This is a genomic window from Pseudomonas sp. 1L-E-NC-VB-C3, from assembly GCF_057291535.1.
Genome location: NZ_JBXAWD010000009.1, coordinates 1 through 55,800 on the forward strand (window position 1 = coordinate 1; position 55,800 = coordinate 55,800).

The 55,800-nt window shown below is 60.6% G+C and carries 50 protein-coding genes (1 of these 50 only partly in view); 25 read left to right on the forward strand and 25 right to left on the reverse strand.

What is annotated here, in order from left to right; genetic code table 11:
- Window positions 1-337 precede the first annotated feature (337 nt).
- Window positions 338-1,168, reverse strand: a complete 831-nt coding sequence (locus AC0Z5Z_RS15715; RefSeq protein ID WP_236169531.1) for an alpha/beta fold hydrolase — start codon at window positions 1,166-1,168, stop codon at window positions 338-340.
- A gap of 247 nt (window positions 1,169-1,415) precedes the next feature.
- Here AC0Z5Z_RS15715 and AC0Z5Z_RS15720 point away from each other — a divergent pair, with 247 nt between their 5' ends.
- Genes AC0Z5Z_RS15720 through AC0Z5Z_RS15735 form a run of 4 tightly spaced genes read left to right on the forward strand, consistent with a single transcriptional unit; the run spans window position 1,416 to window position 5,653 of the window.
- Window positions 1,416-1,871, forward strand: coding sequence for a (2Fe-2S)-binding protein (locus AC0Z5Z_RS15720; RefSeq protein ID WP_041478642.1), 456 nt, complete (start codon window positions 1,416-1,418; stop codon window positions 1,869-1,871).
- A gap of 22 nt (window positions 1,872-1,893) precedes the next feature.
- Complete coding sequence (locus AC0Z5Z_RS15725; protein WP_485611289.1) at window positions 1,894-4,056, forward strand: xanthine dehydrogenase family protein molybdopterin-binding subunit; 2,163 nt, start codon at window positions 1,894-1,896, stop codon at window positions 4,054-4,056.
- 1 nt (window position 4,057) lies between these two features.
- Window positions 4,058-4,636, forward strand: a complete 579-nt coding sequence (locus AC0Z5Z_RS15730) for a hypothetical protein (RefSeq protein WP_016774149.1) — start codon at window positions 4,058-4,060, stop codon at window positions 4,634-4,636.
- 54 nt (window positions 4,637-4,690) lie between these two features.
- Window positions 4,691-5,653 (forward strand): sensor domain-containing diguanylate cyclase, encoded by a 963-nt coding sequence (locus AC0Z5Z_RS15735; protein ID WP_252883563.1) that lies wholly within the window; start codon window positions 4,691-4,693, stop codon window positions 5,651-5,653.
- Window positions 5,654-5,921: 268 nt separating this feature from the next.
- Here the strand turns inward: AC0Z5Z_RS15735 and AC0Z5Z_RS15740 are convergent, their stop codons facing one another.
- The 9 genes from AC0Z5Z_RS15740 to gloB all read right to left on the reverse strand — a co-directional run bounded on the left by AC0Z5Z_RS15740 (window position 5,922) and on the right by gloB (window position 20,056).
- Entirely contained in the window at window positions 5,922-9,044 is a 3,123-nt protein-coding gene (locus AC0Z5Z_RS15740; protein WP_476249223.1) for a hypothetical protein, read from the reverse strand.
- Window positions 9,045-9,195: 151 nt separating this feature from the next.
- Window positions 9,196-9,990, reverse strand: coding sequence for an enoyl-ACP reductase FabI (gene fabI / locus AC0Z5Z_RS15745; RefSeq protein WP_003202751.1), 795 nt, complete (start codon window positions 9,988-9,990; stop codon window positions 9,196-9,198).
- A gap of 19 nt (window positions 9,991-10,009) precedes the next feature.
- Window positions 10,010-11,620, reverse strand: coding sequence for a dipeptide ABC transporter ATP-binding protein (locus AC0Z5Z_RS15750; protein WP_476249224.1), 1,611 nt, complete (start codon window positions 11,618-11,620; stop codon window positions 10,010-10,012).
- A 1-nt stretch (window position 11,621) separates the two neighbouring features.
- Window positions 11,622-12,641: an ABC transporter permease gene (locus AC0Z5Z_RS15755; RefSeq protein WP_016774153.1), complete on the reverse strand. Its 1,020-nt coding sequence runs from the start codon at window positions 12,639-12,641 to the stop codon at window positions 11,622-11,624.
- A gap of 1 nt (window position 12,642) precedes the next feature.
- Entirely contained in the window at window positions 12,643-13,716 is a 1,074-nt protein-coding gene (locus AC0Z5Z_RS15760) for a microcin C ABC transporter permease YejB (protein ID WP_476249225.1), read from the reverse strand.
- Between the two features lie 4 nt (window positions 13,717-13,720).
- Complete coding sequence (locus tag AC0Z5Z_RS15765) at window positions 13,721-15,562, reverse strand: extracellular solute-binding protein (RefSeq protein WP_485611290.1); 1,842 nt, start codon at window positions 15,560-15,562, stop codon at window positions 13,721-13,723.
- Window positions 15,559-17,391, reverse strand: coding sequence for an extracellular solute-binding protein (locus AC0Z5Z_RS15770; protein WP_095179575.1), 1,833 nt, complete (start codon window positions 17,389-17,391; stop codon window positions 15,559-15,561). The genes AC0Z5Z_RS15765 and AC0Z5Z_RS15770 overlap by 4 nt, the downstream gene beginning before the upstream one ends.
- A 334-nt stretch (window positions 17,392-17,725) precedes the next feature.
- The gene (locus AC0Z5Z_RS15775) at window positions 17,726-19,189 is read right to left on the reverse strand and encodes a transglycosylase SLT domain-containing protein (protein ID WP_041480626.1); all 1,464 of its coding nucleotides are present in this window, start codon (window positions 19,187-19,189) and stop codon (window positions 17,726-17,728) included.
- Window positions 19,190-19,288: 99 nt separating this feature from the next.
- Window positions 19,289-20,056, reverse strand: coding sequence for a hydroxyacylglutathione hydrolase (gene gloB, locus AC0Z5Z_RS15780; RefSeq protein WP_056786790.1), 768 nt, complete (start codon window positions 20,054-20,056; stop codon window positions 19,289-19,291).
- Window positions 20,057-20,122: 66 nt separating this feature from the next.
- Here gloB and AC0Z5Z_RS15785 point away from each other — a divergent pair, with 66 nt between their 5' ends.
- The 4 genes from AC0Z5Z_RS15785 to AC0Z5Z_RS15800 all read left to right on the forward strand — a co-directional run bounded on the left by AC0Z5Z_RS15785 (window position 20,123) and on the right by AC0Z5Z_RS15800 (window position 23,328).
- Entirely contained in the window at window positions 20,123-20,881 is a 759-nt protein-coding gene (locus AC0Z5Z_RS15785; RefSeq protein WP_041480625.1) for a class I SAM-dependent methyltransferase, read from the forward strand.
- 91 nt (window positions 20,882-20,972) lie between these two features.
- Window positions 20,973-21,443: a ribonuclease HI gene (gene rnhA, locus AC0Z5Z_RS15790; RefSeq protein WP_007910572.1), complete on the forward strand. Its 471-nt coding sequence runs from the start codon at window positions 20,973-20,975 to the stop codon at window positions 21,441-21,443.
- 213 nt (window positions 21,444-21,656) lie between these two features.
- On the forward strand, window positions 21,657-22,415 hold the full coding sequence (dnaQ, locus tag AC0Z5Z_RS15795; RefSeq protein WP_041480624.1) for a DNA polymerase III subunit epsilon: 759 nt from the start codon (window positions 21,657-21,659) through the stop codon (window positions 22,413-22,415).
- A 298-nt stretch (window positions 22,416-22,713) separates the two neighbouring features.
- The gene (locus AC0Z5Z_RS15800; protein WP_016774208.1) at window positions 22,714-23,328 is read left to right on the forward strand and encodes a GNAT family N-acetyltransferase; all 615 of its coding nucleotides are present in this window, start codon (window positions 22,714-22,716) and stop codon (window positions 23,326-23,328) included.
- Here the strand turns inward: AC0Z5Z_RS15800 and AC0Z5Z_RS15805 are convergent.
- Together AC0Z5Z_RS15805 and AC0Z5Z_RS15810 are read right to left on the reverse strand one after the other, a co-directional pair.
- The gene (locus AC0Z5Z_RS15805; RefSeq protein ID WP_457263544.1) at window positions 23,294-24,187 is read right to left on the reverse strand and encodes a LysR family transcriptional regulator; all 894 of its coding nucleotides are present in this window, start codon (window positions 24,185-24,187) and stop codon (window positions 23,294-23,296) included. The genes AC0Z5Z_RS15800 and AC0Z5Z_RS15805 overlap by 35 nt on opposite strands.
- Window positions 24,188-24,272: 85 nt before the next feature.
- Window positions 24,273-24,503: a hypothetical protein gene (locus tag AC0Z5Z_RS15810; protein WP_071171849.1), complete on the reverse strand. Its 231-nt coding sequence runs from the start codon at window positions 24,501-24,503 to the stop codon at window positions 24,273-24,275.
- A 183-nt stretch (window positions 24,504-24,686) separates the two neighbouring features.
- Between AC0Z5Z_RS15810 and AC0Z5Z_RS15815 the strand changes: the two genes are divergently transcribed.
- Both AC0Z5Z_RS15815 and AC0Z5Z_RS15820 read left to right on the forward strand, forming a co-directional pair.
- The gene (locus AC0Z5Z_RS15815; RefSeq protein WP_039763234.1) at window positions 24,687-25,244 is read left to right on the forward strand and encodes an NADPH-dependent FMN reductase; all 558 of its coding nucleotides are present in this window, start codon (window positions 24,687-24,689) and stop codon (window positions 25,242-25,244) included.
- A gap of 149 nt (window positions 25,245-25,393) precedes the next feature.
- On the forward strand, window positions 25,394-26,677 hold the full coding sequence (locus tag AC0Z5Z_RS15820) for an arsenic transporter (RefSeq protein ID WP_110599012.1): 1,284 nt from the start codon (window positions 25,394-25,396) through the stop codon (window positions 26,675-26,677).
- Between the two features lie 115 nt (window positions 26,678-26,792).
- Here the strand turns inward: AC0Z5Z_RS15820 and AC0Z5Z_RS15825 are convergent, their stop codons facing one another.
- A complete protein-coding gene (locus AC0Z5Z_RS15825) occupies window positions 26,793-27,743 on the reverse strand; it encodes a DUF1853 family protein (protein WP_485611291.1) in 951 nt (316 codons plus the stop codon).
- A 114-nt stretch (window positions 27,744-27,857) separates the two neighbouring features.
- Between AC0Z5Z_RS15825 and AC0Z5Z_RS15830 the strand changes: the two genes are divergently transcribed.
- From AC0Z5Z_RS15830 to pepN, 6 genes are read left to right on the forward strand one after another with little or no spacing between them, the layout of a single operon-like run.
- Window positions 27,858-28,748 carry an NAD(+) kinase gene (locus tag AC0Z5Z_RS15830; RefSeq protein ID WP_041480619.1) on the forward strand — a complete coding sequence of 297 codons (891 nt, stop codon included), beginning with the start codon at window positions 27,858-27,860 and terminating at the stop codon, window positions 28,746-28,748.
- Window positions 28,748-29,719 (forward strand): metallophosphoesterase, encoded by a 972-nt coding sequence (locus AC0Z5Z_RS15835; RefSeq protein WP_095179579.1) that lies wholly within the window; start codon window positions 28,748-28,750, stop codon window positions 29,717-29,719. The genes AC0Z5Z_RS15830 and AC0Z5Z_RS15835 overlap by 1 nt, the downstream gene beginning before the upstream one ends.
- A complete protein-coding gene (locus AC0Z5Z_RS15840) occupies window positions 29,716-30,585 on the forward strand; it encodes a rhomboid family intramembrane serine protease (protein WP_256808873.1) in 870 nt (289 codons plus the stop codon). Before AC0Z5Z_RS15835 ends, AC0Z5Z_RS15840 begins: the two co-directional genes overlap by 4 nt.
- Window positions 30,586-30,619: 34 nt before the next feature.
- Complete coding sequence (locus tag AC0Z5Z_RS15845; RefSeq protein WP_016774215.1) at window positions 30,620-30,880, forward strand: YeaC family protein; 261 nt, start codon at window positions 30,620-30,622, stop codon at window positions 30,878-30,880.
- Window positions 30,877-31,707: a DUF2797 domain-containing protein gene (locus AC0Z5Z_RS15850; RefSeq protein WP_186569239.1), complete on the forward strand. Its 831-nt coding sequence runs from the start codon at window positions 30,877-30,879 to the stop codon at window positions 31,705-31,707. The genes AC0Z5Z_RS15845 and AC0Z5Z_RS15850 overlap by 4 nt, the downstream gene beginning before the upstream one ends.
- A 10-nt stretch (window positions 31,708-31,717) precedes the next feature.
- Window positions 31,718-34,375 carry an aminopeptidase N gene (gene pepN, locus AC0Z5Z_RS15855; protein ID WP_122708264.1) on the forward strand — a complete coding sequence of 886 codons (2,658 nt, stop codon included), beginning with the start codon at window positions 31,718-31,720 and terminating at the stop codon, window positions 34,373-34,375.
- Between the two features lie 328 nt (window positions 34,376-34,703).
- On the opposite strand, the gene katG is transcribed toward pepN, so the two are convergent.
- On the reverse strand, window positions 34,704-36,980 hold the full coding sequence (katG, locus tag AC0Z5Z_RS15860; RefSeq protein ID WP_485611292.1) for a catalase/peroxidase HPI: 2,277 nt from the start codon (window positions 36,978-36,980) through the stop codon (window positions 34,704-34,706).
- Window positions 36,981-37,240: 260 nt separating this feature from the next.
- Here katG and AC0Z5Z_RS15865 point away from each other — a divergent pair, with 260 nt between their 5' ends.
- Window positions 37,241-37,669, forward strand: coding sequence for a hypothetical protein (locus tag AC0Z5Z_RS15865; RefSeq protein ID WP_485611293.1), 429 nt, complete (start codon window positions 37,241-37,243; stop codon window positions 37,667-37,669).
- 9 nt (window positions 37,670-37,678) lie between these two features.
- On the opposite strand, the gene AC0Z5Z_RS15870 is transcribed toward AC0Z5Z_RS15865, so the two are convergent.
- On the reverse strand, window positions 37,679-39,889 hold the full coding sequence (locus AC0Z5Z_RS15870; RefSeq protein ID WP_485611294.1) for an LTA synthase family protein: 2,211 nt from the start codon (window positions 39,887-39,889) through the stop codon (window positions 37,679-37,681).
- Window positions 39,890-40,219: 330 nt separating this feature from the next.
- Between AC0Z5Z_RS15870 and AC0Z5Z_RS15875 the strand changes: the two genes are divergently transcribed.
- Window positions 40,220-41,236, forward strand: a complete 1,017-nt coding sequence (locus AC0Z5Z_RS15875; RefSeq protein ID WP_042609565.1) for an ABC transporter substrate-binding protein — start codon at window positions 40,220-40,222, stop codon at window positions 41,234-41,236.
- Window positions 41,237-41,454: 218 nt separating this feature from the next.
- Here AC0Z5Z_RS15875 and AC0Z5Z_RS15880 read toward each other — a convergent pair whose 3' ends face one another.
- Both AC0Z5Z_RS15880 and AC0Z5Z_RS15885 read right to left on the reverse strand, forming a co-directional pair.
- Window positions 41,455-41,934, reverse strand: a complete 480-nt coding sequence (locus AC0Z5Z_RS15880; RefSeq protein ID WP_095179587.1) for a copper chaperone PCu(A)C — start codon at window positions 41,932-41,934, stop codon at window positions 41,455-41,457.
- Entirely contained in the window at window positions 41,934-42,539 is a 606-nt protein-coding gene (locus tag AC0Z5Z_RS15885; RefSeq protein ID WP_016774221.1) for an SCO family protein, read from the reverse strand. The genes AC0Z5Z_RS15880 and AC0Z5Z_RS15885 overlap by 1 nt, the downstream gene beginning before the upstream one ends.
- 273 nt (window positions 42,540-42,812) lie before the next feature.
- On the opposite strand from AC0Z5Z_RS15885, the gene AC0Z5Z_RS15890 reads away from it, so the two are divergent.
- The 3 genes from AC0Z5Z_RS15890 (at window position 42,813) to AC0Z5Z_RS15900 (ending at window position 44,853) form a co-directional block, all read left to right on the forward strand.
- Complete coding sequence (locus tag AC0Z5Z_RS15890; protein ID WP_252877877.1) at window positions 42,813-43,739, forward strand: Gfo/Idh/MocA family protein; 927 nt, start codon at window positions 42,813-42,815, stop codon at window positions 43,737-43,739.
- A 129-nt stretch (window positions 43,740-43,868) separates the two neighbouring features.
- A complete protein-coding gene (ycaC, locus tag AC0Z5Z_RS15895) occupies window positions 43,869-44,498 on the forward strand; it encodes an isochorismate family cysteine hydrolase YcaC (RefSeq protein WP_016774235.1) in 630 nt (209 codons plus the stop codon).
- Between the two features lie 154 nt (window positions 44,499-44,652).
- Window positions 44,653-44,853, forward strand: coding sequence for a hypothetical protein (locus AC0Z5Z_RS15900; RefSeq protein WP_016774226.1), 201 nt, complete (start codon window positions 44,653-44,655; stop codon window positions 44,851-44,853).
- Window positions 44,854-45,368: 515 nt separating this feature from the next.
- On the opposite strand, the gene AC0Z5Z_RS15905 is transcribed toward AC0Z5Z_RS15900, so the two are convergent.
- Together AC0Z5Z_RS15905 and AC0Z5Z_RS15910 are read right to left on the reverse strand one after the other, a co-directional pair.
- The gene (locus AC0Z5Z_RS15905; RefSeq protein ID WP_041480608.1) at window positions 45,369-46,106 is read right to left on the reverse strand and encodes an SDR family oxidoreductase; all 738 of its coding nucleotides are present in this window, start codon (window positions 46,104-46,106) and stop codon (window positions 45,369-45,371) included.
- A 127-nt stretch (window positions 46,107-46,233) separates the two neighbouring features.
- On the reverse strand, window positions 46,234-47,115 hold the full coding sequence (locus AC0Z5Z_RS15910) for a helix-turn-helix domain-containing protein (RefSeq protein WP_485611384.1): 882 nt from the start codon (window positions 47,113-47,115) through the stop codon (window positions 46,234-46,236).
- A gap of 259 nt (window positions 47,116-47,374) precedes the next feature.
- Between AC0Z5Z_RS15910 and AC0Z5Z_RS15915 the strand changes: the two genes are divergently transcribed.
- Window positions 47,375-48,139 (forward strand): SDR family NAD(P)-dependent oxidoreductase, encoded by a 765-nt coding sequence (locus AC0Z5Z_RS15915; protein WP_056784713.1) that lies wholly within the window; start codon window positions 47,375-47,377, stop codon window positions 48,137-48,139.
- A gap of 173 nt (window positions 48,140-48,312) precedes the next feature.
- Window positions 48,313-49,230, forward strand: a complete 918-nt coding sequence (locus AC0Z5Z_RS15920) for an AraC family transcriptional regulator (RefSeq protein ID WP_095179591.1) — start codon at window positions 48,313-48,315, stop codon at window positions 49,228-49,230.
- Here AC0Z5Z_RS15920 and AC0Z5Z_RS15925 read toward each other — a convergent pair whose 3' ends face one another.
- On the reverse strand, window positions 49,231-50,160 hold the full coding sequence (locus AC0Z5Z_RS15925; protein ID WP_252877880.1) for a LysR family transcriptional regulator: 930 nt from the start codon (window positions 50,158-50,160) through the stop codon (window positions 49,231-49,233).
- 94 nt (window positions 50,161-50,254) lie between these two features.
- On the reverse strand, window positions 50,255-50,965 hold the full coding sequence (locus tag AC0Z5Z_RS15930) for an SDR family NAD(P)-dependent oxidoreductase (RefSeq protein ID WP_485611295.1): 711 nt from the start codon (window positions 50,963-50,965) through the stop codon (window positions 50,255-50,257).
- Between the two features lie 266 nt (window positions 50,966-51,231).
- Between AC0Z5Z_RS15930 and ycaC (AC0Z5Z_RS15935) the strand changes: the two genes are divergently transcribed.
- Entirely contained in the window at window positions 51,232-51,861 is a 630-nt protein-coding gene (gene ycaC / locus AC0Z5Z_RS15935) for an isochorismate family cysteine hydrolase YcaC (protein ID WP_016774235.1), read from the forward strand.
- 193 nt (window positions 51,862-52,054) lie between these two features.
- Here ycaC (AC0Z5Z_RS15935) and AC0Z5Z_RS15940 read toward each other — a convergent pair whose 3' ends face one another.
- From AC0Z5Z_RS15940 to AC0Z5Z_RS15950, 3 genes are all read right to left on the reverse strand, one after another.
- Window positions 52,055-52,753, reverse strand: coding sequence for a tRNA (adenine(22)-N(1))-methyltransferase (locus tag AC0Z5Z_RS15940; RefSeq protein WP_485611296.1), 699 nt, complete (start codon window positions 52,751-52,753; stop codon window positions 52,055-52,057).
- A gap of 127 nt (window positions 52,754-52,880) precedes the next feature.
- On the reverse strand, window positions 52,881-53,930 hold the full coding sequence (locus AC0Z5Z_RS15945) for an NAD(P)-dependent alcohol dehydrogenase (RefSeq protein WP_485611297.1): 1,050 nt from the start codon (window positions 53,928-53,930) through the stop codon (window positions 52,881-52,883).
- Between the two features lie 147 nt (window positions 53,931-54,077).
- Window positions 54,078-54,305, reverse strand: coding sequence for a hypothetical protein (locus tag AC0Z5Z_RS15950; RefSeq protein ID WP_076563379.1), 228 nt, complete (start codon window positions 54,303-54,305; stop codon window positions 54,078-54,080).
- Between the two features lie 164 nt (window positions 54,306-54,469).
- On the opposite strand from AC0Z5Z_RS15950, the gene AC0Z5Z_RS15955 reads away from it, so the two are divergent.
- Complete coding sequence (locus AC0Z5Z_RS15955) at window positions 54,470-54,679, forward strand: hypervirulence associated TUDOR domain-containing protein (protein ID WP_051600414.1); 210 nt, start codon at window positions 54,470-54,472, stop codon at window positions 54,677-54,679.
- On the opposite strand, the gene AC0Z5Z_RS15960 is transcribed toward AC0Z5Z_RS15955, so the two are convergent.
- On the reverse strand, window positions 54,676-55,800 hold the 3' portion of the coding sequence (locus AC0Z5Z_RS15960; protein WP_485611298.1) for an NAD(P)/FAD-dependent oxidoreductase. It continues 129 nt past the right edge of the window; the window shows 1,125 of its 1,254 coding nt (coding positions 130-1,254); the start codon falls outside the window, past its right edge; it ends in the stop codon at window positions 54,676-54,678. The two genes, AC0Z5Z_RS15955 and AC0Z5Z_RS15960, sit on opposite strands and share 4 nt — an antisense overlap.

A 55,800-nucleotide genomic window follows, 5' to 3' on the forward strand; every position in this document is an offset into this window, starting at 1 on the left:
GGCTTGCCAGCGATGGCGGCCTTATAGCCGACCAGTCTCTGGCGGATATACCCAATTCCAACTGTGGGAGCTGGCTTGCCAGCGATGGCGGCCTTATAGCCGACCAGTCTCTGGCGGATATACCCAATTCCAACTGTGGGAGCTGGCTTGCCAGCGATGGCGGCCTTCCAGCCGACCAGTCTCTGACGGATATACCCAATCCCAACTGTGGGAGCGAGCCTGCTCGCGAAAGCGGAGTGTCATTCGCAGATAATTGGACTGGAGAGACGCCTCGCGGGCAAGCCCGCTCCCACAGGGGATCAGTGTTTGCCAATTGCAGTAAGCCTGATTGAGGCGGTTAACCGCGAATAAACGCCAACAAATCAGCATTGATGGTTTCAGCCTGCGTCGTCGGCATGCCATGCGGAAATCCCGGGTACGACTTAAGTGTGCCGTTGGGCAGCAGTTTCGCCGATAACGGTGCGGAGTTGGCGTAAGGTACGATCTGGTCATCCTCGCCGTGCATCACCAACACCGGCACGGTGACTTTTTTCAGGTCTTCGGTGAAGTCAGTCTGCGAGAACGCGACGATGCCGTCGTAATGCGCCTTGGCCCCGCCGATCATGCCCTGGCGCCACCAGTTGGCGATGATCCCTTCCGCCGACTCGGCGCCCGGGCGGTTGTAGCCGTAGAAAGGTCCGCTCGGCACATCGCGATAGAACTGCGCGCGATTCGCCGCCAACTGCGCCTGAAAGCCATCGAACACCGATTTCGGCAAACCGCCCGGGTTGCTTTCGGTCTGCACCATCAGCGGTGGTACGGCGCTGATCAACACCGCTTTGCTGACCTTGTCCTGACCATGCCGGGCGATGTAATGGATCACTTCGCCGCCGCCGGTGGAATGGCCGACGTGGACAACGTCGCGCGTACCCAGATGATTAACCACTGCCAGCACATCGTCGGCGTAGTGATCCATGTCGTGGCCGTCCCAGACCTGGCTCGAGCGGCCATGCCCGCGTCGATCATGAGCAATCACCCGAAAGCCCTGTGCCAGGAAAAACAGCATCTGCGCGTCCCAGTCATCCGAGCTGAGCGGCCAGCCGTGGTGGAAGTGGATCACCGGCGCGTCGCGCGGCCCCCAGTCCTTGTAGAAGATGTCGACGCCGTCTCGAGTGGTGACAAAGCCCATATTCGTTACTCCTGACCTGTGATGGACAACCGCGAGGTTCGCGGACCGGTTGCGCAGAGATACGACGACTCAGTGCGAGCCGTTATCAACTGTAGGAGCAAAGCCGGGGTCTGCATGACCGCTGGTCACAACGTGTGGCTTGCTGCGCAAATTAGGCTTTGCTGAAAGGGATAAGCGCGGGCGTCCGTAGGTTTTTGCGACCACAGCGACGCCCCTTTGCAATACGTGAGTCTGAGGAAATCACCCGATGCTGACCCTGAATATCAATGGCAAGGACCAAGAGCTCGATGTCCCCGCCGACATGCCGCTGCTCTGGGTTCTGCGCGATATCGCGCACCTGACCGGGACCAAGTTCGGTTGCGGCATGGCCCAGTGCGGCGCCTGCACCGTGCACGTCGACGGCGCGCCATTACGCTCCTGCATTACCCCGGCGACTGCCGTCGCCCATGGGCAGAAAATCCTCACCATCGAGGGCTTGTCCACCGATGGCTCGCACCCGGTGCAGCAGGCCTGGGCCGAGCTGGACGTGGTGCAGTGCGGTTATTGCCAGTCCGGGCAGATCATGTCCGCCGCCGCATTGCTGGCGAAAATTCCCAAGCCCACCGACAGCGATATCGATCAGGCGCTCTCCGGCAATATCTGCCGCTGCGGCACCTATCCGCGCATTCGCGCTGCGGTCAAACGCGCCGCCGAAATCGGCTGAGTCATTCTCTGGGAGAGGAACGATGAACAGTCCTGTATCGCGTCGCGGGTTTCTCAAGGGCAGCGCACTGTTAAGCGGCGGCCTGATGGTGGCGTTTGTGGTGCCCGGGGCCAACCGCTTTGCCCGGGCGGCAGAAAATCAGAACAAGACCTTCGCACCCAACGCGTTTCTGCGCATCGCGGCGGACAACAGCGTCACCGTGCTGCTCGGTCATTCGGAAATGGGCCAGGGCATCTGGACCGGCCTGACCATGCTGATCGCCGAAGAACTGGACGCCGACTGGTCGAAAATCCGCGTCGAGCACTCGCCAGCCTCGGCGGCGGATTACGGGTTGCCGGCATTTGGCGGCATGCAGATCACCGGTGGCTCGACGTCGACCTGGATGGAATTCGACCGCTATCGACTCGCCGGGGCGACGGCGCGGCAGATGCTGGTGGAAGCGGCGGCGAAACGCTTCGACGTCGCCCCGTCGACGATTCGCACGGAGTCCGGCGTGGTCATCGCCGGGGACCAACGCGCGACCTACGGCGAACTGGCCGATGCCGCCGGGCAACTGCCGGTGCCGGACCAGAAAACCATCACTTTCAAGGAAGCCAAGGACTGGAAAGTCATCGGCAAACCGACCAAGCGCCTCGATACCCCGGAGAAGATCACCGGCCGCGCCAAGTTCGGCATGGACGTGCAGTTTGAAGGCCTGATGACCGCGATGGTCGCCCGCGCCCCGGTGTTCGGTGCCACGGTGAAATCCTTCGAAGGCGCCGCAGCGCTGGCCATTCCCGGCGTACACAAGGTTGTGCAGGTGCCCAGCGGCGTAGCGGTGGTGGCCGAGCATTTCTGGGCGGCGAAGCTGGGCCGTGATGCGCTGAAGGTCGATTGGGACCTTGGGCCGTTGGCCGACATGAGCAGTGAAAAGCTGCTGGAGAGTTTCCGCAAACTGGCGGCGACGCCGGGCACCTCGGCCACGCAGGCTGGAGATGCCAAGGCCAATTTCGGCAAAGCCGCGAAAAAAATCGAGGTCGAATACAGCGTGCCGTATCTGGCCCACGCGCCGATGGAACCGCTCAATTGCACGGTGAAAATCAGCGCCGGAAAATGCGAGATCTGGACCGGCACGCAATTTCAGACGCTGGACCAAATGGTCGCCAGCAAGATCACCGGGCTCAAGCCCGAACAGGTCGAAATTCACACGGAATTTCTCGGCGGTGGCTTCGGTCGCCGTGCCAATCCGACTTCGGACTTCGTCGCCGAAGCGGTGCAAGTGGCGAAAGCGGCGGACCTGCCGGTGAAAACCGTGTGGGCGCGCGAAGATGACATTCGCGGCGGCTACTATCGTTCGATGTACCTGCACAAGGCGCAGGTCGGGCTGGGCGCTGATGGTTTGCCGATGAGCTGGCAGCATGTGCTGGTCGGCCAGTCGATCATGGCCGGGACGATGCTCGAGGCAGCGATGGTCAAGAACGGCATCGATGCCACCTCGGTCGAGGGCGTGGCCGACAGTCCGTACATCAAGGATCTGCCTCATCATCAGGTCGAGCTGCATTCGCCGCAGACTGGCATCAATGTGTTGTGGCTGCGTTCGGTGGGCCATACCCACACGGGTTTTGTCATGGAATCGCTGATCGATGAACTGGCGACGGCGGCGGGCAAGGATCCGGTGGAGTACCGACGAACGCTGCTCAAGGCGCACCCGCGCCACCTCGGCGTGCTCAATCTGGCGGTGGAGAAGGCCAACTGGGGCGCGCCGTTGCCGGACGGGCATGCTCTGGGCGTGGCGGTGCACGAGTCGTTCGGCAGCTATGTGGCGCAGGTTGCCGAGGTGTCGCAGGACAATCTGGCGATCCGCGTGCATCGGGTGGTCTGCGCGGTGGACTGCGGCATTGCAGTGAATCCGCAGAGCATCGCCGCGCAGATGGAATCGTGCATCACCTTCGGTCTCGGCATGGCGTTGCACAGCAAGCTCACCGTCAAGGACGGCGGCGTCGTGCAGTCCAACTATCACGATTATCAGGTGCTGCGGCTCAACGAAATGCCGGTGGTGGAAGTGCACATCGTCCCCAGCAGCGAAAAACCCGGCGGCATTGGCGAACCCGGCGTGCCACCGACCGCGCCGGCCGTGGCCAACGCCGTGTTCGCCTTGACCGGGCAACGCCTGCGCGAACTGCCACTGCAACTGTCGGGGGTCTGAGATGAAACGACATCTTGTGTTGGGCACCGTCGTGTTGCTCGGTCTTGGTGGCTATGCCTCGGACCTGTTTGCCGAGGATCAGGAAGCTCTGAAAGCCTTTGGCACGGTGCAGAAAGTCTTTCAGAGCCCGCGCTGCCAGAACTGCCACATTCCCGGCGATTCGCCGTTGCAGTTCGACGCTGGCATCCCTCACGCGATGAATGTAGTGCGCGGCATGGATGGCAAGGGCGCCGCCGGTTTGCCCTGCGCCACCTGTCACGCTGAAAGCAATCCGCCGGCCAGTTATGGCCCCCATGCGCCGCCGGGTGCGCCGCACTGGAGCCTGCCGCCAGCGGCACACAAAATGGCCTGGATCGGCCTGCCCTCGGACAAGCTCTGCGCGATGATCAAGGACCGCGCGAGCAACGGCGATCGGGATTTTGCCGCGCTGTTAAAACACGTCAGCGAAGACAAACTGGTGCTCTGGGGCTGGAATCCCGGGGCAGGGCGCGCACCGGTGCCAGTGCCGCACGATATCTTCGTCGCGCAATTCAAACTCTGGGCCGATGCCGGCGGGCCGTGTCCGGTGGCGCAAATGTGATGCCCCGACGATTAAGCGCTACGCTGAACGCATGACTGTCTACGGAGTGTGCGCATGCTGGTGCCCGGAAAACCTGCCAATGAAGCTGCACGTATCGACGCGCTGCATGGCCTCAACCTCGACTCGGCCCCTGAAGAGCGTTTCGATCGTCTGACGCGCCTGGCCAAGCGCCTGTTCAACGTGCCGATCGCCCTGGTCACGCTGGTCGACAAGGATCGCCAGTGGTTCAAGTCCTGTGTGGGTCTGGATGTCAGCGAGACGTCCCGCGATGTCTCGTTCTGCGGCCATGCGATTTTGCAAAACGAGCTGATGCTGGTGCCCGATGCGCTGGAAGATTTGCGCTTTCATGACAACCCGTTGGTCACCGGCGCACCGAATATTCGCTTTTACGCCGGTTATCCGCTGACCGTACCGGACGGTAACAAAATGGGCACCTTGTGCCTGATCGATACCAAACCCCGCCATCTCGACGACGAAGAGCGAGCCTTGTTGCGCGACCTCGCGGAGATGGCCGAGCAAGAGCTGACGGCGGTGCAGATGGCAAGCATGGATGAACTGACGCTGCTGTCCAATCGCCGTGGTTTCAAGCAACTGGCCCAGCATGCGCTGGATGCCTGCGCACGTTTGAACCGACCGGCGACGCTGTTGTTTTTCGATCTCAACGACTTCAAGCAGATCAACGATCTGTACGGGCATGCCGAAGGTGACAGTGCGCTGAAGACCTTCGCCGATGTGTTGCGCATTGCCTTTCGCGAGAGCGATGTGGTGGGGCGCTTGGGCGGTGATGAGTTCGTCGCGTTGCTGACCGGCTCGAGCCACGTTGAAACCACGCGGATCATGGCGCGGCTCAAGGAAATCCTCGAAGAGCGCAACGCCACGCTGCACCGTGGTTACGCGATTCGTTTCAGCGTCGGCCAGATCGAATACGACCCCACACGCCACGAAACCGTTGATCGCCTGCTCGCCGATGCGGATGGCGCGATGTATGCGCACAAGCAAGCTCTGAAAGGCTGTTAGTAACGGCCCCATCGCTGGCAAGCCAGCTCCCACAGAGTCCAGTGACGTTAATGAGGTGTGAGTTCACCTTGAATTCCTGTGGGAGCGGGCTTGCCCGCGATGGCGGTGGGTCAGGCAATTTGATGCTGGCTGATGGAATGTCTTTGCGAGCAGGCTCGCTCCCACAGGTCTCGATGGCGCGGAGGATTTTTTCAGTTCAGCACCATCTATGTGGGAGCGAGCCTGCTCGCGAAGGCGTCAGTCGATCTATCGCCGGATTCGCCAGTGCTCAGCGCTTGGGCGGGCTCAGCTTCTGGTAAAACGCCAGCCATTTCTCGTCACTGGCAGCGGCATCCTCGAGTTCGGGCACGCGCAATGCGTCTTGCAAGGCTTGCGCTTTGAAAGCATCGAACAGATGCCTGACGGCAGTGCTGGCGATGGCGTTGACTGTGTTGGAGGCGAAGGTATCGGGCACGGCGGCGCGCTCCTGTTGCGCCAGGGGTGCGCCCTGAATATCGAGGCGAGTAATGAACGCGTTACAAGTGGCATTCAAGCGAGGCTGGGAGCCGTGCCTGTAGGCTTCGGCGTCGACGGGCAGCGATTTCGCCGCATCATTTGCCCCCGATGGTTTGAGTAATGCAAGGTCGATATCGCGACGCAGCACCACTTCATTCCTGCCAGTGAAAATCTCGAAGACTCTGGCTGGACTCCCACGCAGCAGCGCCAAGATGCCGAATGGCGCAGTGCTGGCGTCAGCCAGCTTGTCCGTGGCTGCCGATACTGGCCGCAGGGCGAGCAGTTCCAGCTCGTGGTCTTCGATGTCGATTCGCTGCGCGAACGGCAAGCGACAGAACGCTTCCTTGAGAAATGCGATATGTGCGTCCTTCATTTGCCTCAGGCGTGCGCTCAGTGCCGCATGGAAGTAGGTCGCCACATTGTGCAGTCTGGGCAACGAGGCAAGCATGGGGGCCAGTTGCAACTGTGCATTGCTCGATTGCCATCCCGCCAGCTTCCCTGTCAGCTTGCCGGCGACATGCAATTCGCTCAACGAGTAATGCGCTGAAGAGGTCTTCGGGTTGGCGTCTGCAACAAACAGCGCCTTCTCCGTGAGGTAGGGGGAATCGCTGAACACCTTGCGCAGATCGGCCAGGGCAACCGTGACGGGAGTGGGCGGTGCCGAGAGGAACGCCCGCCGATAAAGATCGTTCAACAGGCGATTGTGGTTGCGGAACAGGACATCGGCCTGCTTCAGCGTCGTGGCGTCATAAACAGTCACCGGAAATTCGGCGTTGCGCTGGATCAGCCCTCTGGCAACCGCCCAGTCAACGACCAGTGAGGCACAGGAATCCTCGCGCAGGAATTTGTAGAAGTGCGTGGGGGCCGGGCCTTTGGTCAGTTGGTTCAGTTGCTCATAGCTCATCAGGCGTGCCACACCCGGCATTTGGCTTTCGATATACAGCACGACCTGCTTCAGCCTGACCCAACGCGAACAGCTCATGTAACAGAGTGATGGCGGAATATGCCGGGTCAGAAACTCCGGCGCTATACCGGACAACAACAGATGGGTGGCCAACGTCTTGTTTTTGACCGATGCAAGAGCGGGCTGCCGATCAATGAAGCGGCGTACCTCGTCATAGCTGTCGCCCCAGAAATCACGCCCCTCCAGACGTTGCACGGCAATACGGTTCAAATCCTCACCCGCGTTCGGCTCCAGGCTGAGAATCAATGCAGCGAGCAACAGGCGATCGCGGTTGGTGGCCAGCAGGCGTTTCTCCTGCGCCGGAGCACCCAGAATCTTCACCAGCAGATTGCCCAGCGTTTGCGCGCGCGGTGTGATCAGAATTCGGCTGATCAGGTAGTCGGCTTTTGCCTGGAGCGTTTTGAGCGGCAGATCGGTATCGACACCCTCACTGAGGTAGTCGATCAACGGCGGCGAGTCTACGGGTAAAAACGCCTGTGTGGTGTCGATGATGCTCTGACGCTGTTGCGCCGTGAACCGTTCGGTTTGTGTCCACGGCTGGCCGAGCAGATACCAGTGATTCATATGCCCGGGGCGGGTGTGCAGATTGATCCTGAACCATTTCACCAGCGCGAGGGCTTGCTCGACAGTATTCGGCAAAAGCAGATTGTAGAAGCGCAGCATTTGCCCAAGGGTGACTTTACCGCTCGAGCGCAGGGCGCCGCCGGCTTTGCTTGCCTTGGCCTTGAGCTGGTCGCGAAAGAGTTTCAGATCAGCCTGTTTTTCCACCTGCGCCGTCAGGGTGACCCAGCCCTTTACGCTGGCAGTACCGACATGACCGGATTCGGTGACGAGCAATTGACTGTCGGCAGGCAGTCCGTGCTGCTGCAGGATGGCTTGAAAATCCTCATCGGCGCTGAGTGTCTGCAATTGACGCTGGCCATACTTCATCCGTCCCGCCAGCGCGGAATCCGGATGGAGCTCGCTGATTTCCTCGTAATCGATCTTGGCCTTGGGCGCTTTGTTCCAGCTCAGCGCTTCAAGGCGTCGCACGATGTGCCGGTTATCTTCCAGAGCGCCAAATTCTTCACGATAACTGCGGATGGGGTCGTTGCTTTGCACGTAATCGCTGACGTAGGGCAGCGCCGGCCAGCTTTGCTGGCGCAGGCGTTGCGCAAGTGCCTTGGCTTCGCGGGCATCTTGCGGCAACGCAAACTCATAGCGGCCCAGAAGCTCGCCCAGTTTGAGGCGCGGCCCTCTGGCGGGTGCAGAAACAGAGGCCGAAGTGAGGGTTACCGGCGTGTCGAGAAAGCCTCGCTGCTCGAAAGGGTCGCTCGCCAGCAACACTTCATCGATTCGATCGGCGATCGCCCGAAAGTCTTCCAGTTGCGCGTTGCGTTCCTTCACTAGCGCCGACGTGCTCTGGCCGTTTTCATCGATGGCCGCCAGCCCGGTTTTCTTCAGCTCGGCGAGGATGACTCGGGCCTGAATCTGGTTTTGCGGTTCCGGGTAACCGTAGAACGCCAGCACCACTTGCCGTGGAAACCGATACAGCGGATTGGCGGATTTACCGCCGATGTAGGGCAGGCCCAGCCCCGCAGGATCGATACGCTGGGAAATCGACAGCAGCATCGGCGCCATCTGCCACCAGCCCGAATCATCTTCCAGCGTGAACGTGCGGACATCGCTGGAGCCGTTCGAGGGTGTCTGCGCTTGCAGGGTATCGCCCTTGATCTGCAGGGTATCCAGATCGATGTTAAAGCCACTGGCCCAATCGAGAAATTCAGGGCGTTCGAGGGCGCTCCAGTAAAGCTCCATCCATTCGCGCAGCCGGCATGCACGGGGAACCTCCAGCGTGCGCGCCGGTGTGGCGGCGCTGACCACCGGTACGGCGGTCAATTCTGCGATGAGATTGTGAATCAGCGTCTGTTCGTGTACCGGTGTGTCGTCCATCTGCGCCTCCCTGGCGGCTGATAAGCATCGAGCGCCGAGTATCAAAGGCAGGGCAGGGTGGTTGGCGGTACATATGTAGTTGGACGAGCTTTTCTGCAGGCATAAAAAAACCCGCCGGATCCGGCGGGTTTTTCTATTGGCTACAGGAAGATCACTCTTCGATGTTGCCCATCGCGGTGGTGTTGAAGCCGCCGTCGACGTACATGATTTCACCGCTGATGCCCGACGCCAGGTCGGAGCACAGGAAGGCGCCGGCGTTGCCGACCTCTTCGATGGTGACGTTGCGGCGCAGCGGAGTCTGCGCTTCGTTGGCGGCCAGCATCTTGCGGAAGTTCTTGATGCCGGATGCGGCCAGGGTGCGGATCGGGCCAGCCGATACGCAGTTGACGCGGGTGCCGTCCGGACCGAGGGAACCGGCCAGGTAACGGACGCCGGCTTCCAGCGAAGCCTTGGCCATGCCCATCACGTTGTAGTTCGGCATGGTGCGCTCGGCGCCCAGGTACGACAGGGTCAGCAGGCTGCCGTTGCGGCCTTTCATCATTTCGCGACCGGCCTTGGCCAGGGCCACGAAGCTGTAGGCGCTGATGTCGTGAGCAATGCGGAAACCTTCACGGGTGGTGGCTTCGGTGAAGTCGCCGTCCAGTTGGTCGCCCGGGGCGAAGCCGACGGAGTGCACGATGCAGTCCAGGCCGTCCCACTTCTTGCTCAGCTCTTCGAAGACCTTGGCGATTTCTTCATCGCTGGCCACGTCGCACGGGAAGCACAGCTCAGGGCTCGAACCCCAGCCTTGTGCGAATTCTTCGACGCGACCCTTGAGTTTGTCGTTCTGATAAGTGAAGGCAAGCTCAGCGCCCTCGCGATGCATGGCGGCAGCGATGCCGGATGCGATGGACAGCTTGCTGGCGACACCGACGATCAGTACGCGCTTACCGGCGAGAAAACCCATGTGTTGCTCCTCTTTCAGGTTATTGCGCAGTGGCTGGTGCCAGAAAAGCGGCCTCCAGCAACTGCTGTGTATACGGATGTTGGGGGGCGGCAAAGATACTTTGCGCGTCTCCCTGTTCGACCACTTGGCCATGCTTGACCACCATCAGCTGGTGGCTCAGCGCTTTGACGACAGCCAGGTCATGGCTGATGAACAAATACGTCAGGTTGTACTTGGCTTGCAGTGAACGCAACAGCTCCACCACTTGCCGCTGCACCGTCCGGTCGAGCGCCGAAGTCGGCTCGTCCAGCAGGATCAGCGCCGGTTTCAGCACCAAGGCCCGGGCAATGGCGATTCGCTGCCGTTGCCCACCGGAAAATTCGTGGGGGTAGCGGTGCCGGGTTTCCGGATCCAGACCTACCTCCTTCAATGCCGCAATGATCGCCGCTTCCTGTTCGGCTGCGGTGCCCATTCTGTGTATCCGCAGGCCTTCGCCAACGATGTCGTTGACGCACATGCGCGGGCTCAGGCTGCCGAACGGGTCCTGAAACACCACCTGCATCTCCCGCCGCAGCGGGCGAATCTCGTTCTGCGTCAGGCATTCTAGCTGCTTGCCTTCAAAGCGGATCGCGCCTTTGCTGCCGATCAGCCGCAAAATCGCCAGACCGAGGGTGGATTTGCCGGAACCGCTTTCGCCGACGATCCCCAGGGTCTGGCCCTGAGGCAGGCTGAAATTGATGCCGTCCACTGCCTTGACGTAATCCACCGTGCGTTTGAGCAGGCCTTTCTTGATCGGGAACCAGACTTTGAGGTCCTCGACTTCGAGCAGCGGCGCGCCGATTTCATTGCTCGCCGGGCCGCCGCTGGGCTCCGCGCCGAGCAATTCCCGAGTGTACGGATGCTGCGGCGAACGGAACAGCTCTGCGCACGATGCCTGTTCGACGATGCAACCGCGCTGCATGACACATACGCGATGCGCAATTCTTCGCACCAGGTTCAAATCGTGACTGATCAGTAGCAGCGACATGCCCAATCGGGCCTGAAGATCCTTGAGCAAATCGAGGATTTTCAGCTGAACGGTCACGTCCAGCGCGGTGGTCGGTTCGTCGGCAATCAGCAATTCCGGCTCGTTGGCCAGGGCCATGGCGATCATCACCCGCTGCCGCTGGCCGCCGGACAATTCATGGGGCAGCGCCTTGAGCCGCTTGTGCGGCTCGGGAATGCCGACCATTTCCAGCAGCTCCAGCGTGCGCCTGGTCGCCACTTTGCCACTCAGGCCCTTGTGGATGCCGAGCACTTCGTTGATCTGCTTCTCGATCGAATGCAGCGGATTGAGCGAAGTCATCGGCTCCTGAAAGATCATGGCGATGCGGTTGCCACGAATATGGCGGATGGTCTTCTCGCTCAAATCCAGCAGGTTCTGCCCGGCGTAATTGATGCTGCCGGCCGGATGCCGCGCCATGGGGTAGGGCAGCAGGCGCAGGATCGAATGCGCCGTTACCGATTTGCCCGAGCCCGATTCGCCGACCAGTGCCAGGGTCTCGCCGCGCTTGATATCGAAGCTCACGCCCTCGACCACACGGTGTACTCGCTCGCCGAAACCGAATTCGACGGCGAGGTCGCGCACTTCGATCAGATTGTCCTGATTCATTTCACTTCCTCGGGTCGAAGGCATCGCGAGCGGACTCGCCGATAAACACCAGCAGGCTCAACATCAGTGCCAGTACGGCAAACGCGCTCATGCCCAGCCATGGCGCCTGCAGGTTGGATTTGCCTTGGGCAACCAGTTCGCCCAGCGACGGACTGCCGGCCGGCAAGCCGAAGCCGAGGAAGTCCAGCGCGGTCAGGGTGCCGATGGCGCCGGTAAGGATGAACGGCATGAAAGTCATGGTCGAGACCATGGCGTTGGGCAGGATGTGGCGGAACATGATCGCGCCGTTCTGCATGCCCAGCGCGCGGGCGGCGCGCACGTATTCCAGATTGCGGCCACGGAGGAACTCGGCGCGCACCACATCGACCAGGCTCATCCACGAGAACAGCAGCATGATGCCCAGCAACCACCAGAAATTCGGCTGGACGAAACTGGCAAGGATGATCAGCAGATACAGCACCGGCAGCCCCGACCAGATCTCGAGAAAACGCTGCCCGGCGAGATCGACCCAGCCGCCATAAAAGCCCTGTAGCGCCCCGGCAATCACGCCGATGATCGAACTCAGCACGGTCAGCGTCAGCGCAAACAACACGGAAATGCGGAAACCGTAGATCACCCGCGCCAACACGTCGCGGCCCTGATCGTCGGTGCCCAGCAGGTTGTCCGCCGAGGGTGGCGCCGGGGCCGGGACTTTCAGGTCGTAGTTGATGCTCTGGTAGCTGTAGGGGATCGGCGCCCACAGAATCCACGCGTCCTTGGCCTTGAGCAGTTCGCGAATGTACGGACTCTTGTAGTTGGCTTCCAGCGGGAATTCGCCGCCGAACGCGGTTTCCGGATAGCGCTTGATCGCCGGGAAATACCAGTTGTTGTCGTAATGCACGACCAGCGGCTTGTCGTTGGCAATCAGCTCGGCGCCCAGGCTCAGGCCGAACAGGATCAGAAACAGCCACAGCGACCACCAGCCACGCTTGTTGGCCTTGAACAGTTCGAAGCGCCGGCGGTTGAGAGGGGACAGGTTCATCTCAATGCTCCCGGCTGGCGAAGTCGATACGCGGATCGACAAAGGTGTAGGTCAGATCGCCGATCAGTTTCACCACCAGCCCGAGCAGGGTGAAGATGAACAGCGTGCCGAACACCACCGGGTAATCGCGATTGATCGCCGCCTCGAAACTCATCAGGCCGAGACCATCGAGAGAGAAGATCACTTCCACCAGCAACGAGCCGGTGAAGAAGATACCGATGAATGCCGACGGGAAACCGGCAATCACCAGCAGCATGGCGTTGCGGAATACATGCCCGTAGAGCACGCGATGGCGAGTCAGGCCTTTGGCCTTGGCGGTGACCACATACTGCTTGTTGATCTCGTCGAGAAAGCTGTTCTTGGTCAACAGAGTCATGGTCGCGAAGTTGCCGATCACCAGCGCGGTGACCGGCAATGCCAGGTGCCAGAAGTAATCGAGGATCTTGCCGCCCAGGCTCAGCTCATCGAAGTTGTTCGAAGTCAGCCCGCGCAGGGGGAACCAGTCCAGATAACTGCCGCCGGCAAATACCACGATCAGCAGGATCGCAAACAGAAACGCCGGGATCGCATAGCCGACGATGATCGCCGAACTGGTCCAGACGTCGAAGTGGCTGCCGTGCCGCGTGGCCTTGGCGATGCCCAGCGGGATCGACACCAGATACATGATCAGCGTGCTCCACAGCCCCAGCGAGATCGACACCGGCATCTTTTCCTTGATCAGGTCGATGACCTTGGCGTCGCGGAAGAAACTGTCGCCGAAATCCAGCTGCGCATAGTTCTTGACCAAGATCCACAGACGTTCCGGGGCCGATTTGTCGAACCCGTACATGTGCTCGATTTCCTTGATCAGCGCCGGATCCAGCCCCTGCGCGCCACGGTAGGACGAGCCGGCTACCGCCACTTCGGCACCGCCGCCGGCAATCCGGCTGGTGGCGCCTTCGAAGCCTTCGAGCTTGGCGATCATCTGCTCGACCGGCCCGCCGGGCGCGGCCTGGATGATCACGAAGTTGATCAGCAGAATGCCGAACAGGGTCGGGATGATCAGCAGCAGTCGCCGAAAGATATACGCCAGCATCTGATTACTCCGTGCCCGCAGGGTCGGCTTGCAGTTGGGTTTCGACTTCTACGGCAGGCTTGGCGTCAGGCTTGACCCACCAGGTATTGATGCCGATGTCGTACTTGGGCGAGGTTTTCGGGTGGCCTATATGATTCCAGTAGGCCACGCGCCAGCTCTTGATGTGCCAGTTGGGCACCACGTAGTAGCCCCATTGCAGAACACGATCCAGCGCACGGGCGTGGGCCACCAGACTCTTGCGCGAGTCGGCGTTGATCAGGCTTTCCACCAGTTGGTCAACGGTCGGATCCTTCAGACCCAGGCTGTTGCGGCTGCTCGGCTTGTCGGCGGCGGCGCTCATCCAGTATTCGCGCTGCTCGTTACCCGGCGAATTGGACTGCGGAAAGCTGCCGACCATCATGTCGAAGTCCCGCGAGCGCACGCGGTTGATGTACTGCGAGACGTCGACGCGGCGGATCACCAGATCGATGCCGAGGTCGCTGAGGTTGCGCTTGAACGGCAGCAGCACCCGTTCGAACTCGGTCTGGGCGAGGAGGAATTCGATCACCACCGGTTTGCCGGTGGCGTCGACCATTTTGTCGTCGACGATTTTCCAGCCGGCCTCTTGCAGCAGTTGATACGCCTCGCGCTGCTGGGTGCGGATCATGCCGCTGGCGTCGGTCTTGGGATTTTCGAAGGCTTCGCTGAACACCTGGGCCGGCAGTTTGCTGCGGAACGGTTCGAGGATCGTCCGTTGCTCTGCGTCGGGCAGGCCGGTGGCGGCCATTTCCGAGTTCTCGAAGTAACTGCGGGTGCGCACGTAGGCGCCGTTGAACAATTGCTTGTTGGTCCATTCGAAGTCGAACAGCAGCCCCAGCGCCTGACGCACGCGCACATCCTGGAACACCGGGCGGCGCAGGTTGAAGACGAAGCCCTGCATGCCGGTCGGGTTGCTGTTGGGGATCAGTTCCTTGATCAAACGCCCCTCGGTGACCGCCGGAACGTTATAGGCGCTGGCCCAGTTCTTCGCGGTCATCTCCAGCCAGTAATCGAACTGCCCGGCCTTCAGCGCTTCGAGGGCGACGGTGTTGTCGCGGTAATAGTCGGTGGTCATCGTGTCGAAGTTGTAGAAGCCACGGTTGACCGGCAAGTCCTTGCCCCAGTAATCCTTGACCCGCTCGTAACGTACCGACCGGCCGGCCTTCACTTGGGTGACCTTGTACGGGCCGCTGCCCAGCGGGATTTCCAGATTGCCCTTGTTGAAGTCGCGACTGGCCCACCAGTGTTTCGGCAGGACCGGCAACTGGCCGAGGATCAGCGGCAGCTCGCGGTTGTTGCTGTGCTTGAACTTGAACAAGACTTTCAACGGGTCTTCGGCGATGGCTTCGGCGACGTCGTTGTAGTAGCCGCGAAACATCGGCGAGCCTTCCTTGGTCAACGTCTCGAAGCTGAACACCACGTCTTCGGCGCGCACCGGGTGGCCGTCGTGGAAGCGTGCTTCCGGGCGCAGGTAGAAACGCACCCAACTGTTGTCGTCGGCTTTCTCGATCTTGCTGGCAATCAGGCCGTATTCGGTGAACGGCTCGTCGAGGCTGTGTTTGGTCAGGGTGTCGTAGATCTGGCCGATGTCATCGGCCGGCACGCCTTTGTTGATGAACGGGTTGAGGCTGTCGAAGCCGCCGAAACCGGCTTGGCGGAACACGCCGCCCTTGGGCGCATCGGGATTGACGTAGTCGAAGTGCTTGAAATCGGCCGGGTATTTCGGCGGCTCGTTGTACAGGGTCACGGCGTGTTGCGGGGCGGCCCAGGCCAGCCCGGCGAACAGCAAGCCGCCGGCCTGCACGAGCAGGGTGCGAACAGCGTTCATCGATCTTTCTCCGAAGACTTCAGCCACCATGCGCTCAGGCCCAGGGTGTAGGGCGGCGTGGTGACAAAGGCCAACCGGTTGCGGTAGGCCAGACGGTGATAATTGAGGTACCAGTTGGGAATGCTGTAGTGCTGCCAGAGCAGCACGCGGTCGAGCGCTTTGCCGGCGGCGACCTGCTCGTCGCGGGTGCGCGCGGCGAGCAATTGTTCGAGCAGGTGATCGACCACCGGATTGGCGATGCCCGCGTAATTCTTGCTGCCCTTGACGTTCACCTGGCTGGAGTGGAAGTACTGCCACTGCTCAAGGCCCGGGCTCAGGGTCTGGCCCAGTGTCATCGAGATCATGTCGAAATCGAATTGGTCGAGGCGCTGTTTGTACTGGGCGCGATCGACCGTGCGCAGGCGCGCGTCGATGCCGATGCTGTTGAGGTTTTCGATGTACGGCTGATAGAGCCGCTCCAGGCTCGGGTTGACCAGCAGCAGTTCGAAACGCAGCGGTTGGCCGTCTTTGTCTTGCAGGCGCTGGCCGTGGAGCTTCCAACCGGCCTCGGCGAGCAGGGCGAGGGCTTTGCGCATAGTCTCGCGCGGAATGCCACGGCCGTCGGTCTTCGGCAGGGTAAACGGCTCGGTGAACAGCCGGGCTGGCAACTGCTCCTTGTAAGGCTTGAGCATCAGCCATTCATGGCCGACCGGCAGGCCGGACGCAGTGAATTCGCTGTTGGGGTAGTAGCTGCTGGTGCGTTTATAGGCATCGCTGAACAGCGCGCGGTTGGTCCATTCGAAATCGAACATCAGACCCAACGCTTCGCGCGTCCTGACATCGGCGAAGGTCGCGCGGCGGCTGTTCATGAACAGGCCCTGAGTCTGGGTCGGGATCTGATGCGGGATCTGCACCTTGATCACTTCGCCACGACGTACAGCAGGGAAGTTGTAACCGTTGACCCAGTTCTTTGCCTGATGCTCGATGTAGATGTCGAACTCACCGGCCTTGAACGCTTCGAAGGCGACATCGCTGTCGCGGTAGAACTCGACTTCCATGCGATCGAAATTGTACTTGCCGCGATTGACCGGCAGATCCTTGCCCCAGTAATCCTTGACCCGCTCGAAAATCAGCTGTCGGCCTGGCGTGACCGACGTGATGCGGTACGGCCCGCTGCCCAGCGGTGGTTCGAACGTGGTGGCTTTGAAGTCGCGGTCTTTCCAGTAATGCTGCGGCAGCACCGGCAACTCGCCCAGGCGCAGGATCAGCAGCGGATTGCCCGAGCGCTTGAACACAAAGCGAATGCGCTGCTTGTTGAGGATGTCGACTCGCAGCACTTCCTGCAGGGCCGTGCGATACAGCGGATGACCGTCCTTGAGCAGCGTTCGATAGGAGAACGCCACGTCGTAGGCGGTGATCGGCGCTCCGTCGTGAAAGCGCGCTTCGGGGCGCAAATTGAAGACGACCCAGCTGCGATCTTCGCTGTACTCCACCGATTGTGCGATCAACCCGTAACTCGACGCCGGCTCGTCGCCGGACGGCGAATACTGTCCGGTACCGACCATCAGCGGCTCGTTGAGCTCGTTGATGCCGTACTGGAGAAAATTGGCGGTGGTAACCGGGCTGGTGCCCTTGAAGGTGTACGGATTGACCGTATCGAAGGTGCCGAACGCCATCACCCGCAACGTACCGCCCTTGGGCGCTTGCGGGTTGACCCAGTCGAAGTGGGTAAATCTGGCCGGGTACTTGAGCGTGCCGAACTGCGCATAACCATGACTTTCGGTAATCGTCGCGCTTGCGGGTGAGCTCAAGGCCAGGCTGATCAGGAGCAGGGAGAGGGCACGCTTCAAGTCAGATCCGATCCAGCGGCTTGGGCTTTGTGGGCCGTACAGTAACAGCTTGTCTGGACAGGAAAAAGATGCGGGTTAATGGCGGGTTAATCGTTTGCGCGAAGAGCCCCTCACCCTAACCCTCTCCCGGAGGGAGAGGGGACTGATCGTGGTGTCTGGGCGAATTGCACCGACGTGCGATACCGAGTCGAAGTCAGTTTCTGAAAAGCCCCCGATCGGCTCCCTTTCCCCCTCTCCCCCCTGGGGGAGAGGGCTGGGGTGAGGGGGATGGATCTAAAGCACACCACAAAAACTTCATCCAAAAAAAGCCCCTGAAATATCAGGGGCTCTTCAATCAGTGCGGCTGATAAACCGTAAGCATCTGCCCAGGCTTGAGTGCCTTGCCCGCACCCGGGTTCCAACGCTTGAGATGTTGCATCTCGACGTTGAACCGCTTGGCCACCACATACAGGGTGTCGCCGCGCTTGACCTTGTACTGGGTCTGCTGCTTGCTCTCGTCCTTGCCTTTGGTCTTGGTATTCGCCGCGACCACGGTGTTGACCCGGCCGGACTTGCGCGCCGGGGCACGCTTGGTGTTGTCCTGCATGACCAGGGTCTGGCCGACCTTGAGATTCTTGCCGGTCAGCTTGTTCCAGCGCTGCAGATCCTTGACTTCGACCTTGTTGGCCTTGGCGATGGAGCCGAGGTTGTCGCCACGCTTGACCCGATAAGCACGTTTGAGCTGCGCCACTTCCGACGGATCGGCGCCTTCGAACACCGGTTTCAGCGAGCGCGGGCTGATCAGTTCGTCCGGGCGCATGGTCTGCAGACTGGCGGTCAGCAGTTGCGCCTTGGACGTCGGCACCAGCAAGTGCTGCGGACCGTCGATGGTGGTGCGCTGTTTGAACGCGGGGTTGAGCTGGAACAGTTCGTCTTCATCGATGTTCGCCACCGCAGCGACCTTGGACAGGTCCATGCGCTGGTTGATTTCGACGACCTGGAAGTACGGTTCGTTGGCGATCGGGTTGAGGTTGACGCCGTAGGCTTCAGGCGCCAGTACCACTTGTGACAGTGCCAGCAACTTCGGCACATAGGCCTGGGTTTCCGCCGGCAGTGGCAGGTTCCAGTAGTCGGTGGGCAGGCCGAGTTTTTCGTTGCGCTCGATCGCCCGGCTTACGGTGCCTTCACCAGCGTTGTAGGCTGCCAGCGCCAGCAGCCAGTCGCCGTTGAACATGTCGTGCAGGCGGGTCAGGTAATCCATCGCGGCCGTGGTCGAGGCGGTAATGTCGCGACGACCATCATAAAAACGCGTCTGGCGCAGGTTGAAATAACGCCCGGTGGACGGAATGAACTGCCACAGGCCCACCGCATCGGCGCGGGAATAGGCCATCGGGTTGTACGCGCTCTCGATCACCGGCAGCAGGGCCAGTTCCAGCGGCATGTTGCGCTCTTCGAGGCGTTCGACAATGTAATGAATGTAGAGGCTGCCGCGTTCACCGGCATTCTCGAGGAAGGAGGGGTTACTGGCGAACCACAGGCGTTGTTGCTCGATGCGCGGATTGACGCCAAGGCCTTCCTGCAACTGGAAGCCCTGACGCATGCGTTCCCAGATGTCCTGGGGCGCCACGGGAGTGGGCTTCTCGGTCAGCCAGATCGGCTTCTGCTTGGCTCGCGCAGCAATGTTCGGCGTATGCGTCGCTTCAGTCTGCGGAGCGTGGCTGGAGCAACCCGCCAGCGTGGCGGACACAGCCACCGCGATGGCTTGCGCCAGGCGGGTCAAAGCATCTGAATTGACGGACTTACGTATGGATGACGACATTGGCTGGAAGTAAGTTCCGGGCAAAAATGTCGGGCGATTCTAGAAAGCGCACCCCCTGCGGTCAACCATTGAGAATTTTTGTCCCGGCCGGCGCGCTTGTCAGAACTTGTCTTTCCATGCCCGCAGAGCCGCAAATACCTCGCTCGGCGCCCGGTTTTGAGCGCCTTCCCGTTCGTCCACTTTTTGTGTAACCAATGTTTCAGAAGTGCGTAAAAACGGATTGGTAAGCTTTTCCAGAGCCAGAGTCGACGGCAACGTCATCACGCCGTTCTGCCGTTGCTGCGTGACCTTTTCCAGACGGGCGGCGACTTCCGGGTTGCCCGGCTCGACGGCGGCGGCAAATTTCAGATTGCTCAAGGTGTATTCATGGGTGCAGTAGACCAGCGTATCTTCCGGCAGGGCCGCAAGACGGCTGAGCGAGCGGTACATCTGCTCGGGTGTGCCTTCGAACAACCGGCCGCAACCGGCGGCGAACAGGGTGTCGCCGCAGAACAGCAGGCCATGGTGGTAATAGGCGATGTGCCCCAGGGTGTGACCGGGCACCGCATAGACGTCGAAGTCCCAGCCGAGCACGCTGACGCTGTCGTTGTCCTTGAGCGCTACGTCGCGCGCCGGGATGCTTTCGCTGGCCGGGCCGTAGACCTTGGCGCCGGTCGCGGCTTTCAGGCGCTCGACGCCGCCGACATGGTCATGGTGATGGTGAGTGATCAGAATATCGCTGAGCACCCAGCCCGGATGCGCGTCAAGCCACGCCTGCACCGGGGTGGCGTCGCCCGGATCGACCACCGCGCAGCGCTGGGTCTGATGATCCTGTAACAACCAGATGTAGTTGTCGGTGAACGCGGGCAGGGCACTGATCTGTATCATCGTCGGAATTCGCCAAGCAGAAAACATTGGCGCATCTTAGTAGTTCCTGGCGCGTTGGAGAATGACATGACCGATAAAGCGTTCGCTCAGGCCGATCCCGACTGGCTGGCATTGATCAGCGCCGCCCGCGAATGGCTGTCGGGGCCGCTCGGGCAATTTCTGCTGGATGAAGAGCGGCGCATGCTCGATGACGAGCTCGGCCGCTTCTTCGGCGGTTATCTGGTGCATTACGGGCCGTCCGCCGAAACCCCGCCGGCCGCGCCGCAAGTGCAGCGCAACGTGCGTCTTGGCGCGCCGTTGCCCGGTGTCGAGATCGTTTGCGAAGAGCAGGCCTGGCCGTTGAGCGAGCACGCTGCCGACGTGGTGGTGATGCAGCATGGCCTGGATTTCTGCCTGTCGCCCCACGGCTTGCTGCGTGAAGCGGCGAGCAGCGTGCGCCCCGGCGGGCATCTGCTGATCATCGGCATCAACCCCTGGAGCACCTGGGGGCTGCGGCATTTCTTCGCCAATGATGCCCTGCGCAAGGCGCGCTGCATCTCGCCGTCGCGGGTCGCCGACTGGCTCAATCTGCTGGGCTTCGCGCTGGAGAAACGCCGCTTCGGGTGCTATCGTCCGCCGCTCGCATCACCCAAGTGGCAGAACCGTCTGGCCGGCTGGGAACGCAAGGCCGGTGACTGGCAATTGTCTGGCGGCGGCTTCTATCTGCTGGTGGCGCGCAAGATCGTGGTGGGGCTCAGGCCGTTGCGCCAGGAACGCCGCGAGCCGATGGGCAAGCTGATTCCGCTGCCGATGGCCAAGGTCAACCGCCGCCGCATCGAACCGTAAATCTTCTTTTATTTGTGGCCGGGCTTGTCCCGGCCGCGGTCATTGTCGATCCGTGATTGGCAGGACAGGCATTTTTTCTGGAAAGACTGACATGAGCGAAAGCGTGGAAAGCGTCGATACCGTAGAACTGTTCACCGACGGCGCCTGCAAGGGCAACCCCGGCCCCGGCGGCTGGGGCGCGCTGCTGGTGTGCAAGGGCGTCGAAAAGGAACTGTGGGGCGGCGAGGCCAACACCACCAACAATCGCATGGAGCTGCTCGGCGCGATTCGTGGCCTCGAAGCGCTCAAGCGCCCCTGCGAAGTGCTGCTGGTCACCGACTCGCAATACGTGATGAAAGGCATCAACGAGTGGATGGCCAACTGGAAGAAGCGCGGCTGGAAAACGGCTGCGAAAGAGCCGGTGAAGAATGCCGATCTGTGGAAAGAGCTGGACGAGCAGGTCAACCGCCACAAAGTCACCTGGAAATGGGTGCGCGGGCACATTGGCCATCACGGTAACGAGCGGGCTGACCAATTGGCTAACCGTGGGGTCGATGAAGTTCGCGGTTACAAGCAGAGCTGATTTCGCTTCTAACCGTGGCGTGGCCGTTCGCGAGCAGGCTCGCTCCCACAGGGAAATGTATTCCAGGCCTTGAATTGGAATGCATTCAATGTGGGAGCGAGCCTGCTCGCGAAGGACCCGCCACGGTCTGCGCCACGGTCCGACTGAAACACCCCGCCGAGCGTGTTAACATCCGCGCTTTTGCATGATTGACCCGTTGAGAGCTGAGCACTGATGGCCACCAGATCCGTTGTACTCGATACCGAAACCACCGGCATGCCGGTGACCGATGGTCACCGGATCATTGAAATCGGTTGCGTCGAACTGATCGGTCGGCGCCTGACGGGCCGGCACTTTCACGTTTATCTGCAACCGGATCGCGAGAGCGACGAAGGCGCGATCGGTGTGCACGGCATCACCAACGAATTCCTCGTCGGCAAGCCGCGCTTTGCCGAAGTTGCCGATGAGTTCTTCGAGTTCATCCAGGGCGCGCAGCTGATTATCCACAACGCGGCGTTCGACGTTGGCTTCATCAACAACGAATTTGCCTTGATGGGCCAGCACGATCGCGCCGATATCACCCAGCATTGCACCATCCTCGATACCCTGATGATGGCCCGGGAACGTCACCCGGGGCAGCGCAACAGCCTCGATGCGTTGTGCAAACGTTACGGCGTCGACAACTCCGGCCGTGAACTCCACGGCGCCTTGCTCGACTCGGAGATTCTCGCCGACGTCTACCTGACCATGACCGGCGGCCAGACCAGCCTGTCGCTGGCTGGCAACGCGTCTGACGGCAATGGCACGGGCGAGGGCGCCGACAACTCGGCTACCGAAATCCGCCGCCTGCCGGTCGATCGCCAGCCAGCACGCATCATCCGGGCGACCGAAGAAGAACTGGCGGCGCATCTGGTGCGGCTGGAAATCATCGCCAAATCGGCAGGAGCGCCGGCGTTGTGGACGCAGATTGCCGAGGCTGATGCGCAGGTCTGAAAACCTGAAGATCAAAGATCAAAAGATCGCAGCCTTCGGCAGCTCCTACAGGGATTGCATTCCATAGTGGGGGCCAGGAAGGCAGCGATTTTTTGCGTTTGGCGACATGGAGCCAAGTTGCCACTCTCGCCACATTCGTCGCAACCCTCTACCCTGAGTGCACTGGTCAGGTGCAAATCTGCCGCCTCAGGACACTGAGTCTCATGTACAAAGAGTTGAAATTTGCGCTGGCAATCATCCATCGCGACGGTAAGGTCGACAGCGTCGGCTGCGTCAAGGAATGAGGACTTTTCCCAGTATGCAACCGGTCATGAATCCGAAATACCCAGGGTTGTCGGTGCGTGTAGCCGACGAAGGTTTTGCGCCGTATATCTGGGGCAGCGACTTCAGTTTCGAGGTCGCTGCCTACGGCGCTGCCGTGATCGGCAAACCGGTCGAGCAATGGCCGGTGACGCCAATCGTGCCGTACCGCAAGTGCTACGGCATCGATCCCGAAGAATTCAGCGCCTTTCACAACGCGCCCGACAGTGCGATTTTCATGGCGTATCTGGACGACGAGCCGGTCGGCCACCTGGTGATCAGCACCAACTGGAACGGCTTTGCCCATATCGATGAACTGGCGGTGCACGCCCCGGCCCGTCGCCACGGCGTGGCCAAGGCGTTGCTTGATGTCGCGCAGTTCTGGAGTCGCAAGAAAAAGCTGCCGGGCATCATGCTCGAAACCCAGAACAACAATCTCGGCGCCTGTCGTCTGTATGAGCGTTGCGGCTATGTGATCGGCGGCATCGACCAGTTGCGCTATCGCGGCATCGATCCGCATACCGCTGAAGTCGCGTTGTTCTGGTATCGCCTGTTCGATAATCCGCTGGAAAAACCACTCAGCTCGACAACATCGCCTCGGCTTGTTCCGTGACGATCGCCAGCAAGGTCTGAATCGCCGCCGACGGCGCGGCATGTTTGAAGGTCAGGGCGCAGAGGCTGATCGGCACTGCCGGTGAGAGCGGGCAGACGTCAAGCCCACCGGCGCGGGCGCCCAGAGCGGTGAACGGATCGACGATGGCCAGACCTTCGCCGGCCTCGACCATGCTGCGCATCATCTGATGGGTCTGCACGCGGGTCTGAATGCTTGGCGCCGGGCGCAGGGCCTGGAGTTTGTTTTCCAGTGCCGGGCTCAGCGGATCCTGACCTTCGAGACCGACCATGGCCTGACCGGCCAGATCCGCGAGGGAAATGTATTTCTGTTTCGGCTGCAGCCAGCCGTGCGGAGCGAGCAATTGCAGCTTGCCCTGGGCCAGCGGCTGGCAGTGGATATCGGGGTGTTCGGGATCGTGCAGGCTCAGGCCCAGATCGCTTTCGCGCAATAACAGGCTGCGGACGATGTCGCGAGTCGGCGCGCTGAGCAGGCTGCACGGTGCGTCGGGCAGGCGTCGACGCAGGGTCGCAAGGCTTTGTGGCAGTAATTGTTGGGCCAGCGGCGGGGTGCCGATGATGCGCAAGGGCGGGGCGAGGTACTGCTTGAGGCTGCTGGCCAGACGCTGCACCGGCTCCAGCGCCTCATAGATGTGCGCGATTTCCACTTGCAAGGCGCGCGCTTCGGGGGTCGATTGCAGGCGACCGCGAACGCTGGCGAACAACATGAACCCCAACTGACTCTCGGCTTCGCGCAAACGCTCTTCGACCTCGGTCACCGGCAGTTGCAGCCATTCGGCGGCGGTGCCCAGGTGACCGGTCTGCAAGAGCGCCTGAATCACTTCGATGTGGCGTAAACGCATGCGTGAAGTCCATGTTCAGCAGGTGGGGTCAGACGCTGAATCCTACCCCAAGTCCGCTCGCATGACTTCTGCTCATAACGCTAGGTTATTGAGCGACGGTTGGCTCAGGTTCGCGGATCAGGGTAATGCCTGATTGCACCAGGAGAAACTCGCTGTCACTGACCTTGTTGACCCGATCGCCAATGGCGAGTTTGTAAATGGGCTCCGAGCCAGTGGATCCGTCTGCAGACGGGTTCGATTCCTGGAATTCATGCACGGAATAAACGCGGCCTTCCGCATCTCTTGCATGAAACTGACCGACGAGTACTGCTGCCATCTGCTTAGAACCTCTGGAGATAAAACGCTTGATTTGCGGCTTTGTAGACCGTCAGCAAGCTCGGTAAGTTTTCCTACAGGAAAAAAATATTCCTCGCGCAGGAAAAACCAATGACCACTGGTGAAAATGTCACTGGATCATCTATAACTAGCGACTCTTCCCACGGACCATCGAGAGTCATCCATGAGCAATGTCTACAACGTCGCTGTAGTGGTCGGTAGCCTGCGCAAAGCATCGATCAATCGCAAAGTCGCACTGGCCCTCGCCGAACTGGCACCGGCCAATCTCAAGCTCGAGATTGTCGAAATCGGTGAACTGCCGCTGTACAACGAAGACATCGACGGCGATTCTCCGCCGGCAGCCTACAGCACTTTCCGTCAGAAAGTGGCGTCATCCGACGCGGTGCTGTTTGTCACCCCCGAGTACAACCGCTCGATCCCGGCACCGTTGAAGAACGCCATCGACGTTGGTTCCCGTCCTTATGGCCAGAGCGCGTGGAGTGGCAAACCCGGCGCGGTGATCAGCGTATCGCCAGGCGCCATCGGTGGCTTCGGCGCCAACCAGCACCTGCGCCAGACCTTTGTTTTCCTTGATATCCATTGCCTGCAACAGCCGGAAGCCTACCTGGGCGGCGCCGGTAACGCGTTCGACGAAGCGGGCAAACTGAGCGACTCGGTGAAGCCGTTCCTGCAAAAATTCATCGATGCTTACGGCCAGTTCGTCGAGCAACACAAGAAATAAGCTCACCGAAACGCACTGTGGGAGCGAGCCTGCTCGCGAAGGCGGACTGTCAGATAACAATTTCGCGTCTGACAAACCGCTTTCGCGAGCAGGCTCGCTCCCACATTTGTTCGATTTCCACCCGTTTCGCTATTTGAAGGCTTCTGCGAATGCTCGCTGCGTCACTGATTTTCCTGCTGACCATCACCCTCGTTATCTGGCAACCCAAAGGTCTCGGCGTCGGCTGGAGTGCAACGTTGGGCGCCGTGCTGGCGTTGATTTTTGGCGTCGTTCACCTCACGGACATCCCGCTGGTCTGGCAGATCATCTGGAACGCCACCGGCACCTTCGTCGCGCTGATCATCATCAGTCTGTTGCTCGACGAGGCTGGCTTTTTCAATTGGGCGGCGCTGCACGTGGCGCGTTGGGGGCGGGGCAGTGGGCGCAAATTGTTTGCCTTCATGGTGCTGCTCGGCGCGCTGGTCTCTGCGCTGTTCGCCAATGACGGCGCGGCGCTGATTCTCACGCCGATCGTGATTTCAATGCTGCTGGCGCTGCGCTTTTCACCAGCGGCGACGCTGGCCTTCGTCATGGGCGCCGGGTTTATCGCCGATACGGCGAGCCTGCCGCTGGTGGTGTCGAACCTGGTCAACATCGTTTCGGCGGACTTCTTCCATATTGGCTTCAACCGCTATGCCGCAGTGATGGTGCCGGTGAACTTCGTCAGCGTGGCGGCGACGTTGGGCATGTTGCTGTGGTTTTTTCGCCGCGACATCCCGGCCGCTTACGACCCGGAACAACTGGAAAATCCGCAAACCGCGATCCACGACAAAGCGACGTTCTACGCCGGTTGGGCGGTGTTGGTGATCCTGTTGATCGGCTGCTTTGCCCTCGAACCGCTGGGCATTCCGATCAGCGCAATTTCGGCGGTGTGTGCCGCGCTGCTGCTGGGTATTGCCGCGCGCGGCCACAAGATCTCCACGCGCAAAGTGATGAAAGAAGCGCCGTGGCAGATCGTGATTTTCTCGCTGGGCATGTACCTGGTGGTGTACGGCCTGCGCAATGCCGGACTCACCGGTTACCTCGCCGGGTGGCTGGACGTATTCGCCGGTCACGGCGTGTGGGGCGCGGCGATGGGCACCGGGGTGCTGACGGCGCTGCTGTCGTCGATCATGAACAATCTGCCAACGGTACTGATCGGCTTGCTGTCGATCGACGCCAGTCAGGCCAGCGGCGTGATCAAGGAAGCGATGATCTACGCCAACGTGATCGGCAGCGACCTGGGGCCGAAGATCACTCCGATCGGCAGCCTGGCGACCTTGCTGTGGCTGCACGTGCTGGAGCGCAAAGGCATCCATATCGGCTGGGGCTATTACTTCCGTGTCGGGATTGTGTTGACGGTGCCGGTGTTGCTGGTGACGTTGGCGGCATTGGCGGTGCGGTTATCCCTATAGACCGAGTTGCTCTTTTCGCGAGCAGGCTCGCTCCCACAGGGATCGCATTCCACATTTGAAATGCATTCTCTGTGGGAGCGAGCCTGCTCGCGAATTGGGTCGGACACCACAAATCTCAGGTTTGGCCGGGGACATTCGGCCAAAGATCCGCCACCAGAAACAACCGCTCCGCCTCTTCCCATTCGCCCTGGGCATTCTCGGTCAGGCGTACCATCAACTGCGCCGGGGCCAGTGCTGGCAGGTCTGCCAGCCACAAACGCAGGTGCTCATCTGTCCAGACCTGATCCGCCGGGTAATGCGCCGGCGCCAGCCACGCATGGCGGGGCAGGGGTTGCCAGCGGCCCGGCGGGCGCTGCGCGACAAACGCCGGCCAGTCCCTCTGATGCAGCCAACTGCCACGCAGATGTTGCGGATGCGCGCCTTGCGGTGACTCGGCCTGACCGGGCCACGGATACAGCAGATAACCGCCCAGCCACAACTGCGCGCTGAAGGTTTCGATATCCAGTGCCGCGAGCACCTCGCGGCTTTCCGGGCGCGCCGAGATCGGCAATTGATGCTCGGCCAGATGTGCCAGTTTGCGATCCAGCCGGTCATGACAACCCGGCCCCAGCCACTGCGCGGGATCGCGGCCATCGCCATCCTGCGGGCCAAGGTAGAGCTTGATCGCCAGTTCCAGATGATGCACGCCGTCGCGGTCACGCAGCAGCATGTCGAGTTCGCCGAGGGTGTGCCCAGCGCGGCGGATTGGCAGGTTGGCGGCGATCAGTTCGATGCCCGGCGCATGCGAGACGGCGAACTGCCAAAGACGCTCGTAATACAGACCCAGACGGCGGGTGCGCGCCTGCGACAGCCATTGCAGCAGGCCGTAACTGTCGCGGTCGAGCTGATGCAGCCAATGTTCGAGGCGCTGCGGGTCGTGCACCCAGTCGCTGCCGGCAAGCGGATGGCGCTGGGGCCACGGCGTGGCGGCGAGCATCGGCGGCGCGAGGATCACCCACGCCAGGTCCCGCACTTCGGGATGGCGTAATCGATGGGGCAATTGCAACAAGTCGGGGAACAGGATCATCTTGCGAGCATAGCCTTAAACCTGAGTGCACCCTTGAGGCTGAAAGGATTTTGTCTATCTGGCGCTTTCGCCCATAATCGGGTTTTCGCGTTTTCGATTGTCCGCAGAGGTCCCATGGAGCAATTTCGTAATATCGGCATCATCGGTCGCCTGGGCAGTTCCCAGGTGCTGGATACCGTCCGCCGACTGAAACGCTTTCTGCTCGACCGTCACCTGCATGTGATCCTCGAAGACACCATCGCTGAAGTCCTGCCCGGCCATGGTCTGCAAACCTCGTCGCGCAAGATGCTCGGCGAAGTTTGTGACATGGTCATCGTCGTCGGCGGTGACGGCAGCCTGCTCGGCGCCGCGCGGGCGCTGGCCAGACACAATATTCCGGTGCTGGGCATCAACCGCGGGAGCCTTGGCTTCCTCACCGACATTCGCCCCGACGAGCTGGAAATCAAGGTCGCCGAAGTGCTCGACGGCCACTATCTGGTAGAAAACCGTTTCCTGCTGCAAGCCGAAGTGCGTCGCCATGGCGAGGCCATCGGCCAGGGCGATGCGCTAAACGATGTGGTGCTGCACCCGGGCAAATCGACGCGGATGATCGAATTCGAGCTGTATATCGACGGCCAGTTCGTCTGCAGCCAGAAGGCCGACGGCCTGATCGTCGCGACGCCCACCGGCTCCACCGCCTACGCGTTGTCCGCCGGCGGGCCGATCATGCATCCCAAGCTCGACGCTATTGTGATTGTGCCGATGTACCCCCATACCTTGTCGGGACGGCCGATCGTGGTCGATGGCAACAGTGAGCTGAAAATCGTCGTGTCCAAAGATATGCAGATCTACCCGCAGGTGTCCTGCGACGGGCAGAACCACTTCACCTGCGCACCGGGCGACACCATTACCGTGAGCAAGAAAGCGCAGAAGCTGCGCCTGATTCATCCGCTCGATCACAATTACTACGAGGTGTGCCGCACCAAGCTTGGCTGGGGCAGCAAGCTGGGGGGCGGAGGCGACTGATGCTCGATCCCGCGCGCAGTTACGACCTGATCGGTGACGTGCACGGATGCGCCATGACCCTCGAACACTTGCTGGACCGTCTCGGTTATCACAAGCAGGGCGGGGTCTGGCGGCATCCTTCACGCATGGCGGTGTTCGTCGGCGACATCATCGACCGTGGCCCGCGCATTCGCGAGGCGCTGCACATCGTCCACGACATGGTCGAGGCGGGGCAGGCGCTGTGCATCATGGGCAACCACGAATTCAACGCGCTCGGCTGGGTCACCCCGGCGCCACCGGGCAGCGGCAAGCAGTTCGTGCGCGAACACACCAAGCGCCATGCGCGGCTGTTGCAGGAAACCCTGAGCCAATTCGAGGACCATCCCGGCGACTGGCATGACTTCCAGCAGTGGTTCTACGAGCTGCCGCTGTTCGTCGATGCCGGTCGTTTCCGCGTGGTGCATGCGTGCTGGGACGCCGGGCTGATCGAGCCGCTGCGGGCGCTGTTCCCCAATGGCTGCGTCGATGAGCATTTCCTCCAGGCCTCGGCGGTGCCCGGCAGCTTCGCTTGCACCGTGTTCGACCGCTTGCTGCGCGGCACCGACATGCGCCTGCCGGGTGGCCTGACCATGACCAGTGGCGACGGTCTGGTGCGTTCGTTCTTCCGCACCAAGTTCTGGGAAGACGACCCGAAAACCTATGGCGACATCGTGTTCCAGCCCGATGCACTGCCCGAACCTGTCGCGCAGACGCCGCTGACGTCCACTGAAAAGAATTCCCTGCTGCGCTACGGCGTCGACGAGCCGTTGCTGTTCGTCGGCCACTACTGGCGCAGCGGCAAACCGGCGCCGATCCGCCCGAACCTCGCGTGCCTGGATTACAGCGCCGTGCTCTACGGCAAACTGGTGGCCTATCGTCTGGACCAGGAAACGCGCCTGGATCCGCAAAAATTCGTCTGGGTCGATGTCGAGCGGCCGGAGGTGCTGCAATGAGTGCGGTAGCGGTATTGCGCCTGCCGTTGGCGGTGGATCTGAGCGGTTTTGTCAAACTGCTGCAACGCATGCAAGTGCCCCATCGCGTCAGCGAAGAGGCGGGCGAACAGGTGTTGTGGGCGCCAGAGGAAATCAGCGAGGACGTGCGTTCCTTGTACGAGCGCTTCCCGGCCGGCGACCCGGATCAACAACTGGACATTCCCGTAGGCCAGACCTTCAAACGACCGAGTTTTGCCGAACAGCTGAAACACGCCAAAGCCACCGGGTTCATTCTGCTGTTGAGCCTGATCGTCGGCGGTCTGACCTTCCTCGGCGAAAACCTGGAAACGCTGCGCTGGCTGACCTTCCTCGATTTCCGCGTGATCGGTGAGTACATCCACTTCACGCCGCTGGCCGATAGCCTCGCGGCGGGGCAGTGGTGGCGGCTGGTGACGCCGATGCTGATCCACTTCGGCATCCTCCATCTGGCCATGAACGGTATGTGGTACTGGGAGCTGGGGCGGCGCATCGAGTCGCGCCAGGGCAGCATCAACCTGATCGGCCTGACGCTGCTGTTCAGTCTGGTGTCCAACTACGCCCAGTTCGTCTGGAGCGGCCCGAGCCTGTTTGGTGGGCTGTCCGGCGTGCTTTACGGCTTGCTCGGGCATTGCTGGATCTTCCAGTTGCTGGCGCCGAACCCGGCCTATCGTCTGCCGCGCGGCGTGCTGGTGATGATGCTGGTGTGGCTGGTGGTGTGCATGTCCGGGCTGATCTCGCTGATCGGTTTCGGCCAGATCGCCAACGCCGCGCACCTGAGCGGGTTACTCATCGGATGCTTTACCGGTTTGTTGGGCGGTTTGTATAACCGCCGTAAACTGGCCGTCTAACATTTTTGTTTCAGCAAAGAGCACGGAGACCCTGATGTCCTCTTTCAACGACATGATCAACAACATCACCCCGGACATCTACGAAAGCCTGAAACTGGCCGTGGAAATCGGTAAATGGTCCGACGGCAACAAACTCACTGCCGAACAGCGCGAGCTGTCGTTGCAGGCGATGATTGCCTGGGAAATCCAGAACCTGCCGGAAGACCAGCGCACTGGCTACATGGGCCCGCAAGAATGTGCGTCGAAGTCGATCGAAGTGCCGAACATCCTGTTCAAGTCGGATGCCATCCATTGATCGAGATTGGCCGCGGTGCAATCAGCAAAATGTCGGCGCGTCTGGACGGGTCTAACGTGCAGTACGCGTTTCGTCTGGATGACGTCGAGGTGCCGGTCAATCCGTTGATCGGCAGCACCCTGCGTCTGGAGTTTTTGGGGGCGATTCACTGCACCCATTGCGGGCGCAAAACCAAAACCAGTTTCAGTCAGGGCTATTGCTACCCGTGCATGACCAAACTGGCGCAGTGCGACCTGTGCATCATGAGTCCGGAGCGCTGCCACTTCGACGCCGGCACCTGCCGCGATCCGGAGTGGGGCGAGAAATTCTGCATGACCGATCATGTGGTTTATCTGGCCAACTCGTCGGGGATCAAGGTTGGCATCACCCGTGCTACGCAGTTGCCGACCCGTTGGCTCGACCAGGGTGCGAGTCAAGCCTTGCCAATCATGCGTGTATCGACACGCCAGCAATCGGGGTTTGTCGAGGACCTGTTCCGCAGCCAGGTGGCGGACAAGACCAACTGGCGCGCGCTGCTCAAAGGTGATGCGGCGGCGGTGGATCTGGCGCAGGTGCGCGATCAGTTGTTCGAAAGCTGCGCCGAAGGCCTGCAAGGGTTGCAGGAGCGATTCGGCCTACAGGCGATTCAGACGATTGCCGATGTCGAACCGCTGGAAATCCGCTATCCCGTCGAGCAATACCCGGCGAAAATCGTCAGCTTCAACCTGGACAAGAACCCGATTGCCGAAGGCACGCTGCTGGGGATCAAGGGTCAGTACCTGATCTTCGACACCGGCGTGATCAACATTCGTAAATACACGGCGTACCAGCTCGCCGTGCATCAATAAGGATTCCAGCATGCGCACCGAACAACCGAAGATGATCTATCTCAAGGACTATCAGGCGCCCGAGTACCTGATCGACGAAACGCACCTGACCTTCGAGTTGTTCGAGGACCACAGCCTGGTTCACGCGCAACTGGTGATGCGCCGTAATCCTGAACGTGGCGCCGGCCTGCCGCCGCTGGTGCTCGACGGCCAGCAACTCGAGCTGCTGTCGGTGACGCTGGCGGATCAGGAGCTGAGCGCCGCTGACTATCAAGTCTCCGACAGTCACCTGACGCTGCAACCGACCAGTGAAACCTTCACCCTCGACACCAGCGTGCGCATCCATCCGGAAACCAATACCGCGCTGGAAGGCCTGTACAAGTCCGGCACGATGTTCTGCACTCAGTGCGAGGCCGAAGGCTTCCGCAAGATCACCTATTACCTCGACCGCCCGGACGTGATGAGCAAGTTCACCACCACCGTCGTGGCCGAACAGCACAGCTACCCGGTGTTGCTCTCCAACGGTAACCCGATCGCTTCCGGCCCCGGCGAAGACGGCCGGCACTGGGCGACCTGGGAAGATCCGTTCAAGAAACCGGCGTACCTGTTTGCGCTGGTCGCCGGTGATCTGTGGTGCGTCGAAGACACTTTCACAACCATGAGCCAGCGCAACGTCGCGCTGCGCATTTATGTCGAGCCGGAAAACATCGACAAGTGCCAGCACGCGATGAACAGCCTGAAGAAATCCATGCGCTGGGACGAAGAGGTCTACGGTCGCGAGTACGATCTGGACATCTTCATGATCGTCGCCGTCAACGATTTCAACATGGGCGCGATGGAGAACAAGGGCCTCAACATCTTCAACTCCAGCGCCGTGCTGGCCCGCGCCGAAACCGCGACCGACGCCGCGCACCAGCGGGTCGAGGCGATCGTCGCCCACGAATACTTCCACAACTGGTCGGGCAACCGCGTGACCTGCCGCGACTGGTTCCAGTTGTCGCTGAAGGAAGGCTTCACGGTGTTCCGCGATGCCGGTTTCTCCTCGGACATGAACTCGGCGACGGTCAAGCGCATTCAGGACGTGGCGTACCTGCGTACTCACCAGTTCGCCGAAGATGCCGGGCCGATGGCCCACGCCGTGCGTCCGGACAGCTTCATCGAGATTTCCAACTTCTACACCCTGACCGTGTACGAAAAGGGTTCGGAAGTGGTCGGCATGATCCACACCCTGCTGGGCGCCGAAGGCTTCCGTAAGGGCAGCGATCTGTATTTCGAACGCCACGACGGTCAGGCCGTGACCTGCGACGACTTCGTCAAGGCCATGGAAGATGCCAATGGCGTTGATCTCAGTCAGTTCAAACGCTGGTACAGCCAGGCCGGCACACCGCGTCTGGCCGTCAGCGAGTCCTACGACGCTGCGGCGAAAACCTACAGCCTGACCTTCCGCCAGAGCTGCCCGCCGACCCCGGACAAGGTAGAAAAACTGCCGTTCGTGATTCCGGTCGAGCTCGGCCTGCTCGACAGCCAGGGCAATGAAATCGCTCTGCGTCTGGCTGGCGAAGCCTCGGCACAAGGCACCACTCGGGTGATTTCGGTAACCGAAGCCGAGCAGACCTTCACGTTTGTCGACATCAACGAACAGCCGCTGCCGTCGCTGCTGCGTGGCTTCTCGGCGCCAGTGAAATTGAGTTTCCCGTACAACCGCGACCAACTGATGTTCCTGATGCAGCACGACAGCGACGGCTTCAACCGCTGGGATGCCGGTCAGCAACTTTCGGTGCAAGTGCTTCAAGAGTTGATCGGCCAGCATCAGAAAGGCGAGAGCCTGAAGCTCGATCCGCGTCTGGTGTCGGCGCTGCGCACGGTGCTGTCCGACGAGTCGCTGGATCAGGCGATGGTTGCCGAAATGCTCTCGCTGCCGGGTGAGGCTTATCTCACCGAGATCAGCGAAGTGGCCGACGTCGAGGCGATTCATGTCGCGCGCGAATTTGCCCGCAAGCAACTCGCCGAAGGCTTGTTCGAAGCGCTGTGGCTGCGCTATCAGGCCAATCGCGACCTCTCGAAGAAGACTCCATACGTCGCCGAGGCCGAGCACTTCGCCCGTCGCGCATTGCAGAATATCGCCCTGTCGTACCTGATGCTCAGCGGCAAGCCGGAAGTGTTGGCAGCGGCCCTGGAGCAGTTCGAGACCGCCGACAACATGACCGAGCGCCTGACTGCGCTGGCGGTGCTGGTCAACTCGCCGTTCGAAGAACAGAAGGCCCTCGCCCTGGCCAGCTTCGCCGAGCACTTCAAGGACAATCCGCTGGTCATGGATCAGTGGTTCAGCGTGCAGGCCGGCAGCACGTTGCCGGGCGGTTTGGAGCGGGTGAAGGCGTTGATGCAGCACCCGGCGTTCAACATCAAGAATCCGAACAAGGTGCGGGCACTGATCGGTGCGTTCGCCGGGCAGAACCTGATCAACTTCCACGCGGCGGACGGTTCCGGTTATCGCTTCCTCGCCGATCTGGTGATCGAACTGAACGGCTTCAACCCGCAGATCGCCTCGCGCCAACTGGCCCCGCTGACTCGCTGGCGCAAATACGACAGCGCCCGTCAGGCGTTGATGAAGGCTGAGCTGGAGCGGATTCTGGCGTCCGGGTCGCTGTCCAGTGATGTGTATGAAGTGGTAAGCAAAAGCCTCGCGTAACCCGATCCTGTAGGAGCTGTCGAGTGGAACGAGGCTGCGATCTTTTGATTTTGATGATCATAAAGGTCCGTATTCCAGCTTCAGACCGCCCCTCACCCTAACCCTCTCCCAGAGGGAGAGGGGACTGACCGAGGTGAATATTCGAGTTACACCGACCTGAAATTCTGGCATCGAACTAAGGTCTTGAAACCAACAGAGATCGGCTCCCTTTCCCCCTCTCCCATTGGGAGAGGGCTGGGGTGAGGGGCTGGTTATCTCCAGCACCACATAATCCCAAGTAAAAAAAATGCCGCTCAACGAGCGGCATTTTCATTTGCACAAGAAACAACTATTTACGCAGGTCAAACCGATCCAGATTCATCACCTTCGTCCATGCCTTGACGAAATCATTGACGAACTGCGCCTTCGCGTCGGCGCTGGCATACACCTCGGCCAATGCGCGCAATTGCGCATTCGAGCCGAACACCAGATCCACCCGAGTCGCCGTCCATTTCGCCGCCCCGGTCTTGCGATCACGACCCTCGAACTCGTCGGCATCCCGCGAGGTCGGCGTCCACTCCACGCCCATGTCCAGCAGGTGGGTGAAGAAGTCATTGCTCAGCGCTTCGGTTTTATCGGTGAAGACGCCATGTCGCGTCTGGCCGACGTTGGTGTTCAATACCCGCAAGCCACCCAGCAGCACGGTCATTTCCGGTGCCGTGAGGGTAAGCAATTGCGCCTTGTCGATCAGCAGGGTTTCTGCCGCAACCGTGTATTTGCCTTTGCTGTAATTGCGGAAACCGTCGGCGATCGGTTCGAGGAAGCCGAACGATTCGACATCGGTCTGCTCCTGCGTAGCATCGACGCGGCCCGGTGAAAACGGCACCGACACCGAATGCCCGGCGTTCTGCGCGGCTTTTTCCACTCCGGCATTACCGGCCAGGACGATCAGGTCCGCCAGCGAGATTTTCTTGCCACCGGCGGCGCCGTTGTTGAACTCGCTCTGAATGCTTTCCAGCGTGCTCAGCACTTTGTCCAGTTGTTCGGGCTGGTTGGCCTGCCAGAACTTCTGCGGGGCCAGACGCAAGCGTCCGCCGTTGGCGCCACCGCGCTTGTCCGAACCGCGGAAGGTCGATGCTGCAGCCCACGCGGTCGAGACCAGTTGCGACACCGACAGTCCTGAATTCAGCACCTTGTTTTTCAGCGCCGCAGCGTCGCTGTCATCAATCAGCGGGTGCGTCACGTCGGGCAGCGGGTCTTGCCAGAGCAATTCCTCTTGTGGCATTTCCGGGCCGAGGTAGCGAGAGAGCGGCCCCATGTCCCGATGGATCAGCTTGTACCAAGCGCGGGCAAATGCGTCGGCGAGCTGATCGGGATTGGCCAGGAAACGCCGGGAAATCTGCTCGTATGCAGGATCGAAGCGCAACGCCAGGTCGGAGGTGAGCATGGTCGGCGAGAGCTTCTTGTTCGGATCGTGAGCGTGGGGAACGGTGCCTGCACCCGCGCCGTTTTTCGGTTGCCACTGATTGGCGCCCGCCGGGCTTTTGGTCAGCTCCCACTCGAAGCCGAACAGGTTTTCCAGATAGTTGTTGCTCCACTGCGTTGGCGTGGTGGTCCAGGTCACTTCCAGACCACTGGTGATGGTGTCGGCGCCTTTACCGGTGCCGAAGGCGTTTTTCCAGCCCAGACCCTGTTGCTCCAGACCGGCCGCTTCCGGTTCGGGGCCGACATTGTCAGCCGGGCCGGCGCCATGGGTCTTGCCGAACGCGTGGCCGCCGGCGATCAGCGCCACGGTTTCTTCGTCGTTCATGGCCATGCGGCCGAAGGTTTCGCGAATGTCCTTGGCCGAGGCCACCGGATCCGGGTTGCCTTCCGGGCCTTCAGGGTTGACGTAGATCAGGCCCATCTGCACGGCGGCGAGGGGATTTTCCAGATTGCGTTCGCCCTGATCGGTGCGGCTTTCTTCACGGCCATGCAAATCGGGCTCAGCCACCAGCGTGCCGTCACCGGGCTCTTGCACTGGGCCATTACTCTTGCCGTAACGGTTGTCGCCGCCCAGCCACTCGGTTTCCGAACCCCAGTACACGTCTTCATCCGGTTCCCAGACATCGGCGCGGCCCCCGGAAAAACCGAAGGTCTTGAAGCCCATGGATTCAAGGGCGACGTTGCCGGTGAGCACGATCAGGTCGGCCCAGGAAATGTTGCGGCCGTATTTCTGCTTGATCGGCCACAGCAGACGGCGGGCCTTGTCGAGGCTGACGTTGTCCGGCCAGCTGTTGAGCGGGGCGAAGCGTTGCTGACCGGAGCCGGCGCCGCCACGGCCGTCGGCGGTGCGATAGGTCCCGGCGCTGTGCCAGGCCATGCGCACGAACAGTGGGCCGTAATGGCCGAAATCGGCTGGCCACCAGTCCTGGGAATCAGTCATCAGTGCTTTGATGTCTTGTTTCAGCGCCTGGAAGTCGAGGCTTTTGAAGGCTTTGGCGTAGTCGAAGTCCTGGCCCAGCGGATCGGACTTGGGGGAATGCTGGCTGAGGATTTTTAGATTGAGTTGATTCGGCCACCAGTCACGGTTCGTCGTACCTCCACCGGCGGCGTGGTTGAACGGGCATTTCGATTCGTTTGCCATGTTCGGATCCCTATCAGGTCTGCGGCCGGCTCGTGCCGACTTCGGACTGGTAAGGCTAGACCCGAGTTGGCAAGTCGGCTAATAGCCGCAGTCTTGGCAGGCGATAGGCAGGCTCTTTTGCTACCTCGATATCGTGATGCAAAAGCGGCGTTATTTCGAAGCGATCTTAAAAACTGTCAGCTTTGACAGTGGTTGATACCACGCAATCACAATATGTTGGAGTCAACGCAACGTCACCTTCACCTCAAGGGAATATCGACATGTCTCAGGACGAAACAAGTGACCTTCTGAACAAACGAAATGCTACCGGTAGCTTTGTCGCGTTTCTCGATGACGTTAAATTTTTGGAGAGCAAGTTATGTGTTTATGCAGAGACCGAGACGGAATTTATCATCATCGGAACTGACGATTTTATACACACGGTCGAGTTGTCTGTGCCGAATGCGTTGGAGGGAGATGGTCCTCACACAGTGACTTTTCCAACCATGGGACGGTATTGGAAGGTTGTGATCAATCATTTTGACCAACCTATTATTGAGGGTGAACTCATCGTCACCTTTGCCAATTTTCGCAAAAACGTAGCAGGCACTTTTGCTCTGGATCTGGGAAAAGCCAGGAAAGTGACAGGCAATTTCGATCTTACACTCGTTACCCCGAAGCAAAGTGACAGGCGAGTGCAGCCTTTATAAATAAAGACGTCAACTCGATTGCGCGGTGTCGTCCTCGGGCACGTCATCAAGAATGTCATCCTGCCCAGGCAGTTCAGTGATCACGCTGAAGTCCGATACTTCAACCGCGCCATTGCCGTAGCCCAGCAAATGAAACGAGAAGGCTTTGCGCGGCTGCGGGTTTTCAAAGCTGAAATCCATCTCCAGCGGCTGATCCGCCGTGGCGACCATTTCTGCTGGCAGGCCCAGTTGCACGTCTTGTTCAAATTCCTTGGCCTTGAGCTGAATGTACGCCGCCTGCTGCGGATCGACCGAGCGCACGGTCAGGCGCACGCGGGTGTGCGAGCCTTTGGGCATTTCCAGGTATTGCGCGCCGATCAGGTTGTCGGCCCAGTCATCCTTTATCTGCGCTTGCAGAGGGATGATGTTGTTGCTGCCGAACTGGTAGCGATGATTGAGCGGTGTGCGCAGCAAGGACAGGTCCAGCGCATCGGCGCGCGCGGCGATTTGCCGGGCCGGGTGGCCGCTGTAGGTGCCTTTGTATGTGGCACTTTCGGCGATGAAGCCGGTGCTTTGGTAATAGCGGCAGCGGCGCGGCAGATCGCACTCGGAGAAGATGCCCTGACCGTTGTGGTAGCGCAGTTTGCCGTTGGTGAACGACATGATTTCTCGCCCCGAATCGTAGTCGCGAAACAGCGACCGCCCGCTCAGCGCAGTCGGCACCGGCAGGTCGAAATAGTCGAGGATCGAGGTGCTCAGATCGACGTGGCCGTAGACCCCGGCATTCAGACGCGGCAGTTGCGCCTGCTCCGGTGCCAGCGTCAGGTTGAAACCCCACGAGGAGGCCAGCCGCACGCCGTCGATGCCATGGGATTCATCCGAGGTGATCACCACCAGTGTGTCCTTGAGAACGCCTTGGCGCTCCAGCCCTGAAAGAAACTGATCCAGCGCATCGTCGAGATAACCGACGGCAGCCTGCTTGGGCGTCTCATAACGCTGCAGATAATCCTCCGGTGCGGAGTAGGGCTGATGGGTGCCGACCGTCAGCAGAGTCAACATCCACGGCTGCTTTTGCTTTTTCAACTGGCCGACGTAATCCAGCGCACCTTCGAAAAATGCCCTGTCATCCTTGCCCCACGGGAACTCCAGATAGTTGCTGTTGCTGAACCATTCCAGGCCGTGGGTCGCATCGAAACCGATGTGCGGCATGATCTTGTCTTTGGCCATGAAGCGCAGGCCGGCGCCCTGCAAATAATGAGTGCTGAAGCCGTGTTCGCGCAGCTGCGCCGGCAGGCAGGCCTGATTGCGTTCGTTGAGGGTGAGCATTTCCACGCCTTTGGGCGTGCCGTTGTTGAGCTTATCGTAGTCACCGCACAGCATGGCGTACAAACCGCGAATGGTCTGATGGGTGTGCAGCACGTAATCCGGTGTGTTCATGCCGCGCTCGGCCCAGCGGCTGAGGTTGGGCATCAGGTCTTCCTGGTAATGACTGCCGATCGCCTCGCGGTTGGCGCGGATGTAGGCGCCGGGAATGCCTTCCAGGGCAATGATCAACACATTGCGCGCCTGACCCGGCGCGGCGAGCAGCTTCTGGCCAATGAGATCGACATCGGTGAGCCCGGCCATCGCCGGTGTCGGTTCTTCGACGTCGCCGTCCAGCCATTCCTCGGCCTGGATCTGCAGGTCGGCCACTTCGCTGGCGAGCAATTGATGCGGCAGGTTGTACAGGCGCCAGGCGTCGCCGTCATTCGGCCACAGGTTTTGCGCGCCCCAGTGCGCGGCGAACAAAACGATCGGCGCGGCCCAGGCAGCGCGCGGCAATGCCGGCCGAGCCAGACCGCGCCCCACAAATTGGGCCAGCAGCCAGAAAACCAACGCACCCAGCAAAGCAATGGCCAGGGCAGGGTGCGCAAGTCCGCCGCCAGTGGAGTTCTCGACGAACTGCGGGTCGATCAGGTAGTGAATATCCGAAGGCGTCGGCAGGCGGCCGACGGCGCTGACCAATTCTGCCGTGGCGATCGCCAGCAGCGCCCAAAACACCAGCACCGGCAAGGCCAGCCACCACGTACGGCGATGCAGCGATACCACCAGCAGACTACCCACGGCCAGATCCGACAAAAAGCCCAGCGGTGTCGACCAGCCCAACGCTGCACGCAGGCACACCGGCACGATCATTACCAAAACGATTAGAGAAAGAAGGCGGGCATTCGGCCGCCGCAGCCAGTTGAAAAGAGCGCTCACAAAAAAGGCCTGCTTGTCATCAAAGGGTCAAAAAAAAGTGTGGGTGATGATACCAAGGGCAGGAAGGCTGATCGGCTTTTAAAAACCTGCGGCCGGCGATCCCCGAAACGGCGCGTGCCCATAGCGGGCGTGGGTTGTGGGGCGCAGTGCCATTTTTCCCGAGGGCAGTTTTTTGTTTCAGACTGTTGTAGGTTCATCCACTGCTCCTGAATTCCAGCAGCAGACGTCAAATCGCTCAGTGCTATCGATATGCGATAAGGGTATTTAATTTCTATTTTTTATAGCTATAAAGTCAGGCCTTTCAGCCCACCCCCATGCTGCGAGGTTGTCATGGCCACACCGTTCAAACGTTCTGCGCTGACTCTGTTGGCCGCTACTCTGGCAGCGGGTGCGCTGTTCAGTAGCGGCGCCCAAGCCGAGGGCAAGATCAGCATCGCCCAGCAATTCGGCATCGGTTACCTGATTCTCGATGTCGTACGCGATCAACAGCTGATCGAGAAACACGGTAAGGCTCAGGGTCTGGACATCAAGGTCGACTGGAACAGCATTTCCGGCGCCACGGCGATGAACGAGGCGCTGCTGACCGGAGCGCTGGATGTGGTCTCGGCCGGCGTGCCGCCGATGCTTACTGTGTGGGACCGCACCAAGGGCAAACAGAACGTCAAAGCCATCGCCGCGCTGGGCTCGATGCCTAATTACCTGCTGACCAACAATCCGAATATCAAAACCCTCAAGGACTTCAGCGACAAGGACCGTATCGCCGTGCCGGCCGCAGGCGTGGGTTTTCAGTCGCGCACCCTGCAAATTGAAACCGCGAAAGAATTCGGTGATGACCAGTTCAAGAAATTCGATAACATTTCAGTCAGCCTGCCGCACCCGGACGCCACCGCCGCGCTGATTGCCGGCGGCTCGGAAATCAACTCGCATTTCTCCAGCCCACCGTTCCAGTATCAGGCTCTGCAAAACCCCAACGTGCACAAAGTGCTGAGTTCCTACGACATCCTCGGCGGCCCGGCGACGTTCAACGTGCTCTACACCACAGAAAAATTTCACGACGAAAACCCGAAAACGTACAAGGCGTTCTACGACGCACTGGCTGAAGCCGAGAAAATCATCAAGGCCGACAAACCCGCCGCTGCCCAGGCCTACATCCGCGTAGAACAATCGAAACTGCCGCTGGCCCTGGTCGAGCAAATCGTCAAAGACCCGGAAATCGACTTCACCGTCGTGCCGCAACGCACGTTTATCTATGCCGAAAAATTGCAGGAACTGGGCGTGTTGAAGAACAAAGCGGCGAGCTGGAAGGATTACTTCTTTGAAGAAGCGCATGGTGGTGCGGGGAGTTGAGGGATTGGGCATCACCCGGAACTACTGTAGGAGTGAGCTTGCTCGCGAAAGCGGAGTTTCAGCCACAGATGAGTTGACTGGCCTGACGCCTTCGCGAGCAAGCTCGCTCCCACAGGTTTAGCCGCGTAAACCCTCTTCCGGGCAAAAAAACGGGGCGGCCCGATCATCGATCAGGCCGCCCCGTTTATGTGTCGGGCGAACAGTCTTTCCGTCAGCGATCAATGCATCTTGCTGTGATCGTGGCCGCCCATGTTGGTCAGCGCGCGGACCGGTGCCTTGACTTCAATGGTTTCTTTCTCGCCCTTGACGTTTTCCACGGTCAGGGTCAGCGGCACGCTGTCGCCTTCCTTCAACTGACCGGTCAGGCCCATCAGCATGACGTGGTAGCCGTTCGGGTCGAAGCTCACGGCTTTGCCGGCAGGCAGCTCAACGGACTTCACCGGGCCCATGGTCATCACATCGTTCTTCATGCTCATTTCATGAATCTGAACGTCCTTGGCCACTGGCGAGGCAACGCTGAGCAGCTTGCTGTCGCTGTCGGCAGTCACGGTCATGAACGCGCCGCTGGCGGACTGGGTCGGCACGGTGGCACGGACCCAGGCATCGTCGACTTTGGTCTGCGCCGACACCTGGAAGGCCAGGCCGAGCAGGGACAGTGCACATACGGTGCGTTTGAGGTGATTCAGAACGGGATGCATCAGCAGACCTCCATAACAGTAAGCAAATCTTCCGTGCACTCTTGGGCTGTCAGCGAAGTGGACAGGCCCAGGCGCAACTCACCACGCGAGTCGTAGACGTAGCTGGTGGACGTGTGGGAGATGGTGTAGGTGTCGCCGGCCGGGACTTTCTCGTAGAACACGTCGAATTCCTTGGCGGTGGCCTTGGTTTCCTCAAGTGTGCCGTACAGCGCGACGAAGCTCGGATCGAAGGCTTTGACGTAGGCGTCGAGGATCTGCGGCGTGTCGCGCTCGGGGTCAAGGGTGATGAACACCACTTGCAGGCGGTCGCCGTCGCGGCCCATGAGTTTCTTGATCTGCGCGGCGCGGGCCAGGGTGGTGGGGCAAACGGCCGGGCACTGGGTGAAGCCGAAGAAGATCATCGGCATCATCCCGCGAAAGCTCGACAGCGACATGGTTTCGCCTTCGGGGTTCTTCAGCTTGAAGGTGCGTCCGAGGATCTTGTCGCTCAGATCCTTGCCGTACTTGTACGACAGTTGGCCACGGGTGTCGCAACCGGCGAGCAGGCCGAGCCCGAGCACGCCCATTCCCGCAAGTACCTTGCGGCGAGTCAACAAAGCCGTCATCTAATACCGCCTTTTGCAGCCCGCCAGTCGGCAGGACTGGCGAGGGGTTAACCGTAAAAGCGCCGCATGATAGCAAACTGAGGCTGATCGCCGGCTGCCGATCGCCGCGCGGTGCCGGATCGGACGATAAAAGGTGTAAGAAGAAATGACGAATAAGCCATGCGTTCGCCGCGACCAAACTCGATTTAAATAGTATGACGATTGGAGGCGGGCGCAGAAACACGTACTCTTGCCGCTGCGCTGCAAAGACCAAAACAACAACAGGAGTCTGTAATGCAACCGATTCGTCTCGGCCTGGTGGGCTACGGCAAGATCGCCCAGGATCAACACGTTCCCGCCATCCTCGCCAACCCGGCGTTCCAGTTGGTGGCGGTCGCTACCCAGGGCAAACCTTGCGCCGGGGTGGAGAACTTCCAGTCGCTGGGCGAACTGCTCGAAAACGGCCCGACTGTCGACGCAATTGCGTTCTGCACGCCGCCACAGTGGCGCTTCGCACTGGTGCAACAGGCGTTGGCGGCCGGCAAGCACGTGCTGGTGGAAAAACCGCCCTGTGCGACATTGGGCGAGGCTATGGCCCTGGTCGATCAAGTCGCCGATCAAGGCGTCAGCGCTTTGTTCGCCTGGCATTCACGCTACGCACCGGGCATCGCCGCCGCCCGCGACTTGCTTGCCAGCCGCACCCTGCAAAGCGTGCAGATCGACTGGAAGGAAGACGTACGCAAGTGGCATCCGGGTCAGGCATGGATCTGGCAACCGGGCGGCCTCGGCGTCTTCGACCCGGGCATCAACGCCTTGTCGATCATCACCCACCTGCTGACGCTGCCGCTGTTCGTCGAAGCCGCCGAACTGCGCGTGCCGAGCAACTGCCAGTCGCCGATTGCTGCCTCGATCAAAATGTCCGATGCGCGTCGGCTCGACGTGCGTGCCGAGTTCGATTTCGACCATGGCCACGATGAACTGTGGAGCATCGAAATTCGCTGCGTCGAAGGCGTCCTGCGTCTGGACAATGGCGGCGCGGTGCTAAGCATCGACGGCGTGAAGCAAAGCGTGTCGGAGGAGGGCGAGTACGCAGCGGTCTACCGCCACTTCCAGCAATTGATCAGCGACAAGGCCAGCGACCTGGATCTGCAACCGTTGCGCCTGGTGGCGGACAGTTTCTTTGTCGGTAGTCGGGCGTTGGTTGAGCCGTTTTACGATTGAAGTGGATTGTCCGGTTTGAGTGGACGGTGAAACACTTTTCAGCCGATTTATCCCTTTGCTGTGCGTCAGTAATCTGTACCCAACTTGAACGCAACAACAAAACTTCAAACTTGAAAAGGGACGCACACCATGACCACTCCAACCTACAACCGCCTGAACAAAGACGACGCTATCGTGCTGCTGGTAGATCACCAGACCGGTCTGATCTCGCTGGTGCAGGACTTCTCGCCGAACGAGTTCAAGAACAACGTGCTGGCGCTGGCGGATCTGGCCAAGTTCTTCGACCTGCCAACCATCCTCACCACCAGCTTCGAACAAGGCCCGAACGGCCCGCTGGTACCGGAGCTGAAAGAGATGTTCCCGGACGCGCCGTACATCGCTCGCCCAGGTCAGATCAACGCTTGGGACAACGAAGATTTCGTCAAGGCGATCAAAGCCACCGGGCGCAAGCAGATCATCATCGCCGGTGTCGTGACGGATGTGTGTGTAGCGTTCCCGACCCTGTCGGCGCTGGCGGAAGGTTTTGATGTGTTCGTAGTGACTGATGCGTCCGGCACCTTCAACACGACCGTGCAGCAAGCCGCGTGGAGCCGCATGACTCAGGCTGGCGCGCAGATGATGAACTGGTTCTCTGTAGCCTGCGAACTGCACCGGGACTGGCGCAACGATATTGAAGGCCTGGGCAATCTGCTGTCGCAGCGTATTCCCAACTACCGCAACCTGATGAACAGCTACTCGGCGCTGACGCAGCAGAAGTAAGCCTCCTACACAACGCAAAAGCCTGCTTTAAACAGCAGGTTTTTTGCGTTCAGGGCCGGCCGGCGAGTCACCGTTCGTCCATTGCCGGGCACTTGTCACGCGCCGGCATTTCACACGTTCAGGTGTCTATCGCTGAATCACATCGGAGACCGACATGGACATTGATGAAAACGCACCGGGCAACCAGTCGCAACAAGCCGTGACGCGCACCACCGACAACGAGACCGGGCACGATCCCAAGCGGGAAAATCCCGAGGTGCCTTTGCCGCCGGACGATGAGGCACCGGTCGAGGAAGATATGTCAGATGTGGATGCGGCCAACTCGGTGTCAACCGAACATCCGCCGTCACGCTGATCGAGCGATTTAATCGATGCCTCCCACTCTGGAATTAGAGTGAGAGGCTCTCCCGCGCACCCTTATGCAGTTCAGTCACCGACATCGTGAAAACCAGTATCGACCGGCCAGGGTTGGAATATCCGTGCGCTAAATTCCCGGTGGGAGCGAGCCTGCTCGCGAAGACGGCGGCACATCCAGCATCTTTGCCGACTGACCCGCGCTTTCGCGAGCAGGCTCGCTCCCACAATGTTCCGTGTTGTCCATTGATTTGGTTGCGCCACAAAACCCTGTGGGAGCGGGCTTGCCCGCGAAGACGGCGGCACATCCAGCATCTTCGCCGACTGACCCAGCGCTTTCGCGAGCAGGCTAGCTCCCACAATGTTCCGTGTTGACCAATTATTTGGTGGTGCCACAAATCCCCGGTGGGAGCGAGCCTGCTCGCGAAGGCGGCGGCACATTCAGCATTTTCATTGACTGGTCTACCGCTATCGCGAGCAGGCTCACTCCTACAGTTGATTGTGATTCATCTGGTCTCAGTAAGGGCTCGCGGTCGGGCGCACGATCAGTTCGCTGACGTCGACATCCGCCGGTTGTTCGACGGCATACGCAATCGCGCGGGCGATGGCTTCGGCGGGGATGGCGATCTTGCGGAATGACTTCATCTCTTCGCGGCCGCCTTCATCGGAAATGCTCTCGGCCAGTTCCGATTCGGTCACGCCCGGTGCGATGACGGTGACGCGGATATCGCCACCGACTTCCTGGCGCAAGCCTTCGGAAATGGCCCGCACTGCGTATTTGGTTGCGCAGTACACCGCTGCGGTGGGGCTGACCGCGTAGGCGCCGATCGAGGCGATGTTGATGATCTGCCCGGCGCGCTGGCGCTGCATCAACGGCAGACTGGCGGCGATGCCGTGGAGCACGCCACGGATGTTGACGTCGATCATGCGGTTCCACTCATCGACCTTCAGCGCGTCCAGCCGTGACAACGGCATGACCCCGGCGTTGTTGACCAGCACATCGACGCGGCCGTAATGCTCGACGGCGAAATCAACGAAGCGCTGCACATCCTGCTGATCGGTGACGTCCAGTGCGCGGAACTGCGCGTGGCCGCCGGCGCTATTGATCCCTTCGGCAATCACTGCCAGACGCTCGGTGCGCCGAGCCCCCAACACCACTTTGGCGCCACGTTCGGCGAGCAGGCGTGCGGTGGCTTCGCCGATGCCGCTGCTGGCGCCGGTAATCACGATCACTTTTTCTTGAATGTTCAGCATGATGTCGTCCTCTTCTGTGTGCCCGTGAGTGGGCCTGGAAGAAGATTAAGTGCGGCGGCTCATGGGCTATTAATCGATTCCTCCTCGGGATTTGCCCAATTCTGCTGCATCGCTTTTCGACAGGTTTTCAGGCCCCGCGTGGCGCGTCCCGGTAGGCACTCGGAGTGACCCCGACTTCACGGCGGAACACCTGGGAAAAGTGGCTGGGGCTGGAGTAGCCCACCTCCAGGCCAATGTCGATCACGCTGCGTGCGGTCTCCAGCAACAGATGACGCGCGCGGCTGATGCGCAGGCGTATGAAGTATTGCGAGGGCGATAAACCGGTGGCGCGTTTGAAGGTGCGGCTGAAGTGGTAGTCGCTCAGCTCAGCGACTGCGGCCAGATCACCGAGGCTGAAATCTTCCGCCAGATTCGCATTCATGGCTTCGATCACCCGGCGCAGTTTGTAGGCGGGCAGGGCGTTGTCGCGGCGCGGGTTGCTGTCGGGGTCGAGGTAATGACGCAGCAGATGGATCGCCAACGCCTGAGCCAGGCTGTGCACCAGCAGTGCACTGGGTTGGCGCTGTCCGGTCAGTTCGATGCGCAGTTGCTCAAGAATGAAGCTGACCTGCTCGTCACGCGCACCCGACACATCGACAAACGTCACTGCACCGGCCTGTTCGCCGAACGCTTCGCGCGCCGCGTGTTCGATCAAGCCCAGACCTAGGTAAAGGTGCATCACTTCGAAGACCTCGCAACCTTCTGTCTGCCAGCGCATTTCATAAGGTTCGCGGGTGTTGGTCAGGAAGAAATCGCCCGCCGTGACCTGGCTCGCCTGCCATTCTCCACCCAACGAACGTTCTTCGACCCGGGCAGTGCCGGCCAGTACCAGCACCAGCAGCGGTTCGGCCACGCACGGCACGCGGATCGGCTCAAGCAGGGTTTGATGGCGGAACAGCTGCACCACCGCATCCTTGATCTGCGGCCGCGGCGTGGTCGTTTCCGCAACACCGGGCAGATGCTCCGGCATGGCTTCGGCGGCGATGCGCGCGGGCTGGCTGATTGTCGGTGTAGCAGGGCTGGCAGAGGGCACAGGACGCTCCATGAAAAGCTTCGGCTGCGGAATGATTTTGAAGGTTAGGGCGGGCGAACGAGAAACTCCAGCGCAAAACTCCGACAGTCCCGGCAATCGCCCGAAAGCCCGGCGGCGGACAGTGCGCGACAGTGAAGCCGTGTTCACGACCGCGCCATCAGGCGCAACACCGATTCGCTATCGAGGAGTTAAAACCATGACTGATTTCAACCACACCCTGCCCCAAGAAGTCGCCGGTAAAGTTGCACTGGTCACTGGCGCGGCCAGTGGCATCGGCAAGGCGATTGCGCTGATGCTGCACGCTCGCGGCGCCAAGGTGATTGCCGAAGACCTCAACCCGGCTGTCGAAGCACTGGCTCGTCCCGATCTGGTGCCGCTGGTGGCGGACATCACCGAGGACGGCGCCGCCGAACGCGCAGTAGGCCTTGCCGTCGAGCAGTTCGGGCGCCTGGATATTCTGGTCAACAACGCCGGGATCATCATCAACAAAGCCGTGATCGACATGAGCCGCGACGATTGGGAAAAAATCCAGGCAGTCAATGCCACGGCAGCCTTCCTGCACTGCCGCGAAGCGGTGAAAGCGATGATCCCGAACAAGTCCGGTGCAATCGTCAATATCGCCTCCTATGCCTCGTACTTTGCCTTCCCGACCATCGCCGCCTACACCGCTTCCAAAGGTGCGCTGGCACAACTGACCCGCACGCTGGCCCTGGAAGTCATCGAGCACGGCATTCGCGTCAACGCGATCGGCGTCGGCGATGTGGTGACCAATATCCTTAATGATGTGGTCGAGGACGGCCCGGGCTTCCTCGCGCAACACGGCGAAGCGGCGCCGATCGGTCGGGCGGCGCAGCCGGAAGAGATCGCCGAGATCGTGACCTTTCTGGCCTCCGACCGCGCCAGTTTCATGGTCGGCTCGGTAGTCATGGCCGATGGCGGCATGACGGTAACGGCAGGCTGATAGCAGTGCGGTAAACCATGGGCACGTAAGAAGATGTGCCCATGGTTTACCCCGATCTGACCGACGCAGAATCAGGCAAATCTGCAGCATCTTTGATCTAGTCGCCGCTGGGTAAAACTGGCTAATCTTCCTCCGCAGTTGACCCACCTTCGTCTGCTTTCGAGGCCCTTTGCATGGATAACCACGACGCTTCCATCCTCCACGACACGGCGGTGTATCGCGCCGAGCTGGTGCGCCTGCTGACTCAGCGCTTTGATGCGCCGGGCACCTACGAAACCGCGATTGCGCCACTGCACGTGATCCGTCTCGATGGGCCGTCCGAGCTGATCCATGTCGTGCACCGCCCGGCGCTGTGCCTGATCGTGCAGGGGCGCAAGGAAGTCGGGCTGGGCGACGAACGTTTCCTCTACGACCCGTTGAATTACCTGGTGGTGTCGGTGACGTTGCCGGTGTCGGGAAGGGTGATCGAAGCCTCACCCGAGGCGCCGTATTTTTGCGTACGGCTGGATTTCGATCCGGCGCAACTGACGCAACTGATTGCCGAGTCGCCGCTGACCGGCATGCCACAGGACGCCGGGCGCGGCATGTTTCTCGACAAGATCGACGTGACATTGCTCGATACCATGCTGCGTCTGGTGCGCCTGCTGGATAACCCGCGCGACATCGGCATGCTCGCACCGATGGTGTTGCGTGAGCTGTATTACCGCCTGCTGCGCGGCCAGCACGGGCATCTGCTGTATGAAATCGCCGTCAGCGATTCGCAGACCCATCGGGTCACGCGGGCCATCGACTGGCTGAACAAGAATTTCACTGAACCGCTGCGCATCGACGCGCTGGCGCAGGTGGCCAATCTGAGCAATTCGGCGCTGCATCACCGCTTCAAAGCCGTCACCGCCATGAGCCCGCTGCAATATCAAAAACAGCTGCGCCTGCAAGAGGCGCGGCGGCTGATCATCAATGAAGGGCTGGACGTCTCGAGCGCCTGCTACCGCGTCGGCTACGAAAGCGCTTCGCAGTTCAGCCGCGAATACAACCGCCAGTTCGGCTGCCCGCCGTCCAAGGAACTCAGCCGCCTGCGCCAGACCGGCTGATTACCGCGGGTGTCCCGCCCATTCCTCACGAAACCCCAACAGAAAATCCACAAACGCCCGCACCCGCTGCGGCACGTAGCGGCCGTGCGGGTAGAGCAGGGTGTAGGGGCGCGAACGTCCGGCGTACGGCTGCAGCACTTCAATCAGGCGGCCATCGGCGAGTTCCTGCTCGACGATGAACCGGTAAGTCTGAAACAGCCCGGCGCCGTGCTTGGCCAGCGTCACACCACCGAGCACATCGTCGGAACAGGAATAGCCACCGTCGGAAATCACTTCCAGGTCTCGGCCGTTTTCCTGAAACAGCCAGGAAATCCGCCGCCCGCTGCTGGGCAATTCGAACTGGATGCACTCATGCGCGATGAGATCGTCCAGCGTCTGCGGCGTGCCGGCTCTATGCAGATATTCGGGGGCGGCGACCACCACCAGAGCGGCGTCTTCCAGCAGGCGCGCGATCAGGGTCGAGTCCGGTTGCGCGCGTACGCGTATCGCCAGGTCGTAGCCTTCTTCAACGAAGTCGATATTGCGATTGCCCAAGTGCACGTCGACCGTGACCTCGGGGTACAACGCGCGAAATTTCGGCAGCAGCGGCAGGATGCGGTGATGCCCGTACGTGGTCGGCAGGCTGATGCGCAGTCGACCCGACGGCGAAGTCTGTGCGCCCATGACTTCCTGCTGCGCTTCGACCAGTTGCGTCAGCGCCTGGCTGCATTGTTCGAAGAAGCTCCGTCCGGCGTCGGTGAGGCGAATGCTGCGCGTAGTACGGGCGAACAGTCGCGAACCCAGGCGTTGCTCCAGACGCAGAATCGACCGGCTCACCGCAGCGGGCGTGACCCCGGCCAGTTGCGCAGCGGCGGTGAAGCTGCCGGCTTCGGCGGCCAGGCAGAACAGTTCGATACTGCCTAACTGCAAATCTTCAAAATGGCGTTTCATTGTGGCTCGCACCGAGGATCGACGGACGTTCATCCTCTGTGTACCACAACCAACGACGCCGCCGGTATCCACCGGCGGCGTTGCAGGGTTTCGATCAATGGCCGGCGCTCTGGCCACCGTCGACATGCAGGATCTCGCCAGTGACGAAATTCGCCCCGTCGAGGTAGAGGATCGCTTGCACGATGTCGTCGATTTCCCCCATGTGGCCGACCGGGTGCAGACTGCCCAGCGCCTGATGGGTTTCCTCAGCGTGCATCGGTGTTTTGATGATGCCCGGCGACACGGCGTTGACCCGAATGCCACGCTTGGCGTACTCGATCGCCAGGGATTTGGTCGCGGCGTTGATGCCACCTTTGGTCAGCGACGCCAATACCGAAGGCACGCCGTCGATTGCATGATCGACCAGGCTGGTGGTCACGCTGACGACGTGGCCGCTGCCGTGTTTTTCCATCTCGGCGATGGCCAGTTGCGAGATGTAGAAGAAGCCGCTCATGTTGGTCGCCACGACCTGGGCATAGTCCGCCTGGCTGTAAGCGGTGAACGGCTTGGCCAGAAAGATCCCGGCATTGTTGACCAGCGTATCGACGCGACCGAAGCGGGCGACGGCGGTGCGAATCACGCGCTCGGCGGTTTGCGGATCGGCAATGTCGCCGGCAACGGTCAGGACATCCGGGTCACTCGACTCTTTGATCGAGCGCGAGGTTGCGACCACTTGATGGCCAAGGGCGCGAAAGCCTTCGACCAGACCTGCACCAATGCCTTGCGAGGCGCCGGTGATGACAACTACTTTTTTCGATGTGCTCATGATGATTTCCTCTGTCGCTGGCCCGTCAGGATGGCGGGTGGCTGTTGGAGGAGACTTTAGGAAGTTGCGTGGAGTTGATAAATGGGGGCTGAGGTACATCATTTGTACTTCGGTGTATCTAATCAGAGCGGGCCTCGAATGATTGTCCGGTTTGGGTGGACGGTGAAACGCTTTTCAGCCGATTTATCCCTTTGCTGTGCGTCAGTAATCTGTACCCAACTTGAACGCAACAACAAAACTCCAAAACTTGAAAAGGGACGCACACCATGACCACTCCAACCTACAACCGCCTGAACAAAGACGACGCTATCGTGCTGCTGGTTGACCACCAGACCGGTCTGATCTCGCTGGTGCAGGACTTCTCGCCGAACGAGTTCAAGAACAACGTGCTGGCGCTGGCGGATCTGGCCAAGTTCTTTGACCTGCCGACGATCCTCACTACCAGCTTCGAACAAGGCCCGAACGGCCCGCTGGTGCCGGAGTTGAAAGAGATGTTCCCGGACGCGCCGTACATCGCTCGTCCAGGTCAGATCAACGCTTGGGACAACGAAGATTTCGTCAAGGCAATCAAGGCCACCGGGCGCAAGCAGATCATCATTGCCGGTGTCGTGACGGATGTGTGTGTAGCGTTCCCGACCCTGTCGGCACTGGCGGAAGGTTTTGATGTGTTTGTGGTCACTGATGCGTCCGGCACTTTCAACACCACCGTGCAGCAAGCCGCATGGAGCCGCATGACTCAGGCTGGCGCGCAGATGATGAACTGGTTCTCGGTGGCCTGCGAACTGCACCGCGACTGGCGCAACGACATCGAAGGCCTGGGTAACCTGCTGTCGCAGCGCATTCCCAACTACCGCAACCTGATGAACAGCTACTCGGCGCTGACGCAGCAGAAGTAAGTTCACCACCCACGAAAAAGCCTGCTTTCAACAGCAGGCTTTTTGTTTTTCCGACGGCTGCGGCCAACTTGGTTGCTGTGTAGATTGCCACACCGCTTTCGCGAGCAGGCTCGCTCCCACAGTTGACCGTGTTCCCTCAGGAGAAATGCAATTTCCTGTGGGAGCGAGCCTGCTCGCGAAGACGGCCGCACAGTCACCCGAGCAATTCGCTGATCCACTGCATCTCTTGCTTCAGCGCAAGAATTTTGTCCTCCGGCAACGTCTGTTGCGCTCTCGTAAACTGCCCCAACGTCTTCTGCCGCTGCTTCAGCCTGCGTTGCCATTTGTGCAGAAATGCCGGGCAGCGCGCCTGCAGATGCAGCGGTCCGAAAAACAGTTCCCTGGCATCGTAAGTCACCGGATCAGAGCCGCGCTCGGCCACGATGATTTCGTAGTCGAAACGGTTCTCGTGCAGCACCTCTTCGCAAACGATGCGGTAGCCGTTATCCATCAACCACTGGCGCAGCGCTTGCTCGCCGCCGTTGGGTTGCAGGATCAAGCGTTCGTGGCCACTGAGATGGGCTTTACCACTGTCGAAAATATCGCGAATAGTTTCGCCGCCCATGCCGCACAGGGTGATGGCGCTGATGCCGTCGTCAGGCCTGATCGCCGCCAGACCATCGGCCAGACGCACGCTGATCTGGCCTTGCAGATCGTTGTCATTGACGGTGCGTTGCGCCGCGTGGAACGGCGTGCGCGCGACCTCGCCAGCCACCGCCGCTGTAATCAGGCCTCGGCGCATCAGGGCAACCGGCAAATAGGCGTGATCCGAGCCGATATCCGCCAGCCGCGCGCCGACCGGCACGTGGGCAGCGACGCGCTCCAGGCGCATGGACAATGTCTGTTGGTTCAATGGCGACCCCGTTCACCCAGCGGTGGAAAAAGGGGTGCGACTCTGGCGAGCAACGCTGACGCTGTCAATTGTGCAGGTGAAATCCCCGAACCATCGGCAGCATTGCGCTGCCGATGGGCGCTTGCGCTTAGCCGGCGAGCGTTGCGTTGTCGATGACGAAGCGGTATTTCACATCGCCCTTGAGCATGCGCTCGTAGGACTCGTTGATCTGGTCGGCGCGGATCAGTTCGATGTCGGAAACGATGCCGTGCTCGGCGCAGAAATCCAGCATTTCCTGAGTCTCGGGAATGCCGCCGATCATTGAACCGGCAATGGTGCGCCGCTTGGTGATCAGGTTGAATACGTTCGGCGACGGATGCGGCGATGCGGGCGCACCGACCAGGGTCAACGCGCCGTCGCGCTTGAGCAGGACGAGGAAGGCGTCGAGATCGTGCGGCGCTGCGACGGTATTGAGGATGAAGTCGAAACTCTTGGTGTGTGCCGCCATTTCTTCGGCATTGCGCGACACCACCACTTCGTCCGCACCCAGCGCCTTGGCCGCTTCGCGCTTGGATTCGGAGGTGGTGAAGGCGACGACATGGGCGCCCATGGCGTGGGCCAGTTTGATGCCCATGTGACCCAGGCCACCGATGCCGACCACGCCGACTTTCTTGCCGGGGCCAGCGTGCCACTGACGCAGCGGCGAGTAGGTGGTAATGCCGGCGCAGAGCAGCGGCGCGACGGCGGCCAATTGCGCCTCGGGATGACGGATGCGCAACACATAGCGCTCGTGCACGACGATGTTTTGCGAATAGCCGCCGAGGGTCCAGCCCGGAGCATCCGGGGTCGGGAAATTGTAGGTGCCGATCATGCCGTCGCAGTAATTTTCCAGGCCGGAGTCGCAGTCATCGCAGTGCTGGCAGCTGTCGACGATGCAACCGACACCGACCAGATCGCCGACTTTGTAGGCTTTGACGTGATCGCCGACCGCCGAGACGCGGCCGACGATTTCGTGGCCGGGGACGCAAGGGAATTGCGTGCCGGCCCATTCCGCGCGCACCTGGTGCAGGTCGGAATGGCAGATGCCGCAGAAAGCGATATCGATCCGCACGTCGTGCGCCGCCGGGGCACGGCGGTTGATCTGCATGGGCTCAAGAGGTTTGTCGCCAGCGTGGGCGCCGTAGGCTTGTACGAGCATGTGAGCATCCTCCATGGGGTTGTCGGACGCCCATTGTTGCGCCTGGGTTGGAGCGCGAAGTAGTGCATTTCTGTGAAATGCTTGCCTGATTCTGCTGTTGATTGCGCAACCGAAAGGCAGCCGATGGCGACGGCTGCCTTTTCAGGCTCAACGCGGATTGGGCCGGTCGTCCATCTCGGCGTTATCGGTTTCCTGACGTACACGCTCCGGATCCAGGCCGGTACTGTCATCGTCCAGCGGGATTTCGCCTTCATTGTCGGGCAGTTCGTCGATGCCGCGTTCCTTCATCGGATCGACCTCGGTACGCCCCGGACTCAGCGGGTCGGGAGTGGTTGGGAGCGGATCGTCACCTTGCTTGCCTTGATCGTTATTCATCTCACACCTCGTCATGGCCGTTTTCTACGGCTTGTGCAGATTGGAGGTGCGGGCGATTTTCGCCGTTCGATTTTTTTGCCTGCCTTCGGTCGCCTCGCAAAAAAGCGGAATTTCTCCGACGTGCGCGGCTCCATAAACCAACAGCCAGAGGCGAGGACGCAATGATGAGCAGCTCATTCAAAGTCGGCGATGCGGTGCGCTGGAATTCCGAGGCCGGCGAGATCCACGGCAAAGTGGTCAAGGTGCACACCCGCGACACCGAGTTCATGGGCCGCCACCGGCCAGCCTCGAAAGACGCGCCGCAATACGAGGTCAAGAGCGACAAGACCGGCCACTTGGCCATGCATCACGGCGACGCGCTGAAGCACGCTTAGAAACGCGCCAGTCGGTAGGCATCGACATTTGGCAACGCGAGAGCGGCGCCTGAGACCATCTGCCCGATCATCTCAGCTGTGACCGCCGCTTGAGTCAGGCCCAGATGCTGATGACCGAAGGCAAGCAAGACCTTGCCGGCGCAAACCTGATCGATCACTGGCAGCGAATCCGGCAGCGACGGGCGAAAGCCCATCCACGGTGTGGCGCCATCAGCGTTCAAATCCTTGCGAAACAGGCCTTGGCTCAGGCGCTGCAACTGCCAGGCGCGTGCCATGTTCGCCGGCCGCTCCAGTCCGGCGAATTCGACCGTGCCGGCCAGGCGCAGGCCTTCGCGCATCGGCGTCATGATGAATTTGCGTTCCAGCGAGGTGACGGGGAAGGGCAGGCGATCATGTTCGTGCGGCAGCATCAGGTGATAGCCACGTTCGGTGTCCAGTGGTACTTGCTTGCCAGTCAGCGCGGCGGTGAGTTTCGCCGAATGCGCACCGCAGGCCAGTAACACGCGGCTGGCCGTTACGCCGCCATTGCCGGTCATCAACAAGACACCGTTTTCCTGCACGTAGCCGCCCTGAACCTGCTGCTTGAGAAAACTCACGCCGCTGCTGCGAGCCGCCTCGACCAGTGCACACACCACGCGGTACGGGTCGAGGAAATGCCCGGTGCGCGGGAAAAACAGTCCGCCCTGAATCCGTTCGCTGAGCTGCGGCGCCGTTTCAAGGATCGCCCCCGCCTGCCAGTAGTCCACCGGCACCTGCTGCTGATTCAGACGCGCCTGCAAAGCTTGGAGGGATTGCCGCGATTCAGGTTTTTCGAAGACCAGTAACGAGCCGTCAACCTTGAGCAGATCGGTGCGCTGGATATCGCTGAGCAAGCGCTGCCACGCGTCGAGGCTGCTTTCGTTGAGCGCGCGCAAGCCGGCGACGGTTTTCTGAAAAGGCTCAGGCCGCAGATTCAGCAGCAAGCGGGTGAACCACGGCAGGGCGCGCGGCAGGTATTTCCAGTCCAGGCGTAGCGGCCCCATCGGGTCCATCAACATGGCCGGCAAGCGCTTGAGGATCGACACGTCAGCAATCGGAAACACTTGCTCGGTGGCCAGATGCCCGGCATTGCCGAACGAAGC

What these genes read in the sequence shown, in the direction of transcription:
- AC0Z5Z_RS15880 (WP_095179587.1), bottom strand. Translation starts at nt 41,934, where the DNA reads ATGCATCCCGTTCTGAATCACCTCAAACGCACCGTATGTGCACTGTCC.
- AC0Z5Z_RS15925 (WP_252877880.1), bottom strand. Translation starts at nt 50,160, where the DNA reads ATGAAACGCCATTTTGAAGATTTGCAGTTAGGCAGTATCGAACTGTTC.
- AC0Z5Z_RS15900 (WP_016774226.1), top strand. Translation starts at nt 44,653, where the DNA reads ATGGACATTGATGAAAACGCACCGGGCAACCAGTCGCAACAAGCCGTG.
- AC0Z5Z_RS15720 (WP_041478642.1), top strand. Translation starts at nt 1,416, where the DNA reads ATGCTGACCCTGAATATCAATGGCAAGGACCAAGAGCTCGATGTCCCC.
- AC0Z5Z_RS15815 (WP_039763234.1), top strand. Translation starts at nt 24,687, where the DNA reads ATGAGCAATGTCTACAACGTCGCTGTAGTGGTCGGTAGCCTGCGCAAA.
- AC0Z5Z_RS15735 (WP_252883563.1), top strand. Translation starts at nt 4,691, where the DNA reads ATGCTGGTGCCCGGAAAACCTGCCAATGAAGCTGCACGTATCGACGCG.
- AC0Z5Z_RS15750 (WP_476249224.1), bottom strand. Translation starts at nt 11,620, where the DNA reads ATGAATCAGGACAATCTGATCGAAGTGCGCGACCTCGCCGTCGAATTC.
- AC0Z5Z_RS15910 (WP_485611384.1), bottom strand. Translation starts at nt 47,115, where the DNA reads ATGCCGGAGCATCTGCCCGGTGTTGCGGAAACGACCACGCCGCGGCCG.
- dnaQ (WP_041480624.1), top strand. Translation starts at nt 21,657, where the DNA reads ATGGCCACCAGATCCGTTGTACTCGATACCGAAACCACCGGCATGCCG.
- AC0Z5Z_RS15955 (WP_051600414.1), top strand. Translation starts at nt 54,470, where the DNA reads ATGAGCAGCTCATTCAAAGTCGGCGATGCGGTGCGCTGGAATTCCGAG.
- AC0Z5Z_RS15905 (WP_041480608.1), bottom strand. Translation starts at nt 46,106, where the DNA reads ATGCTGAACATTCAAGAAAAAGTGATCGTGATTACCGGCGCCAGCAGC.
- gloB (WP_056786790.1), bottom strand. Translation starts at nt 20,056, where the DNA reads ATGATACAGATCAGTGCCCTGCCCGCGTTCACCGACAACTACATCTGG.
- AC0Z5Z_RS15805 (WP_457263544.1), bottom strand. Translation starts at nt 24,187, where the DNA reads ATGCGTTTACGCCACATCGAAGTGATTCAGGCGCTCTTGCAGACCGGT.
- AC0Z5Z_RS15840 (WP_256808873.1), top strand. Translation starts at nt 29,716, where the DNA reads ATGAGTGCGGTAGCGGTATTGCGCCTGCCGTTGGCGGTGGATCTGAGC.
- AC0Z5Z_RS15715 (WP_236169531.1), bottom strand. Translation starts at nt 1,168, where the DNA reads ATGGGCTTTGTCACCACTCGAGACGGCGTCGACATCTTCTACAAGGAC.
- AC0Z5Z_RS15920 (WP_095179591.1), top strand. Translation starts at nt 48,313, where the DNA reads ATGGATAACCACGACGCTTCCATCCTCCACGACACGGCGGTGTATCGC.
- AC0Z5Z_RS15825 (WP_485611291.1), bottom strand. Translation starts at nt 27,743, where the DNA reads ATGATCCTGTTCCCCGACTTGTTGCAATTGCCCCATCGATTACGCCAT.
- AC0Z5Z_RS15930 (WP_485611295.1), bottom strand. Translation starts at nt 50,965, where the DNA reads ATGAGCACATCGAAAAAAGTAGTTGTCATCACCGGCGCCTCGCAAGGC.
- AC0Z5Z_RS15760 (WP_476249225.1), bottom strand. Translation starts at nt 13,716, where the DNA reads ATGCTGGCGTATATCTTTCGGCGACTGCTGCTGATCATCCCGACCCTG.
- pepN (WP_122708264.1), top strand. Translation starts at nt 31,718, where the DNA reads ATGCGCACCGAACAACCGAAGATGATCTATCTCAAGGACTATCAGGCG.
- AC0Z5Z_RS15755 (WP_016774153.1), bottom strand. Translation starts at nt 12,641, where the DNA reads ATGAACCTGTCCCCTCTCAACCGCCGGCGCTTCGAACTGTTCAAGGCC.
- AC0Z5Z_RS15800 (WP_016774208.1), top strand. Translation starts at nt 22,714, where the DNA reads ATGCAACCGGTCATGAATCCGAAATACCCAGGGTTGTCGGTGCGTGTA.
- AC0Z5Z_RS15785 (WP_041480625.1), top strand. Translation starts at nt 20,123, where the DNA reads ATGACCGATAAAGCGTTCGCTCAGGCCGATCCCGACTGGCTGGCATTG.
- AC0Z5Z_RS15740 (WP_476249223.1), bottom strand. Translation starts at nt 9,044, where the DNA reads ATGGACGACACACCGGTACACGAACAGACGCTGATTCACAATCTCATC.
- AC0Z5Z_RS15810 (WP_071171849.1), bottom strand. Translation starts at nt 24,503, where the DNA reads ATGGCAGCAGTACTCGTCGGTCAGTTTCATGCAAGAGATGCGGAAGGC.
- AC0Z5Z_RS15890 (WP_252877877.1), top strand. Translation starts at nt 42,813, where the DNA reads ATGCAACCGATTCGTCTCGGCCTGGTGGGCTACGGCAAGATCGCCCAG.
- ycaC (WP_016774235.1), top strand. Translation starts at nt 51,232, where the DNA reads ATGACCACTCCAACCTACAACCGCCTGAACAAAGACGACGCTATCGTG.
- AC0Z5Z_RS15915 (WP_056784713.1), top strand. Translation starts at nt 47,375, where the DNA reads ATGACTGATTTCAACCACACCCTGCCCCAAGAAGTCGCCGGTAAAGTT.
- AC0Z5Z_RS15835 (WP_095179579.1), top strand. Translation starts at nt 28,748, where the DNA reads ATGCTCGATCCCGCGCGCAGTTACGACCTGATCGGTGACGTGCACGGA.
- AC0Z5Z_RS15845 (WP_016774215.1), top strand. Translation starts at nt 30,620, where the DNA reads ATGTCCTCTTTCAACGACATGATCAACAACATCACCCCGGACATCTAC.
- AC0Z5Z_RS15830 (WP_041480619.1), top strand. Translation starts at nt 27,858, where the DNA reads ATGGAGCAATTTCGTAATATCGGCATCATCGGTCGCCTGGGCAGTTCC.
- AC0Z5Z_RS15865 (WP_485611293.1), top strand. Translation starts at nt 37,241, where the DNA reads ATGTCTCAGGACGAAACAAGTGACCTTCTGAACAAACGAAATGCTACC.
- AC0Z5Z_RS15725 (WP_485611289.1), top strand. Translation starts at nt 1,894, where the DNA reads ATGAACAGTCCTGTATCGCGTCGCGGGTTTCTCAAGGGCAGCGCACTG.
- AC0Z5Z_RS15875 (WP_042609565.1), top strand. Translation starts at nt 40,220, where the DNA reads ATGGCCACACCGTTCAAACGTTCTGCGCTGACTCTGTTGGCCGCTACT.
- AC0Z5Z_RS15950 (WP_076563379.1), bottom strand. Translation starts at nt 54,305, where the DNA reads ATGAATAACGATCAAGGCAAGCAAGGTGACGATCCGCTCCCAACCACT.
- ycaC (WP_016774235.1), top strand. Translation starts at nt 43,869, where the DNA reads ATGACCACTCCAACCTACAACCGCCTGAACAAAGACGACGCTATCGTG.
- rnhA (WP_007910572.1), top strand. Translation starts at nt 20,973, where the DNA reads ATGAGCGAAAGCGTGGAAAGCGTCGATACCGTAGAACTGTTCACCGAC.
- AC0Z5Z_RS15945 (WP_485611297.1), bottom strand. Translation starts at nt 53,930, where the DNA reads ATGCTCGTACAAGCCTACGGCGCCCACGCTGGCGACAAACCTCTTGAG.
- AC0Z5Z_RS15730 (WP_016774149.1), top strand. Translation starts at nt 4,058, where the DNA reads ATGAAACGACATCTTGTGTTGGGCACCGTCGTGTTGCTCGGTCTTGGT.
- AC0Z5Z_RS15885 (WP_016774221.1), bottom strand. Translation starts at nt 42,539, where the DNA reads ATGACGGCTTTGTTGACTCGCCGCAAGGTACTTGCGGGAATGGGCGTG.
- AC0Z5Z_RS15820 (WP_110599012.1), top strand. Translation starts at nt 25,394, where the DNA reads ATGCTCGCTGCGTCACTGATTTTCCTGCTGACCATCACCCTCGTTATC.
- AC0Z5Z_RS15775 (WP_041480626.1), bottom strand. Translation starts at nt 19,189, where the DNA reads ATGTCGTCATCCATACGTAAGTCCGTCAATTCAGATGCTTTGACCCGC.
- AC0Z5Z_RS15765 (WP_485611290.1), bottom strand. Translation starts at nt 15,562, where the DNA reads ATGAACGCTGTTCGCACCCTGCTCGTGCAGGCCGGCGGCTTGCTGTTC.
- fabI (WP_003202751.1), bottom strand. Translation starts at nt 9,990, where the DNA reads ATGGGTTTTCTCGCCGGTAAGCGCGTACTGATCGTCGGTGTCGCCAGC.
- katG (WP_485611292.1), bottom strand. Translation starts at nt 36,980, where the DNA reads ATGGCAAACGAATCGAAATGCCCGTTCAACCACGCCGCCGGTGGAGGT.